Below are 56,522 nucleotides of genomic sequence, written 5' to 3'. Positions count from 1 at the left end.
TGGTCCGCGGGCGCCCAGGTGATCGTCACCAGTCAGGTGCGACTGCGGTCGAACCGCTCGGCGGGCTCCACGGGTGAGGGCGTGAACCTCCAGTTCCGCGGCGCTCCCGGGAACTTCGTCGTCGTCCAGCCCTACGAGGCCTGAGGGAGCCCGTCATGATGGACCAACACTTCCCGGGCTTCGCCCCGGCCCCCGCCGCCCCCGTGGGCGTCCGCATGGAGAACCACGGCAAGCACATGGTCAAGGTGGCCCTCCAGACCGGGCAGGACGTCTACGCCCGGGCCGGCTCGATGGTCGCCTACGACGGATACGTCCAGTACGACGGAAGTCCGCCCGCGCTGCGCCAGCAGGCCCGGGAGTGGGCGACCGGTGAGGGCGCCCCGCTGATGCGGTGCTTCGGCGACGGGCTGCTGTACCTCGCCGACTACGGTGCCGACACGGTGGTGCTGAACCTGGGCGGCGACGCGATCTCGGTCAACGGCAGCAACCTCCTGGCGTTCGACGCCCACCTCCAATGGGGCGTGGAGAAGGTCAAGGGACTCACCCGGCTCGCCGGCCAGGGCCTGTGGAACGTCACGGTCGGCGGTCAGGGCTGGGTGGCGCTCACCTCGCGCGGCACGCCGATCGTCGTGGAGTGCGGCCGGGGCGAGGACGAGACGTACGTCGACCCCGATGCACTGCTCGCCTGGTCCCCGAACCTCAAGGTGAAGGGCAAGCGCAGCTTCAAGGCCGGGGCGCTGGTCGGCCGGGGCAGCGGCGAGGCGTTCCAGATGGCGTTCTCCGGGCAGGGCATCGTCGTCGTCCAGCCCAGCGAGGACAGCACCGACCGTCTCCGTATCCGGGGCTGAGGGGAAGCGCACACCATGCAGAGCCCGCTGTTCGCCCACGCGGACAACCAGACCGGGGAGCGGTACTCGCTCCAGAACCCGCAGCTGCTGCGGGTCGCCCTGACGGGCCGGGACGACGTCCTCGCCCGCAAGGGGTCGATGGTCGCCTACCAGGGGTCCATCGAGTTCGACGCCGAGTACCAGAGCGGCCAGGAACGCCGCCGTCGCCGACAGACCGGTGAGGGTCTGGACCTGATGCGCTGCCAGGGCGAGGGCACCGTGTACTTCGCGAACCTCGCCCAGTACGTCCACCTGGTCGACATCGAGTCGGACGGCCTCACCGTCGACAGCTCCTACGTCCTCGCCCTGGACTCCACGCTGAACTTCCAGGTCATCGCCGTGGACAGCCAGTACGGCATCTCGGGGACCGGGAAGTACCAGCTCAACATCACCGGCCGGGGCAAGGTCGCCCTCATGACCTCCGGCGAGCCGCTGATGTTGCGGGTGGGGCGCGAGAGCACCTCGATCAACGTCGACTCGGACGCGATCGTCGCCTGGTCCGCCGGGCTGCGGGTCCAGATGCAGGCCCAGACCCAGTCGAGCACGGCGCGCAGCCGCCGCGGCAACACCGGGGAGGGCTGGGAGCTCGGCTTCCAGGGCGAGGGGTACGTCCTCGTGCAACCGAGCGAGTTGTTGCCCCCGCAGAACGCGCGGATCGGGTCCGGTGTCGCCGCGCAGTTCGGCATGGGCGACCGCGGCTCCCACGGCCAGAACCGCGGCAACGACTGGAACTGACCGCCCGGCCGCGCATCCCGGGCCGGTCGCCGAGCGGGGCGTGTGTGACGGGACGGTGACGGCCGAGCCCCGCAACGGTCGTCGTCCCGTCACACACCTTGCTCGGCGCGGTCACGCCCACCTGTGAGCATCCCTGCCGTCCCCGGTACCCACCCGGGGATGGAAGAGAGGCTCACACGTGTCTGCTGTCCTCACGACGCCCGGCCGGGACCTGCCGTACTCCGCCGCCACAGCGCACGACCACCGACCCGCGGGACACGGCCCGGGTTCCGGCCCCCGGGCGGCGCCCGTCCGGCTGGAGCCCGTCACCGAAGCCCAGTACCGGGCGTTCCTGGCGTCCCGCGCCGGTGACGCGCTCGGCGCCGGCTTCCTCCAGTGCCCGTCGTGGGCACGTGTCAAGGAGCAGTGGCGGCCCCTGCTGTTCGGTTGGGGCCCGAACCCGGCCGCGGGACTCCTCCACGGGGTCGCCCTGGCGCTGCTGCGCCAGTTCCCCGGCACCCGCAAGTACTTCGCCTACCTGCCGGAGGGCCCGGTCGTCGACTGGGCGGCGCCGGACGTCGACGCGTGGCTCGATCCGCTGCTCGACCACCTGCGGGCCGCCGGTGCCTTCGCGGTGCGCATCGGGCCCTCGCCCGCCCACCGCCGCTGGACCGCCCGGACCCTCAAGACCCGGACGGGTCCCGGCGCGCACCTCACCGACGTCCTCGACTGCGCGGTCGACCCGCTCGGCACCGTCGTCGCCGAACGGTTGCGCGCCCGCGGCTGGCACCGCTGCGGCGACCCCGTCCGCGGCGCGAAGGGCGGCCCGGGCGCCGCGGCCGTCGCGGGCGGCGACGGGGACGCCCAGCCCCGGTACGTCTTCCAAGTGCCGCTGGCCGGGCGCACCCCCGACGAACTGTGGTCGGGACTCAACCAGGAGTGGCGGCGCAACATCCGCCGGGCCCAGAAGTCCGGTGTCGAGGTCGTCGTCGGGAGCGCCGCGGAACTGCCGGAGTTCTACCGGCTGTTGGGCCTGACCGAACGCCGCGACGGGTTCCGTCTCGGTCGTTCCCTGGACTACTACGAGCGTCAGTACGCGGCGTTGAACGCCGAGGAGCCCGGCCGGATGAGGCTCTACCTGGCCCGGCACGCCGGGGAGGTCCTCGCCGCGCACACCATGGTCACGGTGGGCCGGCGGGTCTGGTACCAGACGGGTGCGTCGGCCGACCACCGCAGGGACGTGCGGCCGTCCAACGCCCTCCAGTGGCGGATGATCCTGGACGCGCACGCCCTCGGGGCGGACGTCTACGACATGCGCGGGGTGCCCGCGACCCTCGACCCGGCCGACCGGCCCTTCGGGCTGATGCGGTGGAAGCTCGGTACCGGGGGCGAGGTTGTCGAGACGCTGGGGGAGTGGGAACGTCCGCTGCCCGGCACCACCAACCACGCCCTGTACCGGGCCTTCCAGGCGTACCTGGCCCGCCGGTGAGCGTGACCGCCGGACCCGGGGCGACCGCCGGACCCGGGGCGAGTACCGGACCCGGGGCGAGCGCCCCGCGCGCCCGCGTCGACCGTCGGGCCGCCCCGTCCGTCGCCCGCAGCGGCGCGATCATGGCCGCCGGGTCCCTCGTGTCCCGGGCCACCGGGTTCCTGCGCTCCGCGATCGTCGCCGCCGCGCTCGGCGTGGGCCTCGCCGCCGACGGGTACGCGGTCGCCAACGCCGTCCCGATGATCGTCTACACCCTGTTGATCGGCGGCGCCCTCAACGCGGTGTTCGTCCCCGAACTGGTGCGGGCCGCGAAGGAGCACGCCGACGGGGGCGCGGCCTGGACGGACCGGCTGCTCACCGTGTGCGTGATCGCGCTGCTCGCCCTCACCGGGGCCGCGGTGTGGGCGGCGCCCGTGATCGTGGAGGCGTACACCGGGTACGACGGTGAACAGGCCGCCCTCACCGTCGCGTTCGCCCGCTACTGCCTGCCACAGATCTTCTTCCTCGGGGTGTTCACCCTGCTGGGCCAGGTGCTCAACGCGCGCGGCCGGTTCGGCGCGATGATGTGGACCCCGGTCCTCAACAACGTCGTCGTCATCTCCGTGTTCGCCCTGTACCTCGCGCTCGGCGACGGCGGTGACCTGACCGGTGCGGAGACCGCGCTGCTCGGCTGGGGCACCACCGCCGGGATCGCCCTCCAGGCCCTGGCCCTGGTGCCCGCGCTGCGCACCGCCCGGTTCCGTTGGCGGCCCCGTTTCGACTGGCGCGGCAGCGGGCTCGCCCGGCCGCTGCGCTCCGCGGGCTGGCTGGTGCTGCTGGTCCTCACCAACCAGGCCGCGTACTGGGTGGTGACCCGGCTGGCCACCACCGCCGGTGAGCGGGCCGCGGCCCTCGGCACCGACGGGGGCGTCGGGTTCAGCGCCTACAACAACGCCTACCTGTTGTGGGCGGTGCCGCACGGCATCGTCACGGTGTCGCTGGTCACCGCCCTGGTGCCGCGGATGAGCCGGGCCGCGGCCGATGACGACCTCGCGGCCGTGCGACGTGACGTGTCCGGGGCGCTGCGCACCTCCGCCGCGGCGATCGTGCCCGCGGCCTGTGCGCTGTTCGCCCTCGCGGGGCCCGCCATGGCGGTGGTCTTCCAGTACGGGCGCACCGACGCCGACGACACCGCCGCCATGGCGCTGACCCTGATGGCATTCGCCCCGGGCCTCGTCGCGTTCTCCGGGCAGTACGTGGTGGCCCGCGCCTTCTACGCCCTCTCGGACACCCGCACCCCGTTCTTCCTCAACCTGGTGATCGCAGGGCTCAACGCGGGCCTGGCCGTCACCGCGTACCTGGTGCTGCCGGCGCGGCACGCGGTGACCGGCATGGCGGGCGGCTACTCGGTCGCCCTGCTGGTCGGCTGGGCCCTCACCGCGTACGTCCTGCGCCGCAGGCTCACGCCCCGCCGCAGCGCCCCGGTCGCCGGCCACCGCCGCGGCGGCCGGCCCGCGGGCAGCCGGCGGCGGGCCCGCCGGTCGCCCGCCGGCCCGCTGTGGCGCTCCACCACGCTGGCGGAGCACGGGCGGCTGCTGGCCGCGGCCGTGCCCGCCACCGCCCTCGCCCACTACGCCACCGCGGCTCTCGCTCCGCTGGGCCACCTGGTCGCCGCGATCGGGGGCGGTGCCGTCATCGCCGTCGTCTTCGCGGTGCTCGCCCGGCCCTTGCGCCTGACCGAACTCGACCGGCTGACCAGCGGCGTCACCCGACGCCTGCGGCGGCGCTGATCCCGACCCCTGGAATAATCCGCTCATGCCACGTGTGCTCCTCATAGAAGACGACCTCTCCGTCCGGGAAGGGGTCGCACTCGGTCTGCGCCGCCGGGGCCACGAGGTGCGGACGGCCGCCACCGGGGAGGACGGACTGGCCGCCGTCGACGAGTTCCACCCCGACCTGCTGCTGTTGGACCTGATGCTGCCCGGCGTCAACGGCGTCGAGGTGTGCCGCCGGGTCCGGGAGCGCAGCCAACTCCCGATCATCATGCTCACCGCCCGCGGCGACGACTTCGACATCGTCATCGGACTGGAGGCGGGCGCCGACGACTACATCGTCAAACCCGCCCGCACCGAGGTCATCGAGGCCCGCATCCGCGCCGTGCTGCGCCGGCTGGACGCCCCCGGCCCCGGACCCGGGCGGTCCGCCGTCGAGGCGCACGGGGAACTCGTGCTCGACCGCGCCGGGCTCACCGTCTCCAAAGCCGGGCGCGTCCTCGCCCTCGCCCCTTCCGAACTGCGGCTGCTGCTGCACCTGAGTGCGGCCCCCGAGCAGGTCTTCAGCCGTCAACAACTCCTCGAACACGTCTGGGAGCACAGCTACCACGGTGACGCCCGGCTGGTCGACGCCTGTGTGCGGCGGCTGCGCAACAAGATCGAGGACGTGCCCGGCAGCCCCCGTTACATCCAGACCCTGCGCGGCTTCGGCTACCGTTTCGGCCCCCTGTGATCGGCCGCCCCCGCAGGTCCCGGCACGCTGCCGACGCGCCGGCACGGGACGCGACCGGGCCCGCCCGGCGGCGCCGGCGGGCGCCGTTCGGGCTGCGCACCCGGCTCGTGCTGGCGTTCCTGCTGGTCGCCGCCGTCAGCGCCGGTACCACCGCGACCCTCACCTATCGGGAGGCCCGCAACTCGGTCCTCAGTTCCGTGCAGGACACCGCGGTGGCGTCCTTCCGCGAACAGGTCTCGGGGATGTGGGTGCAACCGCCGCTGACCCGCCGCAGCATCCAGGACGAACTGCTCAAGATCGCCCGCAAGGGCAAGCCCCGCACCTGGGTCGTCTTCGCCGAGTACGGGAGTCTGCGGGTGTCCTCGGGCACCAGCCCGACGTCCACGGTCATCACCCCGCAACTGCGCCGCGCCGCCACCTCGCCCGACCACCCGCACGGCAGCTTCCAACGGGTGCTGAAGAACGGCGAGCCCTACCTCACGATCGGTGTGCCGGCCGTCTTCCGGGCCGGCACCGACGGGGTGCTGCCCACCCGCCTGGTGCTCTACGCGGTGTTGCCGATGCGCGAGGAACAGGCCCAGACCGAGGCCCTGGTCGCCGCCGCCCGGGCCGGGGCCATGCCGGGCCTCGCCATCGCCCTGGTGCCCGCCCTGCTCGCGGCCCGCAGCGTGCTCCGCCCGGTGCGCGAGCTGCGACGGGCCGCCCGCAGCATGGGCAGCGGGCGGCTCGACACCCGCATCCCGGTCCGGGGCAACGACGAACTCGCCGACCTCGCCCACACCTACAACGAGTCCGCGGGCAAGCTGGAACAGTCGGTCGCCGAACTCCAACGCGCCGAGGAACGCGCCCGGCGCTTCGCCTCCGACGTCTCCCACGAACTGCGCACCCCGCTGGCCGGGATGCTCGCCGTCACCGAGGTCCTGGACGAGGACGCCGAACGGTTGCCGCCCGACACCGCCCAGGCCGTCCGGCTGATCAGCGCCGAGACGGGGAAGCTGGCCGTGCTCGTCGAGGACCTGATGGAGATCTCCCGCTTCGACGCCCGCGCCGCCGAACTCCACACCGACGAGGTCGACGTGGCTGAAACGATTCACCGCACCCTGCGCAGTCGGCACTGGACCGGTGGGCACCCCGAACGGGTCCGCACCGACCTGCCCGACGGCATCCGGGCCCGACTCGACCCGCGCCGCTTCGACGTCGTCGTCGCCAACCTCGTCGGCAACGCGCTGCGCCACGGCGCCGCCCCCGTCACCGTCCGGCTCCGCCGGGGCACCACGCCCCACGGCACGCCGACCTTCGTCACCGAGGTCATCGACAGCGGCCCCGGCATCCGGCCCGAGGTGCTGCCGCACATCTTCGACCGCTTCTACAAGGCGGATGCCGCCCGGGTGCGCTCCACGGGCAGCGGGCTCGGGCTCGCCATCACCCAGGAGAACGTCCATCTGCACGGCGGCACCGTCCGCGCCGCCAACCTCCCCGGCGGCGGCCTCGGCGTCGACGGCGCGGGCGCCGTGTTCACCGTGGAGACACCGCTGTACGGGCCGGAGGGCGCGCAGTGAACACGAACGGCACCCGAGGCGTCGGACGACCCGTGCGCCGCCGGACCGTGCGCGGCCTGGCCCTGGCGGCGGCGCTCGCCCTCACCGGCTGCGGGGTGCAGGCCACCGACGTCATCGAAGCCGGCGGCCCCGCGACCGTCCTCGTCATTCCCGGCGAGGGCAACTGGATGCTGCTGTTCTTCGAGACCCCGGACGGCGAGCTGATCCCGGTGCCCCGCCCCCTCACCAACGGCACCTGGGGCGGCGCCACCCCGGTGACCCTCGGCCGGGCGCTCAAGACGCTCCTCGACGGCCCCACGAAGGAGGAACGCGCCGCCGGACTGCGCACCGGACTGCCGAAGTCGTCCGTCGTGGGCAGCAAGCTGGGCATCGGCACGAACGCGGCGGGGAACGCCACGGCGGTGTTCCTGCCGGTTCGGCTCGCCGACCTCGACGACCGGGCCGTCGAACAGGTCGTCTGCACCATCGCCTACGCGGGGAGCCCGAGCGGTACGCGCCCGGTGGCCCTGCACGGAACGGACGTCGACATGGAGGCCACCACCTGCCGAGTCGACGTCAACCGCGACGACGTCCCCCGGCCGGCGGCCTCGACGCCGTCCCAGCGCACCTGGCCGCGTCTGCCGGCCGAGCCGACCGAGCCGGCGTCGGAACGGTTCTCCGGCGAACCGCCGCCGACCAGCGGGACACTGCCGCCCGCCGTCCCCTGAGCCCGGTCACAGCAGGGCGCGGGTGCCCTCCAGCAGCCGCACGACCGAGGCGTCCGCGACCTTCGCCACCTCGTCGTAGCCGAACCAGCGCAGGTCCAGGGACTCGTCGCTGAGCGTCTCCACCGCCCCCGCCGGGGCCAGTGCGGCGTACTGCACGTCGAGGTGCCAGGCGCACGGGGTCTGGTGCCGGTCGAGCCGGACCGGTCCGCCGCGCAGCAGACGCAGCGCGGCGATCCCGGACTCCTCGGTGGCCTCGCGCAGCGCCGCGTCCGCGAGGGTGCGGTCACCGGATTCGCAGTGACCGCCCATCTGGAGCCACTTGTGGATCTTGCCGTGGAGGGTCAGCAGGACCCGTTCGCGCTCCGGGTCGACGACCAGGGCACTGGCCGTGACGTGACCGTCCCCGCAGGACCTCCACACCCCGTCCGGGTGGGCGGCCAGGTGCGCGAGGTACAGCTCCCGCAGTTCGTCCTGGTCGCCGTACCCGCGCAGGACCTCGACCGTGTCGTCGTACAGGCTCACTTGCTGTCGTCGCCGTCCTCGCCGTCGGTGCTGTCCTTGCCGGTGCCCCGGCCGTCGTCGGGGCCGGTGGCGCCGGGGTCGGCCTTCTTCGCCGGGCCGTCGGTGCCGGTGGAGCCGCCGGCGCCCGCCGCCTCGCCGAGGAGCTTGTCCAACTCGGAGAAGTCGAGCTGCTCGCGGTGGACGAAGCCGTCGGGGTCGTCCAGGTCGGAGGCCGTGGGCAGCATGTCCGGGTGGGCCCAGAGGCCGTCGCGCCCGTCCACCCCGCGCGCGTCGGTGAGCGAGGCCCACAGTCGGGAGGCGTCCCGCAGCCGGCGCGGACGGAGCTCCAGACCGATCAGGGTGGCGAAGGTCTGCTCGGCGGGGCCGCCGGAGGCGCGGCGGCGGCGCAGCGTCTCGCGCAGGGCGTCCGCCGACGACAGCCGGGGCTTCGCCGCCTCGTGCACCACCGCGTCCACCCAGCCCTCGACCAGGGCGAGGGCGGTCTCCAGCCGGGCCAGGGCCGCCTTCTGCGCGGGCGTGTCCTCCGGCTGGAACATGCCCTGCTGGAGGGCGTCCTGCAACTGCTCCGGGTTCGACGGGTCGAGCTGGCCGACCATGTCCTCCAGCTTCGACGTGTCGACCTGGATGCCGCGCGCGTACCCCTCGACCGCGCCGAACAGGTGCGCGCGCAGCCACGGCACATGGGCGAACAACCGCTGGTGGGCGGCCTCGCGCAGGGCCAGGTAGAGCCGCACCTCGCCCTCGGGGACGCTGAGGTCCTTGCCGAAGGCGGCGACGTTCAACGGGAGCAGGGCGGACTTCCCGGTCGGGCCCAGGGGCAGTCCGATGTCGGAGGAGCCGACGACCTCACCGGCGAGGACGCCGACGGCCTGGCCCATCTGCGTACCGAACATGGCGCCGCCCATCGAGCGCATCACGCCGATCAGCGGACCCGCCATGGCCTGCATCTCGTCCGGCAGCACCTGACCCATGGCCGCGCCGACCCGCTCGGCGACCGGGTCGACCAGTTCCCGCCACACCGGGAGGGTGGCCTCCACCCACTCGGCGCGGCTCCACGCCACGGCCGAGCCCGAACCCGAGGGCAGCGAGGTGGCGCCGTCCAGCCAGAGATCGGCCAGCCGTACCGTTTCCTCGACCCAGGCGTGGTCCGCCGGGCTCACACTGGCGTCCTTGGTGCCGTCGGACGTGCCCTGGGCGACCGTCTGGCGGGCGATCTGCTTGGCCATGTCCCAGTTCACCGGGCCGCCCTCGTACGAGAGCATCTGGCCGAGCTGCTGGAACGCGGCGCCCAGGTCGTTCGGGTTCATCGAACCGAACATCGCGGCGAACGGGTTGTCCCCGCCCTGACCGCCCATGCCGGGCAGCCCGAAACCGAACGGATTGGCAGGTCCCTGACCACCACCGCTCTGGTCCTTCTGCTTGCCCTCGTCGCCGTTGTCCGGCTCCTCCGGCGGAAGGCCGAATCCGAATGGGGTGTCACTCACGGGATTCCTCGGCTCGTCGGGCCGCCGGTGTCTCCCGACGGCGAATGCCCTGCGTCACCACCCAGCGTAGACACCCCGGGCCGATCGAGCCTCGGTGCTCCGCCGACTCCCGGCCTGCGGCAGGATGGGTGCCACCTGGTCCGTACGCGTCACAAGCCGTACGTACTGAAGACAACCGCTGGAGACGCCCGGTGAGTTCCCCAGATCAACAGGTTCGCGCAGCGCGAAACCACTCGGCCGGCCCGCCACCGCGCGGGCCCGTCGTCGCCGTGACCGGCGCGGCGGCCGGGGTGGGCGCGCTGCTCGTCGAGCGGCTCGCCGCGAGCGAGGAGGTCAAGCGGGTCGTCGCCATCGACGAACGGCGCGGTGACTGCGAGGACGCGGAGTGGCACGTCCTCGACGTGCGCGACCCCGCCATCGTCGAGAAGCTCCGCGGCGCGGACGTCGTCGTCCACCTCGCCCTCGACCTGGACCTGGAGACCGATGCGGCGGCCCGCACCGCCTACAACGTCCGCGGCACCCAGACCGTGCTCACGGCCGCCGCGGCGGTCGGGGTGCGCCGGGTCGTGCTGTGCACCTCCGCCATGGTCTACGGGGCCCTCGCCGACAACGAGCTCCCGCTCGCCGAGGACGCCGAGCTGCGGGCCACCGCCGAGGCGACCGGCGTCGGCGACCTGCTGGAGATCGAACGGCTCGCCCGCCGGGCGCCCAAGGCGCACCCCGGACTGAACGTGACCGTGGTGCGACCCGCCGTGCTCGTCGGTGGCACCGACACCGCCCTGACCCGCTACTTCGAGTCGCCCCGGCTGCTCGTGGTCGCCGGCTCCCGGCCCGCCTGGCAGTTCTGCCACGTCGAGGACCTGTGCGGGGCGCTGGAGTACGCGGTGCTGGAGAAGGTCGAGGGCGAAGTGGCCGTCGGCTGCGAGGGCTGGCTGGAGCAGGAGGAGGTCGAGGAACTCAGCGGCATCCGCCGCATGGAGCTGCCGTCCGCCGTCGCGCTCGGGGCCGCGGCGCGGCTGCACCGCATCGGGCTCACGCCGTCGCCCGCGGGGGACCTCGCGTACACGATGTACCCGTGGGTGGTCAGCGGGAGCCGGCTGCACGACGCGGGGTGGCGTCCCCGGTGGACCAACGAGGAGGTCCTCGCGGAGCTGCTGGAGGAGGTCTCCGGGCGGCACACGGTGGCCGGGCGGCGGCTGGGGCGCAAGGACGCGACTGCCGCGGGGGCGGCGGGGGCTACGGTGGCGTTGCTCGGTACGGCTGCGCTCGTGCGCCGGGCGCGCAAGGCCCGCCGCCGCATCTGACGCTCCCCGTCGCGGTTCCTGGCCCCTGCGGGTGCGCTGGGGTTGCCCGCGCCCCCTAAGGGGCTGCCTCCTGCGGTGCGCTGTTCCCTGCGGCGGTGGCGGCGGTTGCTCGCGCCGTTCCTCGCGCCCCTACGGGGGCTCCCCCTGAGGGACTCCGCCGGGCGGCCCAGGGCGCCCCGACAGGGGCGCGGGGAACTGCGCAATCGCGCAGCGCACCCGCGCAGAACAGCGCACCCCCAGCGGAACGCACCTGCAAGGGGCGCGGGGAACTGCGCGGGCGACCACAGTGCACCCGCGCAGGACCGCGCACCGTGAGGGACCCGGCTGCACCGCGCGGGACCGCGCACCCCGTGTCCTAGGGTGTACGGGAACGAGGGGGGTACCGAGATGGACGAGCCGAGCGACGCGGGCGCCGTGCGACTGGTCGCGATACGCGAGGAGCCCCTGTCCCTGGACGAGGTGTTCCACGCGGTGGGCGACCCCACGGCAGGCGGCACCGCCCTGTTCGTGGGAACGGTCCGCAACCACGACGCCGGCGCGTCCGTGGAGGGCCTCGGCTACTCCGCCCACCCCACGGCCCAGGCCGAACTCCGCCGGGTCGCGGAGAAGGTCGCCGCGGACTTCCCGGTCCAGGGCCTCGCCGCGGTGCACCGCGTGGGCGACCTCTCCGTGGGCGACCTCGCGGTGATCGTCGCGGTGTCCTGCCCGCACCGGGCGGAAGCGTTCGCCGCGTGCCGCAGACTGATAGACGACCTCAAGCGGGAGGTCCCCGTCTGGAAGCACCAGCGCTTCTCGGACGGCACGGAGGAGTGGGTGGGCGCCTGCTGAGGCCCCCGCTTCGCCCGGCCGGGTCCTCCGCTTGCGCAACCGCCCCCCTGGCGTGAGCGTGGTCACTGCGGACGGTTAATCTGCTGATCAGTCAGTTGCGGTCACACACCGGGTTGGGAGGTCGGCATGGCGGCCATCGCCTGGTTGCTGATTCCGCTTTTCGCCGCGCTCGGCGCGGGCCTGTGGGGCAGTTGGGCCACCAGGACCCGCCGCACCGGCGACGGCCCGGAGCTGGCCGGTTACGAACGGTTCCGCGCGGCGATGGAGAAGAGCCGCTCCGACGTGGTGTGAGGCCCGCGGTCGGAACGCGGGCGACCCGTCCGGGCGGACTGGGCGGTGCGATCACCGGCAGGTCCCGTACTGTCGTTCCATGCCACGCCGCACGACGACGATGCTCGCTTCCACCGTGTTGCTGATCGCGCTGCTCTGCGCGGGAGTGCTCATCAAGACGCCGTACTCGGAGATGTCCCCGGGTCCCACCGTGAACACGCTCGGTGAGCACGACGGCGAGCCGGTGCTCCAGATCGCCGGCCGCAAGACGTACCCGACGACCGGCCACCTGAACATGACGACGGTCCGCGTCACCAGTGCCGACTACCGGATGAACCTGGTGGAGGCGGTGTACGGCTGGCTGGCCCACGACAACATCGTCGTGCCGCACGACACGCTCTACCCGGACGGCAAGACGGAGGAGCAGTCCAACCAGGAGAACGCCGAGGAGTTCACCCAGTCCCAGGAGAGCGCGAAGGTCGCCGCGCTGGAGGAACTGGACATCCCGGTGCAGTCCTGGGTGATCGTCGCCTCCGTGGTCAAGGGCAGCCCCGCCCAGGGCCGGCTGCACGCCGGGGACGTCATCAAGAGCGTGGACGGCAAGCCGGTGAAGGCGCCCGCCGACGTCGCCAAGCTCGTCACCCGGCACGAGCCCGGCGAGAAGGTCGTCTTCACGGTCATCCCGGCGAAGGACGCGGCCGAGGCGGAGAAGACCGGCAAGCCGGCCACCCGCACCGAGGACGTGACCGTCACCACCAAAGAGGCCGAGGACGGCAAGCGGGCGATCGTCGGCATCCAGGCCGGGACCGACCACACCTTCCCGTTCAGCATCGACATCAAGCTCGCCGACGTCGGCGGTCCCAGCGCCGGGCTGATGTTCGCCCTCGGCATCGTGGACAAGCTCACCCCCGAGGACCTGACCGGCGGCAAGTTCGTCGCGGGCACCGGCACCATCGACGACGACGGCAAGGTCGGGCCGATCGGGGGCGTCGAGATGAAGACCGTGGGCGCCCGGGAGCAGGGCGCCGAGTTCTTCCTCACCCCGAAGGACAACTGCGCGAGCGCCGCCCAGGACGTCCCCGAAGGGCTCACCCTGGTCAAGGTCGACACCATGGACGACGCCATGCAGTCCCTGGAGGACATCCGCGAGGGCCGGACGGACCGCCTGCCCACCTGCTCCAAGGGCTGAGCCCCCCGGGCCGGACGGCGGACCGTCCGGCCCCGCGGGGCTAGTCGGCGAACGTCGCCGTCAAGGCGTCGGCCAGGCCCGGCACCAGGTCGGAACCGGTCAGGACGTCCGTCGCGGAGTCCTTGTCGCGCAGTCGCAGCGCCGAATCGCGGGAGCCGTCGCGCAGCACCGCCACCGTCATCCGGACCTCCTGGCGGTCCGGGTGCCGGGCGACCCAACCGGCGAGCTTCGCGCCGTCCAGGCCGGCCGGGACGGACGCCTCGGCCGACGGGGGCAGCATCAGCCGCTCCACCGACAGGGCGCAGCCGGCCACGGCGTCGGGCCAGGCGATGGTGCCCAGGAACTCGTCCAGCGCGGTGCCCGCCGGAACCTCGTCCTGTTCGATCGGGGTCAATGAGCCACCCGGGTTGGGGGCGGCGGGGTCGTCGGCGAGGCCGAGCCGCGCGGCGAGCGTGGGTTCCTGGGAGCGCAGTCGATCCGTGTCGACCAGGGCGAACAGTCGGGCGGGCTGGTCCCAGCCCAGCCCGGAGATGTACTCGTCGATCTCCAGCACGGCCCGCGTCAGCGGACCGGCGGCCATCGGGGTGCCTGAGTTGGCGGTGTTGGACATGGTCACAATCCTGCCTCGTTCACCCCCGGAACCGGGAACCGAGTAAAGCATCAGTAAGTTGCATAGGTGAGACCCCTGCGTTCGTGGGGGTCCGGAAGCAGAACTACAGCGACTTCGAGGTGCGCACCTTGGCTTTCCAGATGCCGGACCGCGGCGGAGGCCCGACCGGGCCACGGATCAGAGTGGGCCGACCGTCCCGGCGGGTCCGCACCCTGCTCATGACACTGGGCGTCCTGGCCGTGCTGGCCATGGTGTTCGTCATGTTCGCGGGGTTCTGGACGGACTGGCTCTGGTACCGGTCGGTCAACTACTCGTCGGTGTTCACGACGACCCTGTGGACCAAGATCGGGTTGTTCCTCGTCTTCGGGCTGCTCATGGCGGCCTCCGTCGGCGTGAACATCTGGCTGGCGCACCGACTGCGTCCGCCGTTGAGTGCGATGTCGACCGAGCAGCAGAACCTCGACCGGTACCGCATGGGGATCGCCCCGTACAAGAAGTGGATCCTGCTCGGACTCACGGCGATCGTGGGGCTGATCGCCGGGGCGTCAGCCGCGGGCCAGTGGCGCACCTGGCTCATGTGGGTGAACGGCGTCGCGTTCGGCAAGAAGGACCCCCAGTTCGGTCTGGACGTGTCGTTCTTCGCCTTCGACCTGCCTTGGTACCGCTTCCTGCTGGGCTTCGGCTTCGCCACCGTGGTGCTCTCGCTGATCGCCGCCGCCCTGACGCACTACCTGTACGGCGGCCTGCGGGTCACCAGCCCCGGCGGGCGGGCCACCGCCGCGGCCACCGGGCACCTCTCGGTGCTCCTCGGCATCTTCGTCTCGCTGAAGGCGATCGCCTACTGGCTCGACCGGTACGGGCTCGCCGTGAAGTCCAGCGACTTCAAGGCCACCGACAACTGGACCGGCCTGCGCTACGTCGACGCCAACGCGTACCTGCCCGCGAAGACGATCCTGTTCTTCATCGCGGCGATCTGCGCCGTGCTGTTCTTCGCGACGCTGTGGCGGCGCACCTGGCAGCTCCCCGTGATCGGGTTCGGCCTGATGGTGCTCTCCGCGGTGCTGATCGGCGGGCTGTACCCGGCGATCGTGCAGAAGTTCCAGGTCCAGCCGAACGAGCAGGCCAAGGAAGCGCCGTACGTCGAGAAGAACCTCCAGGCGACGACCGAGGCGTACGGGATCTCGGACATCAACGTCACCGACTACCCGGGCAAGAGCAACACCACGGACAAGGCGAAACTGCGCCAGGACGCCGACAAGGCGGCCAGCATGCGCATGATCGACCCGAACGTGGTGTCGCCGACGTTCCAGCAGCTCCAGCAGATGCGGAACTACTACGCCTTCCCGGCCAACCTCGACGTGGACCGCTACAAGGGCCCCGACGGCAAGGAGCAGGACACCGTCATCGGTCTGCGCGAGCTGGACCTGAACGGCATCCCGAAGAACAACTGGATCAACGACCACTTCCGCTACACCCACGGGTACGGCGTGGTCGCCGCGAAGGGCACCGAGGCCACGCCCGGGGGCAGCCCCGTCTTCACCGAGTCGGACCTGCCCTCCAAGGGCACGCTCGGCGACTACGAGCAGCGGATCTACTACGGCGAGAAGACGACGCAGTACTCCATCGTCGGCGGGCCGCAGAGCGAGATCGACTACTCCGACGACAAGGGCGAGAAGACCACCCGGTACAAGGGCGACAGCGGCGTCAACCTGTCGAACCCGCTGAACCGCGCCGCGTACGCCGTCGCCTTCGGCGAGCCGCAGATCCTCTACTCGGGCGCGATCGGTGACGGCTCCCGCATCCTGTACAACCGGGTGCCCAAGGAGCGCGTCGAGGCGGTCGCCCCCTGGCTGACCATCGACGGCGACGCCTACCCGGCGGTCGTCGACGGCCGCATCCAGTGGATCGTCGACGCGTACACCACCACCAACGGCTACCCGTACGCGTCCCGCACCACCCTCGGCGACACCACGGCCGACTCGCTGACCGAGCGCAACAACCAGCGGGCGGTGGTGGCCCAGCAGAACCAGGTCAACTACATCCGCAACTCGGTCAAGGCGACGGTCGACGCCTACTCGGGTGAGGTCAAGCTGTACCAGTGGGACACCCAGGACCCGGTCCTCAAGACCTGGATGAAGGCGTTCCCGGACACGGTGCAGCCCAAGAGCGAGATCTCCCCGCTGCTCATGGACCACCTGCGCTACCCGCAGGACCTGTTCAAGGTCCAGCGCGAGCTGCTGACCCGCTACCACGTCGGGGACGCCGACGCGTTCCTCAGCGGCAGCGAGGTGTGGCAGGTGCCGGACGACCCGACGAACCGGTCGGGCAAGGCGGTGCCGCCGTACTACCTGAGCATGCGGATGCCGGACCAGAAGGACCAGGCGTTCTCCCTCACGACGACGTTCACGCCGAACGGACGGGACAACCTCAGCGCCTTCATGTCGGTCAACGCCGAGGCGGGCACCTCCGACTACGGCAAGATCAGCATCCTGAAGATGCCGTCGGCGGAGACGATCGACGGGCCCAAGCAGGTCCAGAGCAAGTTCAACTCGGACACGGCCATCGCCGAGAAGATCAGGCTGCTGCGTGGTGGTGACTCGGAAGTCGAGTACGGCAACCTGCTGACCGTGCCCCTGGACGGCGGACTGCTCTACGCGGAACCGGTCTACGTGCGCGGCGGCGGGCTGAAGTACCCCCTGATGCGCCGGGTGCTGGTCACCTACGACGGCAAGACGGCGTTCGAACCGACGCTGGAGAAGGCGCTCAACGTCGTCTTCGGCGCGGAGAAGGCGAGCCCGCCGGAGAAGCCGGAGACCAACGAGCCCCAGCCACCGGGGGAGACCCCGACCGAGCCGCCGGGCAACGCCGATCCCACCGTCCAGGAGGCACTCGAAGAGGCCCAGCGGGCCTTCGACGACGGCCAGCAGGCGATGAAGGACAACGACTGGAAGGCGTACGGCGAGGCCCAGACCAAGCTCAGGGACGCGCTGAAGCGGGCCGAGGAGGCCCAGCAGAAGGCGGACGAGGGTGCGGACGGCAAGCCGGCCGGGAAGCCCGAGGAGGAACCCTCCGGGGAATCCTCCGACAAGCCTGCCGAGAAGCCGGCCCGGGGCGCCTGACCCGGGCGCCCGGACCACTCCCGGGGGCGCGGCGCACACCGCGCGCCCCCGGGGCGGCCCGCACGCTCCGACGAGCACCCGAGCGTCACGGGGACGGGCGCTCCACCGGCGGGAAGATCACCCGCCCGCACCGTGCTAAGGTCTAAACAACACGACGCGGGGTGGAGCAGCTCGGTAGCTCGCTGGGCTCATAACCCAGAGGTCGCAGGTTCAAATCCTGTCCCCGCTACTGAAGGCGAAGGCCCGGAAGCCAAGCTAGCTTCCGGGCCTTCGTCATGTGTGTGTGGACGCGGGCGCGGGCGGTGTGCACGCCGCGCTCAAGGGCACGAGCGTCAGGGAGAGTTGCGGTCAACGTGTTTGACTTGTCTCCGTGTGGGCATGTCGACAAAACGCTGTAGTGACCTCGCTGACTGCGGTGTGTCAGAAATGCCCAGGTTGCGGGTGGTGCGACGATGGATGTTATGGGGGACAAGGCAACTCTGTGGGAGACAGGGCGATTTGCGCAGCCCGTCGACCGGGACGAGACCGGCGCGGCGGCCGAGGAGGAACGCCACCGCGCCGCCGCCGACGCCGGTGACACGGAAGCCCTGAGCGTCCTCGGGGCGCTCCTCCTGCGCCGTGGCGACCTCGACGGGGCCGAACCCCGGCTCCGGGCCGCCACCGCCGCCGGCGACCGGGCCGCCGCCAACAACCTGGGCGTCCTGCTCCACCAGCGCGGCTACTCCGACGAGGCCGCCGGCTGGTGGCGGATCGCCGCCGTCGCCGGTTCCGCCGCCGCCGCCCACGCCCTCGGACGCCACCAACGCGAACGCGGTGACGAACCCGCCGCCGAGTACTGGCTGCGCCAGTCCGCCGAGCAGGGCCACGCACTCGGCGCGTACGCGCTCGCCGACCTGTTGGAGCACCGCGCCGACGCCGGAGCCGAGGAGTGGATGCGGGCCGCCGCCGAACGCGGCCACCGGGAAGCCGCCTACCGGCTCGCCCGCCACCTCGACGAGCGCACCGACGCCCAGGCCCCCGCCCCGACCGACCGGCCGTCCCGACCGCGGGCGGCCGGCGAGGCCGAGCAGTGGTACCGCCAGGCCGCCGCACGCGGGCACCGGCAGGCCGCCCTGCATCTGGGCGCCATCCTGGAGGGCCGCGGCGACCTCAAGGAGGCCGGCCGCTGGTACCTCACCTCCGCCAAGGACGGCGAGGCCCGCGCCGCCTGCGCCCTCGGATACCTGCTGCGCGACGCCGGGGACGTGGAGAACGCCGCCGTGTGGTGGCTGCGGGCCGCCCAGGACGGCGACGGCAACGCCGCGAACGCCCTCGGCGCGCTGCACGCCCAGCGCGGCGAACCGCAGAGCGCCGAGCGCTGGTACCGCGCCGCGATGGACGCGGGCGACGTCAACGGCGCCTACAACCTCGCGTTGCTGTACGCCCAGCAGGACCGCACCGCGCAGGCCGAGCAGTGGTACCGCCAGGCCGCCTACGCCGGGCACCGCGAGGCGGCCAACGCGCTCGCCGTCCTGCTGCTCCAGGTCGGTGACGCGGCGGGCGCCGAACCCTGGTTCTCCAAGGCGGCCGAGGCGGGCAGCGTCGACGCCGCCTTCAACCTGGGCATCCTCTGCCAGGGGCGCGGCGACGAGGCCGGTGCGGTGCGCTGGTACGGGCGGGCCGCCGCCGCCGGACACACCGAGGCCGCCCTGCACGTGGGCATCGCCAGGCTCCGCGACGGCGAGGAGCAGGAGGCGGAACGGCACCTGCGACGGGCCGCGGGCGGCGGCAGCGCGGAGGCCGCGTACCGGCTCGCCGCGGTGCTGGACGCCCGCCGCCCGCCGGCCCCCGCACACGAGTTGGGGGAGCCGGTGCTGGAGCGCACCGAGTGCGAGGAGTGGTACGAGCGGGCCGCCGAACAGGGGCACCGACGGGCCCAGGTGCGGGTCGGGATGTTCGCCTCCGCACGCGGCGACGTCGTCGAGGCGGCCCGCTGGTACCGCCTCGCCGCGGAGGCCGGCAGCCGCAACGGCGCCTTCAACCTGGGGCTGCTGCTCGCCCGGGAGGGCAGCGAGCCCGAGGCCGCGCTGTGGTGGAAGCGCGCCGCCCGCGCCGGGCACGGACGGGCCGCCCTGCGGCTCGCCCTGCTGCACGCACGGCGCGGGGAGTTGGCCGAAGGCCAACGGTGGGCCGACCTCGCGGTGTCCCTCGGACCCGAGGAAGTCGCCGCGCGCGCTGCCCGGTTGAGGGACGCGCTGGGTGAGGAACTCTCCGCCTGACCCCGTGCGGTGCCGACCCGCGGACCGAGTCCGAGATTGACGATCCGTCATTCCTGAAAAAAGGGGTGCCCGCGATAACTGTGGCGCGCCTCACGGGGGTTAACCTGGCGGCTGGATATCGCCCGTACGGGTGGCACAGGGACGGAGAGTCGCGGTGGCGGAGGAAATCGACACGAGCAAGCCCAGTATCGCGCGGGTGTACGACGCGGTCCTCGGTGGCAAGGACAACTACGAGGTCGACCGCGTGGTTGCCGAAGGGGTCAAGCAGACGGTGCCGCACATCGGGGACGTGGGGTGGTTCAACCGGGCCGTGCTCGGCCGTGCGGTCAGCCACCTGGCGTCCGAGGTGGGGATCAAGCAGTTCATCGACCTCGGTGCCGGTCTGCCCACGTTGGAGAACACCCACCACGTGGCCCAGCGCGTCAACCCCGACGCCCGTGTCGTCTACGTCGACAACGACCCGATCGTCCTCGCCCACGGTCGCGCCCTGCTGGAGGAGAACGCGAACACCGGCGTCTCCAACGCGGACCTGCGCGACCCGCAGACCGTGCTCCAGGAACCCGCCGTCAAGCGGCTGATCAACTTCGACGAGCCGGTCGGCGTGCTGCTCGTCGGCATCCTCCACCACCTGCACGACGACGAGGACCCCAAGGGCATCGTCGACGAGTACATGTCCCACGTGCCCCCGGGCAGCCACCTGGTGATCACGGCGTTCTGCGACACCGGACCCGAGGCCCGGGCCGTCGAGCAGACGATGCTGCACCTCCTCGGTACGGGGCGCTTCCGCACCACCGAGGAGATCACCGCGTACTTCGACGGGTACGAGCTGTTGGAGCCCGGGGTGGTGTCCCTGCCGTTGTGGCGTCCGACCGAGCCGGTCGAGGAGCCGCTGAACGTCGCGCAGCGACTGATGGCCGGGGGGGTCGCCCGCAAGCGGTGAGCGGCGGTCCGCGATTTGCTCCCTACCCGTGCGTCACGTACAGTTCAGTTTACCGACGCGGGGTGGAGCAGCTCGGTAGCTCGCTGGGCTCATAACCCAGAGGTCGCAGGTTCAAATCCTGTCCCCGCTACTTGCAGACAAGGGCCCAGAGGCTTCGCCTCTGGGCCTTAGTCATGCTCCCGTGCAGGTACGTCGTAGCTACTCGCGCAGTTCCCCGCGCCCCTTGGGTGCGTCCTGGTCGGGCTGCGCTGTTCCGCTCGGGTGCGTCCCGCTGTTGCGCAGTTCCCCGCGCCCCTATCCGGGGCACAGGGCCCCCGGGAGCCCCTCAGACCCGCACGGAGCCCCCAGGGGGAGCCCTCTAGGGGCGCGAGGAACGGCGCGAGCAACCACGACGCACCCGCAGGAAACACTGCACCGCAGGTGGCAGCCCCCTGGGGGCGCGGGGAACTGCGCGAGTAACCGCGACGTACCCGCAGGGAACAGTGCAGCCCGACAGCAACGCACCCAGCGGAAAGTGCGCCGTCCGGCTAGTTACTCGTGCAACGGGGGCAGAGGCCCTTGAACGTCATCTCCACCGCGGACACGGTGAACCCGAACCGCTCCGAATCGGGGAGGTCACCCAGGGGATTGCCCAGCGGATGCACGTCGCGAATCGCACCGCAGCCCGAACACACCAGGTGGTGATGGGGCCGATGAGCGTTCGGGTCGTACCGCTTGGCCCGCTTGTCGGTGGCCACTTCGAGCACCTCGCCCAGCGAGACCAACTCGCCGAGCGTGTTGTACACGGTCGCCCGGGAGATCTCCGGAAGCCGGACCACAGCGCGCGCGTGCACCTCGTCGGCGGTCAGATGGACGTGCTCACCGTCGAGGACCTCGGCCACGACACGGCGCTGTGCGGTCATCCGCCAGCCACGTCCACGCAGCCGCTCCAACAGGTCACTCATGCGCATCAGCCTAACAGCAGGGGGACCTTGATCCCGAATGGGTGTGACTTTGGAGAGTTGCTTGACTTAGACATTGTCCATTGTAGGATCGGCTACGGCATTGGCCAAGAGGTCAAACTGGCTCAGGATGACGCAGGAGGCGCACGTGACGTCGCAGGGACCGCTCACCACGGAGGCCGGCGCTCCGGTCGCCGACAACCAGAACAGCGAGACGGCGGGCGTCGGTGGTCCCGTACTGGTCCAGGACCAGTCCTTGCTGGAGAAGCTGGCGCACTTCAACCGTGAGCGCATTCCGGAGCGGGTCGTCCACGCACGCGGCGCGGGTGCGTACGGCACCTTCACGCTGACCCGGGACGTCACCGAGTGGACCCGGGCGAAGTTCCTCTCCGAGGTGGGCAAACAGACCGAGACCTTCCTCCGGTTCTCGACCGTGGCCGGCAACCTGGGTGCGGCCGACGCGGTGCGCGACCCGCGCGGCTTCGCGCTGAAGTTCTACACCGAGGAGGGCAACTACGACCTCGTCGGCAACAACACCCCGGTGTTCTTCATCAAGGACGCCATCAAGTTCCCCGACTTCATCCACACCCAGAAGCGCGACCCGTACACGGGCTCGCAGGAGGCGGACAACGTCTGGGACTTCTGGGGGCTGAGCCCCGAGTCCACCCACCAGGTGACCTGGCTCTTCGGCGACCGGGGCATCCCCGCCTCGTACCGCCACGTGAACGGCTACGGCTCGCACACCTACCAGTGGACCAACGAGGCCGGCGAGGTCTTCTGGGTCAAGTACCACTTCAAGACCGACCAGGGCATCAAGAACCTCACCCAGGCGGAGGCCAACCGCCTCGCGGGCGAGGACCCGGACAGTCACCAGCGGGACCTGCGCGAGTCGATCGAGCGCGGGGACTTCCCGTCCTGGACGGTCCAGGTGCAGGTGATGCCCGCGGCCGAGGCGGCGAACTACCGCTTCAACCCGTTCGACCTCACCAAGGTGTGGCCGCACGAGGACTACCCGCCGATCGAGATCGGCAAGCTGGAGCTGAACCGTAACCCGGAGAACGTCTTCGCCGAGGTCGAGCAGTCGATCTTCAGCCCCGCGCACTTCGTGCCGGGCATCGGCCCGTCCCCGGACAAGATGCTCCAGGGCCGGCTGTTCGCGTACGGGGACGCCCACCGCTACCGGGTCGGCATCAACGCCGACCACCTCCCGGTGAACCGTCCGCACGCCACCGAGGCGCGCACCAACAGCCGGGACGGCTTCCTGTACGACGGGCGCCACAAGGGTGCGAAGAACTACGAGCCCAACAGCTTCGGCGGGCCGTTCCAGACCGACCGACCGCTGTGGGCGGCCACCACGGTCACCGGATCGACCGCCAACCACGTGGCCCCCGGCCACGCCGAGGACAACGACTTCGTCCAGGCCGGTGACCTGTACCGGCTGATGTCGGAGGACGAGAAGTCCCGTCTGATCGAGAACCTCTCGGGAGCCATCGCCCAGGTGTCGCGCGACGACATCGTCGAGCGTGCGGTGAACAACTTCCGACAGGCCGACGGGGACTTCGGGAAGCGTCTGGAAGCCGCGGTCCAGGCCCTGCGCGGCTGAGGGCGACGGGGGTGCGGTGCGGGGTCGACCCGCGCCACGCCCCCGGTGTGTGGGACGACGGCCGGGCGGAGGTCATCCGCCCGGCCGTCGCACGTCGTGCGCCCGGGGTCAGCCGATCGCGCTGGCCGCCCGGCGCCGCGCCGGCACCCAGCAGCGCAGGACGTCGCGGACCGAGACCACCCCGACCGGTTCGCTGTCGCCGAGCACGATCAGGTGGCGGAAGCCGCCGCGGGTCATCGCGTCCGCGGCGTCCTGGAGGGTCCACGCCTCGGCGGCGAAGACCACGTCGGTCGTGGTGTGGGCTGCGGCCGTCTCCCGGTCGGGGTCCTGCCCCAGGCCGATGGAGACGAGGATGTCGCGCTCGGTCAGGATGCCGAGCCCGCTGGTGTCGGGGTCGAGGACGACGGCCGCGCCGACGCGGCGGGCCGACATCAGGGAAGCGGCCCGGCGCAGGGTGTGTGCGGGGCCGATGGTGAGGACCACCGTGCTCATGGCGTCGCGGACGAGCATGGTCGAAAGCCACCTCCTGCTTCTTCGGAGCCCCCTTGCGAACGGATTCACAAGTTCACAAGTGGAGTGACCTTCAGAGTGGCAGCCGCCGTACCCGCCAACAAGGGGGTGGAGAGGGTGAAGAACGGCCGGAAATCCTCTACTCCGGGTGACGGTCCCGCGGGTGTGGTCACGTAGCGTGAAACCCTGCGGAAACCGGAGCGCTCGGTTCGGTGGCGTCGCCCCCCGGGGCGCCCACGGACCCGCCGCCGTCAGTACTTCTGGTTCAGATAGCCCAACAGCTCGTCGTGGAGGAGCCCGTTGGACGCCGCGCCGTTCCCGCTGTGCGGACCCGGACGGCCGTCCAGCCCCGTGAACGTCCCGCCCGCCTCGGTCACGATCACCGCGTTCGCGGCCATGTCCCACAGCGACAACTCGGGCTCCGCGCACAGGTCCACCGAACCCTCGGCGACCATCATGTACGGCCAGAAGTCCCCGTACGCCCGGGTGCGCCACACCGCTCGGCTGAGGTCGAGGAAGCCGTCGAGCCGCCCCTGCTCCTCCCAGCCGCTCAACGACGAGTAGGCGAACGAGGCGTCGGCGAGCCGGGAGACCTGGGAGACCCGCAGCCGGGACGCCGAGGTCAGACTGCGTCCGCTGAACGCCCCGTGCCCCTTCGCCGCCCACCAACGGCGGCCCAGCGCCGGGGCCGACACCAGGCCCACCACCGGCTGGTAGCCGCCCTCGGCCGCCTCCGTCAGCGCGATCAGCGTCGCCCACACCGGGACCCCGCGCACGTAGTTCTTGGTGCCGTCGATCGGGTCGATGACCCAGCGCCGCGGGCCCGTGCCCTCGATGCCGTACTCCTCGCCGATCACCGCGTCCCGCGGGCGGGCCCGCTGCAACTGACCGCGGATCAGCTCCTCGGCCGCCTTGTCCGCCTCGCTCACCGGGGTCATGTCCGGCTTCGTCTCGACCTTCAGGTCGAGGGCCTTGAACCGCTCCATGGTGGCGGCGTCGGCGGCGTCGGCGAGCACATGGGCCAACCGCAGGTCATCGTGGTAGTCGGGCATGGCCGAACAGTATCCAGCGGGCCGGTCCGGGGGCCACCACCCGTCCGGCGACCGGGACGGGAGCGGAGCGGGGAACGATCGGTCGCCGGCCTTGACAGTGTTCCGGGGGCCGTCAACGCTGACAGCGGGTCCGCGATCCCGGTGCGTCCCCGCACTCCGGGTGAGGACCGACCCCGACGTCGTCCGTGAGGAGCCGAGCATGACCGCGGCGCGCGCCCTCCTGCTGGACGCGGCCCGCGACGCCCTCGCCCGGGCCTCCTGGTCCGGCGTGCGCATGGCCGACGTGGCGGCCACCGCCCGGGTGTCGCGACAGACCCTCTACAACGAGTTCGGCAGCAAGGACGGGCTGGCCCGTGCCCTCGTCCACCGGGAGGTCGACGGCTACCTCGCGGGCGTCGACCGGGTGCTCGCCGGCCCCGGCGACCCGCTCGCCCGCCTCCCGGACCTGGCCGAGTGGCTGGTCACCACCGCCCGCGGCAACCCGCTGGTGCGCTCGGCGCTGACCGGACAGTGGGGCCCGCGACTCCCCGCCCGGGCACTCGCCGCCGCACCCGCCGACCCGGCAGCCCCGCCCGCACCGCGCCCGGGCAACGGGCCGGTGCCGTCCCCCGACGCCCTGCTCGCCCTCGTCCGCGACCGTGCCGTCACCGCACTGGCGCCGCCCGCGGCGGGCACCGTCCAACGGGCCCGACTGGCCCGGGCGACCGAGGTCGCCCTGCGCCTCGCCCTGTCCTGCGTGTACGCGCCGCCCACCGCACGGACGGCCGCGGAACTGGTGCGCGAGGCGCTCGGCGACCGGGCTCAGTGCGCGGAGCCCGACATCTGAAGCCCGATCACCCCGGCGACCACCAGGGAGATCGACACGATCTTCAGGGTGGAGACCACGTCCCCGAGGAAGACCATCCCGTAGATCGCCGTCCCCGCCGCCCCGATCCCCGTCCACACCGCGTAGGCCGGGCCCACGTCCAACCGCTTCAGGGCCAGCGTCAGCAGCCCGAAGCTGCCGAGGGCGAAGGCGGCGAACGCGATCGTGGGCCACAGCCGGGTGAACCCGTGGGACAACTTCAGACAGACCGCGAAGCCGGTTTCGAGCAGTCCGGCGACGATGACCAGCAGCCACGCCATGTGATGCCTCCCGGGGTCCCCACGTTCCGTGGCCGCTTCGTCCGGCTTGGGTCAGGCTCGGTGCGATTATGCCTTCACCTGCCCGGGGGTCCCGCAAACACGCGACGCCCCCACCGGGACGGACGCCACACGGCCGCGCCGCACGCCCGAACGTGTCGGTCAGTCGCCGTCGTGCCGCTCCCGGACCTCCAACAGCCGCCGCAGGGAGTACAGCCGCGCCGGGTCCGCGTGCCCCTCGGCGACCCAGGCGTCCAGGGCGCAGTCCGGCTCGTCGTGGCTGCACGCGCGCGGACAGTTGACCGTGCCCGGCTCCAGATCGGGGAACGCGAGGATCACCCGGGACGGGTCCACGTGGTTCAGCCCGAACGAGCGCACGCCCGGGGTGTCGATCACCCAGCCCGCGGCCCCGGACAGCGGCAGCGCCAGGGCGGAGGTGGTGGTGTGGCGACCGCGGCCGGTGACCGCGTTGACGTGTCCCGTCACGCGTCGCCGCTCCTCGGGCACCAGGGCGTTGACGAGGGTGGTCTTGCCGACCCCCGAGTGGCCCACGAACGCGGTGACCTTGTCGTCCAGCAGCCCCCGCACCAACTCCGCGGCGCCGCCGTCCGCCAACTCGTCCCGCGAGGTCACCACGTACGGGACCCCGAGGGTTTCGTAGGTCTCCAACAGCTTGTCCGGCGGGGCGAGGTCGGACTTGGTGAGGATCAGCAGCGGGTCGAGCCCGCCGTCGTACGCGGCCACCAGACAGCGGTCGATCAGCCGGGGCCGGGGCTCCGGGTCGGCGAGGGCGGTGACGATCGCGAGTTGGTCGGCGTTGGCGACGACGACCCGCTCGTACGGGTCGTCGTCGTCCGCCGTGCGCCGCAGCACCGAGGTGCGTTCCGCGATCCGCACGATCCGCGCGAGGGTGTCCTTCTGGCCGGACAGGTCACCGACCAGGGACACCCGGTCGCCGACCACCGCCGCCTTGCGGCCCAGTTCGCGGGCCTTCATCGCCACCACGACCCGGCCGTCGACCAGGCAGGTCAGCCGTCCCCGGTCGACGGTGAGGACCATGCCGTCCGCAGCGTCCTCGTGCTTGGGCCGGATGGTGCTGCGGGGACGGTTGCCCTTGCGGTTCGGGCGGAACCGGATGTCGTCCTCGTCGGTGTGCTTGCCGTAGCGGCGCATGATCGAACCGTCCGTCAGTTCCCGAGCATCCCGGTCCACAGATCGGGGAAGTCGGGCAGGGTCTTGGCTGTCGTGGCGACGTTCTCGATCAGCACCTCGGGCACCGCCAGACCGATGATCGCCCCGGCCGTGGCCATCCGGTGGTCGTCGTACGTGTGGAAGGTGCCGCCGCGCAGCGGCCGGGGGCGGATCACCAGACCGTCGGCGGTCTCCGTCACGTCGCCGCCCAGCCCGTTGATCTCCTCGGTGAGCGCGGCCAGCCGGTCCGTCTCGTGCAGCCGCAGGTGCGCCACTCCGCGCAGCGTCGACGGGGAGTCCGCCAGCGCCGCGACCGCCGCGACGCCCGGGGTCAGCTCGCCGACCTCGCTGAGGTCCACGTCGATGCCGTGGATCTTCCCGGAACCGGTGAACACCAGGCCCTCGGGCGTCAGCTCGCAGGAACCACCCATCTCGGTGAAGATCTCCCGCAGTCGGTCACCGGGCTGCGTGGTGTGCTCCGGCCAGTCGGGGACGACGACCCGGCCGCCCGTGACCAGCGCGGCGGCGAGGAACGGCTGCGCGTTCGACAGGTCCGGCTCCACGGTCAGGTCCACCCCGCGCAGCGCGCCCGGGGTGACCCGCCAGACGTTGGGCTCGCCGCCCGACTCGGGGGCGTCGACCTGGGCCCCCGCCCGGCGCAGCATGTCCACCGTCATGCGGATGTGCGGCATCGACGGCAGCGGCCCGCCCACGTGCCGGACCTCGACGCCCTGGTTGAACCGCGGTCCCGACAGCAGCAGCGCGCTCACGAACTGCGAGGACGAGGACGCGTCGATCTCGACCCGGCCGCCCTCCAGGGCGCCGCTGCCGTGGACGGTGAGCGGCAGCGCCCCGCGTCCCTCGTCGTCGATCCGGGCCCCCAGCGCGCGCAGCCCGTTGATCACGCCGTGCAGCGGGCGCTCGTAGCAGCGGGGGTCCCCGTCGAAGCGGATCGGACCGTCCGCGAGGGTCGCGACCGGCGGGACGAAGCGCATCACGGTGCCCGCGTTGCCGACGTCCACGGTGGCCGGGCCGTGCAGGCCCGCCGGGATGACCCGCCACGCCTCGCCCCCGCCACCCGCGACGGAACCGGAGGCCGCGGGCTGCGACGAACCGGACGAGACCGTCTCCTCGATGCCGACGCCCATCGAACGCAGTGCCGACGCCATCAACAGGGTGTCCCGGGAGCGCAGCGGCCGGCGCAGCCAGCCCGGCTCGGACGCGATGGCGGAGAGCACCAGGGCACGGTTGGTGACGGATTTCGAACCGGGCACCTGGACCGTCGCGGTGACGGCTCCGCTCGCGTGCGGGGCGGGCCAGAGGGCGGGATGCGCGGCAGTCTCGGTCATGCTCTTTACCTTAGTGGCTGGACGTCAGCACGATTCTCGGGCAAATGAGCTGAAACGTCCTGGTAACAGAGGTGGGGTACGGGCACCTGGCGCACCCGGCCCGCCAGCCCGCCCGCAAGAGCGGGGCCGCCCCCTAGAAGAGGGTCGCTTCCTCGGGTCCGTCGAGTTCCGTCAGCAGCTCGGGACCGTTGTTGCGCACGTTGCTGACCGCCGTGGCCACCGGGTACGCGCGCACCAGGCCGCCGGGCGGCGGGGCGAGCAGGGCGCCCAGCTCCGCCGGGTCGGTGCGGGACGGGTCCAGCCAGGCGTCCCAGCGGTCCGGGGTGAGCATCAGCGGCATCCGGGGATGGATCTGGGCGAGGGTGGTCGGCCCCTCGGTCGGCGCCCCGGCGAGCGGTGTCGTCTCCGCCTCCGTGGTGAGCACCGTGCACGTCGCCCACCAGGCGCGCGGATGGTCGTCGGGCAGGGTGCGGTCCCGCCAGAACTCGTACAGTCCGGCCATCGCGAAGACCGATCCGTCGGCCGGGGTCACGAAGTACGGCTGCTTGCGGGGCCGCTTCTTGCGTCCCTCGACCTCCAGGTCCCGCTCACCGGCGCCCGTCACCCACTCGTAGTACCCGTCCGCGGGCAGGATGCAGCGGCGCGTCGTGAACGCCCGCCGGAACGACGGCTTCTCGTGCACCGTCTCGGAACGTGCGTTGATCATGCGGGCGGCGCCCTCGGGCGTCTTCGCCCAGGACGGGACGAGTCCCCACTTCAGCTTGCGCAACTGGCGAACCGGACGCGGGTCCGCGGCGTCCTTCAAGGGACGGTCCAACACGGCGTGGACCTCCTTGGTGGGCGCCACGTTCCAGTCCGGCTCCAAGGTCTCCTCGGGTTCCCACTTCTCGATCGCGAAGATCCCCGCGAGGTCCTCGGGCCTACGACTCGACGCATACCGTCCGCACATACGTGCCACACTGCCAGACCCCCGCCCGGTTGAGGGAGCCGCCCGGAAAATGAACACTCTCGCCATCGCCAGCGCCACGGACCTGTGGGACCGCGTCACCGGCACCCAACCGGACCCGGACACCTGGGTCGTCGTCGCCACGGCGCTCGCCGCGCTGCTGGCGGTCGTCCCGGCCCCGGCGTGGCGGCTCTCCCGCAACGCCGTCACCATCGCGCACGAGGGCGGCCACGGGCTGGTGGCCCTGCTCGCCGGCCGCCGGCTCGACGGCATCCGACTGCACTCGGACACCTCCGGGCTGACCGTCAGCCGCGGCAAACCCACCGGCATCGGCATGATCCTCACCGCCGCCGCCGGGTACACCGCGCCCCCGCTGCTCGGCCTCGGCGGCGCCGCACTGCTGGGCGCCGGACACATCACCCTGCTGCTGTGGCTGGCCACCGCCCTCCTGCTGGCGCTGCTCGTCATGATCCGCAACGCGTACGGGGCGCTCACCGTCGTCCTGTCGGGCGGTGCGTTCCTGCTGGTCTCCTGGTTGGCCGGCCCCCAGGTGCAGGCCGCCTTCGCCTACACGGTCGTCTGGTTCCTGCTGCTGGGCGGCGTCCGCCCCGCCTTCGAACTCCAGGCCAAGCGCCGCCGGGGCGGGGCCGGCGACTCGGACGCCGACCAGCTGTCCCGGCTCACCAACGTGCCCGCCGCCCTGTGGTTGTTCTTCTTCCACGCGGTCTCCCTCTGCTCCCTGATAGGGGGCACCCGCTGGCTGCTCCCGCGGTGACGGCACCGCCACCGCGGCCTGCCTCCCCGCCCCGCGCCGCCCCAGCCGCCAGGATGTCCCCGTGAGCACCGACCACCCTCCCGCCCCGACCGGCGAGACCGTCCCCACCAGCCAGGGGGAGGCCCGCATCGGCTGGCACCCCGCCGAGCGCCCGGTGCGGGTGCTGGCCCTGGGGCACGGCGCCGGCGCGGGCACCGGCACCCGTGACCTGCTGGCCCTGGCCCGGGAGCTGCCCCGGCACGGCACGACCGTCGCCCTGGTGGAGCAGCCCTGGCGGGTCGCCGGGAAGAAGGTGGCCCCCGCCCCGAAGACCCTGGACACCGCCTGGCGCGACCTGTGGCCCGCGCTCACCGCCCCCGGGCTGCCGGTCGTCGCGGGCGGGCGCAGCGCCGGGGCGCGGGTGGCCTGCCGCACGGCGCGCGAACTGGCGGCGAGCGCGGTGCTGGCGCTGAGCTTCCCCCTGCACCCGCCGGGCCGACCGGAGCGGTCCCGGGCCGACGAACTGCTCGGCACCGGGGTCCCGACCCTGGTCGTCCAGGGCGGCAACGACCCCTTCGGCCAGCCGGACGAGTTCCCCGACGGCCCGTACGAACTGGTCGAGGTGGACCACGGCGACCACTCCTTCCACGTGGCCAAACGGGCCCCGGTGACCGAGGACGAGGCGCTGCGCGTCCTGACCGACGCGGTCGTCGAGTGGATCACCCGACAGCGCTGAGGCCGTCGCGTCCGGCGGGGAATGCCGGGCGCCCGGGTGCTGTTGACGCGAACAGTGGGAACCCGAGCGCCCGTGGACGTGCACGGGACCGGGCCGCCGGACGGCCACGGTCGGAGCAGTCGGGAAGTCAGGGAAGAGGGAGAGCGTCGCATGGGGTCGATCACGCACCCGAGCCGCAGCGGTACCGCCGGACTCCAGTGGTCGGTGTTGCCGTCGCCGAAGGCGGCGCCCGCCCGGGTACCGGCGACCTCCGAGCTGCCCCTGACCCCGCAGGTGCCCCTGGCTCCGTACGGCCGGACCGCCCCCGAGGGCCCCGGTCGACTATTCTCCGAAGCGAACGGAGCCGGCCTCGGCTCCGGCACGGCGCTTGAGGAGGTGGGTCCGGTCACTGGGACCGACGCGGGGACCGAAAACGGCCAGGCGGAACGGCCCGAGCAGCCCGGGGAGAGCACGGCCGAGCGCAACGCCCGCTTCGAGCGGGACGCGCTGGGGTTCCTCGACCAGATGTACTCGGCCGCCCTGCGCATGACGCGCAACCCGGCCGACGCCGAGGACCTGGTGCAGGAGACCTACGCCAAGGCGTACGCGTCGTTCCACCAGTTCCGCGAGGGCACGAACCTCAAGGCGTGGCTGTACCGGATCCTCACCAACACCTTCATCAACTCGTACCGCAAGAAGCAGCGGGAGCCCCAGCGCAGTGCCGCCGAGGAGATCGAGGACTGGCAGCTAGCGCGGGCCGAGTCCCACATGTCCACCGGGCTGCGCTCCGCCGAGTCGCAGGCGCTCGACCACCTGCCGGACTCGGACGTGAAGCAGGCGCTCCAGGCGATCCCCGAGGAGTTCCGCATCGCGGTCTACCTGGCCGATGTCGAGGGCTTTGCGTACAAGGAGATCGCGGACATCATGGGTACCCCCATCGGGACGGTCATGTCCCGGTTGCACCGGGGCCGTCGCCAGCTGCGCGGCATGCTGGAGGACTACGCGCGTGACCGCGGTCTCGTCCCGGCCGGTGCCGGAGAGTCGAACGAAGCGAAAGGCTCGGGCTCATGAGCTGCGGAGAGCCGCACGAGACGGACTGCACCGAGGTGCTCGACCACTTGTACGAGTACCTGGACCGGGAGATGCCCGAGGGCGACTGCACCAAGTTCGAGACGCACTTCGAGGAGTGCTCGCCGTGCCTGGAGAAGTACGGGCTCGAACAGGCCGTGAAGAAGCTGGTCAAGCGGTGCTGCGGGCATGACGACGTCCCCACGGACCTGCGGGCCAAGGTCATGGGGCGGATCGAGCTGATCCGTTCCGGCGAGACCGTCACGGAGCCGTTGGGCGGGCCGTTGCCCGAGCGGTCCGGCACGGACGTCCCCGCTTCCGCCGAAGGCGCCTGAGCGCTGACGTCCCCTGCGGGTGCGCTGTGGTCACCCGCGCCGTTCCCCGCGCCCCTGATCGGGGCACTCCCACCACCGACACCTTCCGGGGGAGCCCCAAAGGGGCGCGAGGAACGGCGCGAGCAACCCCAGCGAACCCGCAGAAGACAGCGCACCCTGGCAGACGCGCCCGATAGGGGCGCGGGGAACTGCGCGAACAACCACGACGCACCCGCACGGGACAGCGCACCGCAGGGCCGACCCCAACGCACCCGCACCGGCGGAACGCGCGCCACGAACGGGGCCATACGTCGCCCACCACGGGGTAACCCATGGGTAATGAGCGGCGCTCCGACCGGTCGTGGTTGGATGCGAAGGAAGACGCTGTGGGGGCGGGGCGGTAATCCGCGCCCCCCGTGAGGACGGCAGGCGGGAATGAGGATCTTCGGCAAGGGACGGCACCGGCCCTCCGCGTCCTGGCGGCAGGCCACCGACCGGGCGTTCACGCTCATCGGCGACGGCCGGTACGACGACGCGGGAGCCCTGCTGACCCGGGCCGCGGACCTCGAACCCTGGCTCTCGGAGTCCTGGTTCAACCTCGCCCTGCTGCACAAGTTCCGGCACGACTGGGAGCAGGCGCGGGCCGCCGGACTGCGGGCCGTCGCCCTGCTGGACCGGGAGACCGGGGCCCCCGACTGGTGGAACGTCGGCATCGCCGCGACCGCGCTCCAGGACTGGCCGCTCGCCCGCCGCGCCTGGCAGGCGTACGGACTGAAGGTGCCCGGCGGCCGGCCCGGTACGGGCGGCTACGCCGGCGAACCGGTCGGGATGGAGCTCGGCAGCGCCGCCGTGCGGCTCTCCCCGGAGGGCGAGGCCGAGGTGGTGTGGGGGCGGCGACTGGACCCGGCGCGGATGGAGGTGCTGTCCATTCCGTTGCCCTCCTCGGGGCGCCGCTGGGGCGAGGTCGTCCTGCACGACGGGGTGCCGCACGGGGAGCGGACCACCGCCGCCGGACACGCGTACCCCGTCTTCGACGAGATCGAACTGTGGGCGCCCTCGCCCGTGCCCACCTGGGTGGTCCTGCTGGAGGCGGACGGCGAGGAGGACCGGGACGCCCTGGAGCGGCTCGCGGCCGACGCCGGGTACGCCGCCGAGGACTGGTCCTCGTCGGTGCGGCTGCTGTGCCGGATGTGTTCCGAGAGCCGGATGCCCAGCGACGAGGGCGACGGCGAGCACCTCGACCCGCACGACCACAGCGAGCCCGGCCAGCCCGGACCGCTCGGTCACCGCACCGACGGACACCAGTGGGTGCCCGAGCGGGAGTGCGGGATCGCCGCTCCCGCCTCGCTGGTGCGGGGCCTGCTCGACGGCTGGGTCGCGGACAGCCCGGGCACCCGGGACTGGCGGGACCTCGAAGAGGTGTGCTGACCCGCTGACCCGATGGGTCACCCGCTCGCCGGGGGGACGACGATCGTCCATATCCCGTCCGGGCGCGGTGCCGGGCGCCGTAGGCTGTGTGGCGGCAGTCGCCCGGAGTCCGTGCGTCCCCGCCGGGGCTCCCGGAGGGACCGGTTCCGGGCGGGACACAGTGTAGGAAGGCGTACGTCGGACATGGCCCAGCAGGACACCGATCAGCAGCACGGCGGGGTGCTCCCCGTGGACGACGAGGGATTCGTCATCGACACGGAGGACTGCGAGGCCCGGGAGGCGGCGTACCGCGAGCGCGGTACCTCCCGTCCGATCACCGTGGTGGGCAATCCGGTGTTGCACACGGAGTGCAAGGACGTCACCGCCTTCGACGAGGAACTGGCGCAGCTGGTGGACGACATGTTCGCCAGCCAGCGCACCGCCGAGGGCGTGGGGCTCGCCGCCAACCAGATCGGTGTGGACCTCAAGGTCTTCGTCTACGACTGCATGGACGACTCGGGCACGCGGCACGTCGGTGTGGTGTGCAACCCGGTGCTGCGGGAACTGCCTGCGGACCAGCGGGTGCTCGACGCCTCCAACGAGGGCTGCCTGTCGGTGCCGACGGCCTATGCGGAACTGGCCCGCCCGGACTATGCCGTCGTCACGGGGCAGGACGAGAAGGGCCACCCCGTAGTAGTGCGCGGTAGTGGGTACTTCGCACGGTGCCTACAGCACGAGACGGACCACCTCTACGGTCAGCTCTATATCGACCGTCTGTCCAAGCGGGATCGCAAGGACGCTCTGCGCCAGATGGAAGAGGGCACTCCGCGGTATCCCGTGGTGGCCAACGGCTGACCCCCGTGCGGTGCCTCTCCGAGCGGGGGAGACGAGTCCCGGCACGCCGGGGCGCACCGCACCCTGTTGCGGGGCCCCTCGGGGCCGCCCGCGGACCCCTCGCGCAGACGGTTCGGCGGTACGACTGTGACCGCTGCGGCCAGTGGGGTCCCACTGGCCGCGCACCGACAGCGCACGAAACGGCGCCCGGCTGAGACACGCTCTCACCGGGCGCCGTTTCGTGCGCCGGCGTGCGCCCGTTGCGTTGCGCGGCGCATGCGATCCACATCCGGTCACGGATGGGGATGTTCTCGGCAGCTTGGGTGAGTATGCGGAGTAAATCTGTTCCCTACTCGGTCAGATGTAGTGCTGAATGGAAAGTGCGCGGGGATGCGCGACGGCGCGGTACGGGACGGGTAAGTGCGCCCTACCGTGTGGGTAAGGCCGACTGAGAGGGGACGCTCGTGCCTGCTTTCTCCCACAGCACCACAACGACGCAGATCGCAGTTCCACCGGCACTCGCGCTTCCGGTGATCGAGGAGCAGTTTCCACGGCAGGTGCACCCGTATTGGCCAGAACTCCAGGAGGTCACGCGCGCCTGGCTTCTGGAAAAGCGACTCATGCCGGCCGACAAGGTCGCCAGGTATGCGGACGGGCTGCGCTACACGGATCTGATGGCCGGCTACTACATCGGCGCGCCCACGGATGTGCTCCAGGCAATTGCCGATTACAGCGCGTGGTTCTTCGTCTGGGACGATCGTCACGACCGCGACGTCGTGCACGGCCGGGGCGCGGCCTGGGGCCGGCTCCGTCAGCGACTCCACGAAGCGCTCGATGCGCCGTGGCACCACCTGCACCACGAGGACGCACTGGTCGCTGCGTTCGCGGACAGCATGGTCCGGTTGTACTCGTTCCTCGGCGAGAGTTGGAACGCCCGGTTCTCCGGGCACTTCCACGAGGTGATCGAGGCGTATGACACCGAATTCCAGAACCGGACGACCGGTCAGGTTCCGACCGTCGACGAGTATCTGGAACTCCGCCGCCTCACCTTTGCCCACTGGATCTGGCTCGATCTTCTGGAGCCCGCTGCGCGGTACGAAATTCCGCAGCACGTCCGAGAACATTCCGCGTATCGGCGGGCAGGGCTCGCCTGCCAGAATTTCGCCGCCTGGTACAACGACCTCTGCTCCTTGCCCAAGGAAATAGCGGGTGATGAGTACCACAATCTCGGCATCAGTCTCATCCGACATGAAGGAATGACTTTGGAGGACGCTGTGGCAGAGGTGCGCCGCAGGGTGGGTGACTGCATTACGGAATTCCTGGACGCGGAACGGGAGGTGGGCGATCTCGTCCGGGGATTGAGAGACGGAACCTGGCGCGGAGAACCCTTGGCCGCCGCGGTCGAGCTGAATGTGTCGAACATGCGGAACTGGATCAGTTCCGTGTACTGGTTCCACCACGAGTCGGGGCGTTACCAGGTCGACAGCTGGGCCGACCGCTCCACACCGCCGTACGTCAGCGACCAGGGCGAGCCGCCCGCGCCGGGAGGAGAGCAATGACCGAGGGCCCCAGCACCGCAACGGCGGACCGGGGTGCGCCGGGCGCACCCCCGCCGCCCTGGGCGGGGGGCGGTGCGCCCCTCCTCGGGCACGCGTGGAACCTCGTGCGCGACCCGCTCGGCTTCCTCGCCGGACTGCGCGGCAGCGGCGAACTGGTGCGGATCAGACTGGGCCCCCGGGCGGCGTACGCGGTGTGCGATCCGGCGCTCGTGGCCACACTGCTCAAGAGCCCCGACTTCGTGGTCGGCGGTCCGCTGTGGGACACCATGGAACTGCTCATCGGCAAGGGCGTCGCCACCAGCAACGGTCAGGTCCACCGGCGCCAACGGCGGATGATCCAGCCCGCGTTCCGGGCGGACCGGATCGCGGAGCACGCGGCCGTGATGGAGCAGGAGGCCCGCGCCATGGCCGGGCGGTGGCGGCCCGGCGCCGCCGTCGACCTCGGCGACGAGGTGTTCCGCACCGCGGTGCGGATCGTGGCCCGTTCGCTGTTGCACGTCGAGTCGATCGACGAGCGCGCGGAACGGCTCAGCAGTTCGCTGCACACCGTCTTCGGCGGGCTGTACCGGCGCATGGTGCTGTCGGCGGGGCCGTTCTACAAACTCCCGCTACCGGCGCACCGCCGATTCGAAGACGCACTGGCCGATCTGCACTGCCTTGTCGACGAGATCGTGGCGGAGCGCCGCAACTCGGCCACGGACCGTGAAGATCTCCTCTCCGCATTGCTCGCGGCAAAGGACGAAAACGGTGAAGCCCTGGGCGAGCAGGAGGTCCACGATCAGACGGTTTCCCTCCTTGTGGCGGGCGCGGAAAACGTTGCCTCGACACTGACGTGGACGTTCCAGTTGCTGGCCGAGCACCCCGCGGAGGAAAACCGCCTGCGGGCCGAGGTCCGGAACGTCACCGGTGGACGTCAGGTTGTTTTCGGTGACCTGCCCCGGCTGACGCACACCCGGAATGTCATCACCGAGGCGATGCGCGTACGGCCCGCCGTATGGATATTGACCCGGCGGGCGGTGGCCGATTCCGTACTCGGTGGGTACCGCATTCCGGCCGGGGCGGACATCGTGTACAGCCCCTATGCGATGCAGCGGGACCCCCGGGCTTTCGTGCGGCACCTGGAGTTCGACCCGGACCGGTGGCTTCCCGAGCGGGTCGCCGACGCGGGACGGCAGGCGATGATGCCGTTCGGCACCGGCAACCGCAAGTGCCCCGGGGACCACTTCAGCATGGCCGAGATGGCGATCATCCTGGCGACGGTCGCCCCGCGGTGGAGTTTCGCCCCGCTGCCCGAGACCGATACGGCGCCCCGCATCGGAATCACGCTCCAGCCGCGGCGGCTGAGACTGCGGGCGGTCGCCCTGCGGGACGTCTGAGCCGGTGGCCCGGGTGTGAGTGGCCGGTGGCCGGCCCCGGCGGGGCCGGCCACCGGGGCCGGGGATCAGCTCGTGGTCTCCAGGGTGACGGGGCCGCGGAAGGTGCGGCGGTAGGCGTGAGGGGTGGTGCCCAGCACCCGGAGGAAGTGGTGACGCAGCGTGGCCGCGTTCCCGAAGCCGGCGCGGCCGGCGACCGAGTCGACCGTCTCATCGGTCTCCTCCAGCAACTCCTGTGCCAGCAGGACCCGTTGTTGCAGCAGCCAGCGGTACGGGGTGGTGCCGGTCTCCTGGCGGAACCGTCGGGCGAACGTCCGCGCGGACAGGTGGGCCCGGTCCGCCAACTCTTCGACGGTCACCGTCCGGTCGAGGTTGCGGCCCATCCACACCAGCACCTCGCCCACCGTGTCGCACCGGGCGGTGGGCATCGGCCGCTTGATGTACTGGGCCTGCCCGCCGTCGCGGTGCGGCGGCACCACCATCCGACGGGCGATGGCGTTGGCGACCTCGGAGCCGTGCTCCTGCCGGACGATGTGCAGACAGGAGTCGATCCCGGCGGCCGAACCCGCCGAGGTGATCACCGGGTTCTCGTCCACGTACAGCACGTCCCGTTCCACCCGGGCGCGGGGGAAGCGGACGGCGAGTTCGTCGGCGTGCCGCCAGTGCGCCGCGCAGCGCCGGTCGTCGAGGAGCCCGGCCGCACCGAGCACGAAGACCCCCGAACACACCGACAGCACCCGGGTGCCGCGCTCGGTGGCCTGCCGCAGCGCGTCGAGCAGCGGTTCGGGGAACTCCCGACTGCCGTACTGTTCGCCGGCCGGGATCGTGATGAGGTCGGCCTCCTCCAGCCGTTCGAGGCCGTGCTCCACCCGGACCGAGAAGCCCGCGTGGGTGGTCAGTACCGGACCCTCGCCGGAGACCACCGCGAAGTCGTAGACGGGCAGCCCCTGATCGCTGCGGTCGAGGCCGAAGACCTCGCAGACGACGCCCAGTTCGAAGGGGTGCACCCCGTCGAGGAGCACCACGGCCACGTTGTTCAGCATGCGGTCAGTGTGCGCGCGGGGTGGCAGGAAGTCGAGGGTGCATGGCACTTCTGCCACTGACGCGGAGGCGGCCCGGGCGGGACAGTGAAGGCATGGACACCTTGCTGAACTACCTCACCGTCACGTTCGTCCTCGCCCTCCTCCTGGCCCCCTCCCTCCCCGGCTACCTGCACGAACGCCGTATCGACCGGGAGCTGCGGGCCGCCGAGAGAGGGTCGGGGGACGAGGAACGGCCCGGTCACCCCGAAGGGGCGCCGGGCCGTTCCCTGGACCTCGCGGCCTAGGGCCGCCGGACGACTAGAAGTCGTCGTCGAAGCCGACCGAGCCCTCCACCGCCACCTGGTAGGCGGAGGGACGGCGCTCGAAGAAGTTGGTCAGCTCCTGGACGCCCTGGAGCTCCATGAACGCGAACGGGTTCTCGGAGCCGTACACCGGCGCGAAGCCGAGGCGCTGCAGGCGCTGGTCGGCCACGCACTCCAGGTACTGCCGCATCGACTCGGTGTTCATCCCGGGCAGGCCCTCGCCGCACAGGTCGCGGGCGAACTGGAGCTCGGCCTCCACGGCCTCCCGCAGCATGTCGGTGACCTGCTGCTGGAGCGCGTCGTCGAACAGCTCCGGCTCCTCCTTGCGCACCGTGTCGACCACCTCGAAGGCGAAGCTCATGTGCATCGTCTCGTCGCGGAACACCCAGTTGGTGCCGGTCGCGAGCCCGTGCAGCAGACCGCGCGAGCGGAGCCAGTAGACGTAGGCGAACGCCCCGTAGAAGAACAGGCCCTCGATGCAGGCGGCGAAGCAGATCAGGTTGAGCAGGAACCGCCGGCGGTCCGACTGGCTCTCCAACTGGTCGAGCTTCTCCACCGAGTCCATCCACTTGAAGCAGAACTCTGCCTTCTCGCGGATGGAGGGGATGTTCTCGACGGCGGCGAACGCGGCGGCCCGGTCGTCCGGGTCGGGCAGGTACGTGTCGAGCAGCGTCAGGTAGAACTGGACGTGCACGGCCTCCTCGAAGAGCTGGCGCGACAGGTACAGCCGCGCCTCCGGGGAGTTGATGTGCTTGTAGAGCGTGAGGACGAGGTTGTTGGCGACGATCGAGTCGCCGGTGGCGAAGAAGGCCACCAGCCGCCCGATCATGTGCTGCTCGCCCGGCGACAGCTTCGCGAGGTCGGCGACGTCCGAGTGGAGGTCCACCTCCTCGACGGTCCAGGTGTTCTTGATGGCGTCGCGGTAGCGCTCGTAGAAGTCCGGGTAGCGCATCGGCCGCAGCGTCAGCTCGAAGCCCGGGTCCAGCAGGTTCTGGGCACGGCCGCCGCGGGTGGCCTGGGTGGGGACGGTCATTACTGGCATGCCTCGCAGGACTCGGGGTTCTCCAGGGAGCAGGCGACGGCGTCCGCGTCGGGCGCGGCCTGCTGCACGGGGATCGGGGTGGGGGCGGGGCGCTCGGCGGTGGACGAACCGGCCGCGCGGGCGATCCGGGTCGCCGGACGCGACCGCAGGTAGTACGTGGTCTTCAGACCCGACTTCCACGCGTACGCGTACATCGAGCTGAGCTTGCCGATGGTCGGCGTCTCCAGGAACAGGTTCAGCGACTGCGACTGGTCCAGGAACGGGGTGCGGTCGGCGGCCATGTCGATCAGACCGCGCTGCGGGATCTCCCACGCGGTGCGGTACAGCGCCCGCACCTCCTCGGGGATCCACGGGAAGTCCTGCACCGATCCGCTGGACTCGCGCAGCGCCTCGCGGGTCCGCGCGTCCCACACGCCCAGCTCCTTGAGGTCCCGCACCAGGTAGGAGTTGACCTGGAGGAACTCACCGCTGAGCGTTTCGCGCTTGAACAGGTTGGACACCTGGGGCTCGATGCACTCGTAGACCCCGGCGATGGACGCGATGGTCGCGGTCGGCGCGATGGCCAGCAGCAGCGAGTTGCGCATCCCGGTGACGGCGATCCGCGCGCGCAGCGCCGCCCACCGCTCGGCCCAGTGCAGTTCCACCCCGTAGTGGTCGGGGTGGAGCACGCCCCGGGCGGTGCGGGTCTTGTCCCAGGCGGGGAACGGGCCGGACCGCTCGGCGAGGTCGGCGGACGCCTCGTACGCGATCAGCATGATGCGCTCGGCGATCCGGGTGGACAGCGCGCGGGCCTCGGCGGAGTCGAAGGGCAGCCGCAGCTGGAAGAACACGTCCTGGAGGCCCATGGCGCCCAGACCCACCGGCCGCCAGCGGGAGTTGGAGCGGCCGGCCTGCTCGGTCGGGTAGAAGTTGATGTCCACCACGCGGTCGAGGAAGGTGACCGCGGTGCGGACGGCGGCGTCCAACCGGTCCCAGTCGATGGCGTCGGCGGGGTCCGCGCCGGGCGTGCGCACCCCGGTGACGAACGCGCCGAGGTTCACCGAACCCAGGTTGCACACGGCCGTCTCGCCGTCGTCCGTGACCTCCAGGATCTCCGTGCAGAGGTTGGAGGAGTGGACGGTGTGGCCGGGCTCGGCGGTCTGGTTGGCGGTGCGGTTGGCGGCGTCCTTGAACGTCATCCAGCCGTTGCCGGTCTGCGCCAGCGTCCGCATCATGCGCCCGTACAGGTCGCGCGCCGGGATGGTCTTGCGGGCGAGCCCGGCGGCCTCCGCGGCACGGTACGCGGTGTCGAACGCGTCGCCCCACAGGTCGACCAGTTCGGGCACGTCCGAGGGGGAGAACAGCGACCAGACGCCGTCCTCGGCGACCCGGCGCATGAACTCGTCGGGCACCCAGTGCGCGAGGTTCAGGTTGTGGGTGCGCCGGGCGTCCTCACCGGTGTTGTCCCGCAGCTCCAGGAACTCCTCGATGTCGGAGTGCCAGGTCTCCAGGTAGACGGCCGCCGCACCCTTGCGGCGCCCGCCCTGGTTGACGGCGGCCACGGAGGCGTCGAGCGTTTTGAGGAAGGGGACGATGCCGTTGGAGTGGCCGTTGGTGCCGCGGATCAGGGAGCCGCGGGAACGGATGCGGGAGTACGACAGACCGATGCCGCCCGCGTGCTTCGACAGCCGCGCGACCTGGTGGTACCGGTCGTAGATGGAGTCCAGCTCGTCGTTGGGGGAGTCCAGCAGGTAGCAGGACGACATCTGCGGGTGCCGGGTGCCGGAGTTGAACAGGGTCGGCGAGGAGGGCAGGTAGTCGAGGCGGCTCATCAGGCCGTACAGCGAGGCGACCTCGTCCACCGCACGGTCGCCGTCGTCCTCGGCGAGACCGGAGGCCACGCGCAGCAGGAAGTGCTGCGGGGTCTCCACGACCTTGCGGGTGAGCGGGTGGCGCAGCAGGTAGCGGCTGTGCAGGGTGCGCAGGCCGAAGTACCCGAACCGGTCGTCGGCGGTGCGGTCGATCAGCGCGTCCAGGCGCTCGGTGTGCCGGACGACGAAGGCGGCGGTGCGGTCGGCGATCAGCCCTTCGCGGTGCCCGGTGGCGACCGACTCGGAGAAGGTGCGCACCCCCTGCGAGGCGGCTTCGGCGGTGATCGTGATCGTGAGGAGACGGGCGGCGAGGCGGGAGTACGCCGGGTCCTCGGAGATGAGGCCGGCCGCGGCCTCGGTGGCGAGTTCGCGCAGCTCGGCCTCGTCGGCGTGGGCGGACCGGCCGCGCAGCGCCGCCGCGGCGACCCGGCCGGGGTCGGCGTCGGGGAGGTCGGCGGTGAGGTCGGTCAGGGTCCGCAGCAACGCGGCCCCGGGGCCGTCGGTCCGCTCGGGTCCCGGGCCCCCGGCCGGTCCGGCCGGCTCGGTCGCAGGAGCCTGATCGACGACTGACGCCGGATCGGCTGGCGCGATGGTCACGTGTAGCTCTCCCTCGCTGGGCACGGGCCTGGCGGGGAGGTGGGCAGCGGGCACGCGGGCGTGCCGCCCGAAGGCGGTACGCCGCGTCCACCAACCCAGTCCACGAGGCCCGGACGTCTCATCTCCACCCGGACCGGTCGGAACGGGTGCGCCACCATCAGGTCATCGGACTCGTGGGTGTGCGAAAGCACACCGATCACACCGTTGCGGGACAGTTCCGGATTCGCACCGGATTCCCCTGTGGTGGCGGCGAGCATGAGCATACATCTTGTGTTGGCCCTCGATACGGAGCCCACATGTTGTGTCTGTGTGGCGCGCGGCACCTTGGCGGTGCGCGGTGTCGGCCCCGGTGCGGCACGTGCGAACGCACCCCGGGCCGACCGCAGTCGAGGGGTGTTCGCGGGGTGTGGCGGGGGCTGGGAGGGGCGTCCGGACGGTGCCCGGCGCCGGGTGGGCGGACGCCTCGCGGCGCCCCGCCGAGGGGCCCTCGGCGGCCTTCGACGGCGGGTGGTGCGAGCCGTCGGCGGTGGGGTCGCCGTCACGGTGGGTGACGTCCGGCGGGTCCTGCGGCCCGGCTTGGCGGTGGCGACAAAGGTCCAGACAACTTGGTCGATCCGGCTCCGGATCGGAGGTCGGCGGCCCGTCTACGCCATTCGCCGGGTGCCCGTCCAGGTGGCGGGTCCGGGGCCCCTGGGGCAGCAGGGGGACGGGTGTCGCCCCGGCCGGGGCGCGGCGTCCGTCCGCGGTGCGGGGTGTCGTTCGGGGTCCCCGGCGGGCCCGGGCGTGCGGCCCGCCGGGGAGGGGGTCAGTCCTGCGGGCGCTTGAGCCGGGCCACGAACTTGTAGCGGTCGCCCCGGTACACCGAGCGCACCCACTCCACCGGGCGGCCCTCGCCGTCCAGGGAGTGGCGGGACAGCATCAGCATCGGCAGGCCCACGTCCGTGCTGAGCAACCCGGCCTCGCGCGGGGTGGCGAGGGAGGTCTCGATGGTCTCCTCGGCCTCCGCGAGACGGACGCCGTAGACCTCGGCGAGCGCGGTGTAGAGGGAGGTGTACTTCACCAGGGACCGGCGCAGCGCGGGGAAGCGCTTGGCCGACAGGTGGGTGGTCTCGATCGCCATGGGTTCGCCGCTCGCCAGGCGCAGCCGCTCGATCCGCAGCACCCGGCCGCCGGTGGTGATGTCCAGCAGGCCCGCGAGCGTGTCATCGGCGGTGATGTACCCGATGTCGAGCAGTTGGGAGGTCGGCTCCAGGCCCTGGGCCCGCATGTCCTCGGTGTACGAGGTGAGCTGGAGGGCCTGGGAGACCTTGGGCTTGGCGACGAACGTGCCCTTGCCCTGGATGCGTTCCAGGCGCCCCTCGACCACCAGTTCCTGGAGCGCCTGGCGTACCGTGGTCCGGGAGGTGTCGAACTCTGCCGCGAGTGTCCGTTCCGGTGGGACCGGGGTTCCCGGTGTCAGCGTTTCGGTCATGTCGAGCAGATGCTTCTTCAGCCGGTAGTACTTTGGCACGCGTGCGGTACGACCTGGGGTCGCCGTTTCCGTCGTCGCGGACGTACCCATCCGGGTAACCTCGCTGGCCATCGTCCGCCTTTCCGGCTCTCGTGCTGCTGCCGCCACCGGCTCCTCCGTCTGTAGCGGCTCACATCGTGGCACGGCGTGCCCGGAGTGAGCCGAGCCCCCTCAGGTGTCGGTCCGATAACGGACGTGACAGCCCTTCTTATACACCCTTGACACCCCTAAAGGTCTAGGCCAAGCTCCCGGTACTGGTCTACACCATTAAAGGCCAGGTCCCAGTCCCACGAGCTTCAGTTTCTCGCTGTAGTCATTCGCTGTGGGTGTGGGGGGTATGCATCCTGAGGAGGGTGACGTGAAGCGCAAGCTCATTGCGGCGATCGGTGTCGCGGGCATGGTGTTCTCGGTCGCGGCGTGCGGCAGCGACGACAAGAAGGACGAGGGGGGCTCCGGGGGCTCCACCAAGGGGAAGACCCTGGTCGTCTGGTCCATGGACGGCTCGACGCCGGACCCGTGGAAGAAGGCCGTCGGGGACGCCTTCGAGAAGAAGACCGGCTCGAAGATCAAGTGGGAATCCCAGGTCTGGAACGGCATCCAGCAGAAGATCACCACCGCGCTCTCCGAGTCCACCCCGCCGGACGTCATCGAGATCGGCAACACCCAGACCCCGGCGTACGCCTCGACTGAGGGCCTGGCCGAGCTGGGCGACCTCAAGAGCGAGATCGGCGGCGAGTGGACCGAGGCCCTCAACAAGTCCTCGATCTACAACGACAAGCAGTACGCGGTGCCGTGGTACTTCGCCAACCGCGTCGTCCTCTACAACAAGAAGATCTGGGCCGAGGCCGGTCTGAAGGACACGCCGAAGACGCGTGACGAGTTCTTCAAGGCGCTCGACACCATCAAGGAGAAGACCAAGGCCGAGCCGCTGTACATGGCGGGTCAGAACTGGTACTTCCTCGACGGCCTGATCATCGGCAAGGGCGCCGACCTGGTGAAGAAGGAAGGCGACAAGTACGTCTCCAACCTGTCCGACCCGAAGGTCGGCGAGGCGATGGAGCTGTACAAGAAGTACGCCTCCTACTCCAAGGCCCCCAAGGACAAGGACGAGGCCACCCCGCAGCAGGCCGATGTCTTCGCCGCCGGCAAGACGGCCGCCTTCATCGGCAACGCCTCCGAGGCGACCATCGCCGTCAAGGCCAACCCGAAGATCGAGAAGGACATCGGCTACTTCACCATCCCGGGTGAGACCGCCGAGAAGCCCGAGAGCGTCTTCCTGGGCGGCTCCAACCTCGCCGTGCCGCTGCGCAGCAAGAACCAGGACCTCGCCAAGGAGTTCCTGAAGATCGCGCTGGCCGACGAGCACCAGATCTCCTTCTCCAAGCAGATGGGCTTCACGCCGAACAAGGCGTCGCTCCTGCCCAAGGTCAAGGGCAACAACGCCGGCCTCGACGCCGCCGCCCCGGCCGCCGCGTTCGGTGGCACCACCCCGTTGATCCCCGAGTGGGCCGCGGTCGAGAACGTCCCGAACCCGATCAAGGACTACATGACGGCCGTCCTCAACGGTAAGTCGCACGCCGACGCCGCGAAGGACGCCGACAAGGAGATCAACGAGCGTCTCGCCAAGAAGAACTGACTCACCCCCCGCGCCCCGGGTGCGGCGGGTCCGGAGCCAGAAGGACACCCCTGAGGTGACCTGAGGAAAGACCGGCCCGCCGCCCCCGGGCGCACCGGTGTGCGCCCCCGAGGGCGGGGTGAGCACCCGCATCGAAACGTACAGCCACGGAAGAGACGGCGACGATGTCAGTGCAGACGGAACAAGCGGACGCGGGCGGGGTGTCCGGCGTCCAGAAGGGCGAGGCCCCACCGCCTCGCGGCGCGGGGAGCGCCACCAAGAACGGCGGAGGCGGCCAGAGACGGCCGGGCGGACGCGGTTCGTTCACCCCCTACCTGCTGCTGCTGCCGGCGACGGTCGTCACCATCGTGCTGCTCGGCTGGCCGTTGGTGAAGAACGGCATGCTGTCGTTCCAGAACCTCAACCCCAAGCAGCTGATCCTCCACCTCACCGAGTGGAACGGGATCGAGAACTACAAGGAGACGCTGACCAACGAGGAGTTCTGGCGGGTCGTCGTCCGCTCGTTCGTCTTCACCGCGGTCAACGTCGTCCTGATCATGGTGCTCGGCACCCTGATCGGTCTGCTGCTCGCCCGCCTCGGCAAGCGGATGCGGATCACCCTGCTGCTCGGTCTGGTGCTCGCCTGGGCCATGCCGATCATCGCGGCCACCACGGTCTTCCAGTGGCTGTTCGCCCAGCGCTTCGGCGTGATCAACTACGTCTTCGTCCAGCTCGGCTTCGAAGACATGGCCGACCACAACTGGCTCGGCACCCAGTTCTCCACCTTCGCCGTGGTGACCCTGCTGATCGTCTGGCAGTCGATCCCCTTCGTGGCGATCAACCTCTACGCGGCCACCACCACCATTCCGCGGGAGCTGTACGAGGCCGCGGCGCTGGACGGTGCCGACTCCTTGAAGATCTTCCGGACGGTGACCTTCCCGTTCCTGAAGCCCTTCCTGTGGGCCACGCTCTTCCTCGAAGTCATCTGGGTGTTCAAGTCCTTCGCCCAGGTCTTCGCCATCAACCAGGGCAAGCCGGACCGCCTTACCGAGACGCTGCCCGTCTACGCCTACATCGAGGGCTTCGGCAACCAGCACTTCGGCATGGGTGCGGCGATCTCGATCCTCACCATCCTGGTCCTGCTCGGCATGACCAGCTACTACCTGCGCACGGTGATCAAGCAAGAGGAGGACGAGCTGTGAAGCGCTCCTTCCTGGCCAGGTTCTGGCCCAACGCAACGTCGATCGTCCTCTTCGTCGTCTTCGCGTTCCCCGTCTACTGGATGTTCGCCACGGCGTTCAAGAAGTCCAGTGACATCGTCACGGACACGCCGGTCTGGTTCCCGACCAGCCCGACGTTCGAGCACTTCAAGACCGCGTCGGACGCCGAAGGGTTCTGGACCCTGGTCCGCAACTCGCTCACGGTGACGACCCTCGCGGTCGTGCTCTCCCTCCTCATCGCGCTCTTCGCCTCCTTCGCGCTCGCCCGGATGCGGTTCAAGGGCCGGCGCGGCTTCATCCTCGCGGTCATGATCGCGCAGATGGCGCCCTGGGAGGTCATGGTCATCGCGGTCTACATGATCGTGCGCGACGCGGAGATGCTGAACAGCCTCGTCCCGCTGACCATCTTCTACATGGTCATGGTGCTGCCCTTCACCATCCTGACGCTGCGCGGCTACGTCGCCGCCGTGCCGAAGGAGCTGGAGGAGTCCGCCATGGTCGACGGCTGCACCCGGCCGCAGGCGTTCGTGAAGGTCATCTTCCCGCTGTTGGCGCCGGGTCTGATGGCCACCTCGCTGTTCGGATTCATCACGGCCTGGAACGAGTTCGCGATGGTCCTGATCCTCAACAAGGACCTCGAATCACAGACGCTCCCGATCTGGCTCTCCAGCTTCCGGACCGTCTTCGGGGACGACTGGGGCGCCACCATGGCGGCCTCCAGCATCTTCGCCATCCCGGTTCTCGTCCTCTTCGTCTACCTCCAGCGCAAGGCCGTCAGCGGCCTCACCGAAGGCGCAGTGAAGGGATAGCCATCCGATGACGACACTCGCCACCACCGACACCCTCACCAAGGACGCACTCACCGTCCTCCAGCCCGGCTTCGACGGCACCAGTGCACCCGACTGGCTGCTGCGCAGGCTCGGCGAAGGGCTCGCCTCCGTAGGACTGTTCGGCCGGAACATCCACACCCCCGAACAACTCGCCGCGCTGACCGCACAGTTGCGCGCCGAGCGGGGCGACGTGCTGGTCGCCATCGACGAGGAGGGCGGCGACGTCACCCGCCTCGAAGTGCGCGACGGTTCGTCCTTCCCGGGCAACCACGCACTCGGCGCGGTCGACGACGTCGACCTCACCCGCGCGGTCGCCCACGAGCTGGGCCGCCGCCTCGCCGAGTGCGGGGTCAACCTCAACTGGGCGCCGTCCGCGGACGTCAACGCCAACCCCGACAACCCGGTCATCGGCGTCCGTTCCTTCGGCGCCGGCACCGACCTGGTGGCGCGGCACACCGCCGCGTACGTCGAGGGGCTCCAGTCCGCCGGGGTCGCCGCGTGCACCAAGCACTTCCCCGGCCACGGTGACACCGCGGTCGACTCGCACCACGCGCTGCCCCGCATCGACGTGGACCTGGAGACCCTGCGCGCCCGGGACCTCGCACCGTTCCTGGCGGCCATCGCGGCCGGTTCCCGGTCGGTGATGAGCGCCCACATCCTGGTCCCCGCGCTGGACGCCGAGCGCCCCGCCACGCTGTCCCGCCGCATCCTGACGGGCCTGCTGCGCGAGGAACTCGGTTACGACGGCCTGATCGTCACCGACGGCATGGAGATGCAGGCCATCGCCGGCACGTACGGCATCGAGCGCGGCAGCGTGCTCGCCATCGCGGCGGGCGCGGACGCGATCTGCGTCGGCGGCGGACTGAACGACGAGGACACCGTCCTGCGGCTGCGGGACGCACTCGTCTCCGCCGTGCGCACCGGTGACCTTCCCGAGGAGCGGCTCGCCGACGCGGCGGCCCGGGTCCGGGCGCTGGCCGCCTGGACGCGCACCACCGAGGTGCAGGGCGCCGGCGTCAAGGCCGACGTCGGTCTGGTCGCCGCGCGCCGTGCGCTCCAGGTGACCCGCGGGGACGGCTACTCCGGGCCCGTGACGGGGACGCCGTTCGTGGCCACCTTCACCCCGGAGGCCAACATCGCCGTCGGGGACGAGACCCCGTGGGGCGTCGCCGCCGAACTCCGGGCGCTGCTGCCCGGCACCGAGGGCGAGGGCTTCACCGGTGACGCGTCCGGCGAGGCGGCGCTGAAGGCGGCCGGGGACCGGCGGATCGTCGCCGTGGTCCGGGACGCCCACCGCCACCCGTGGATGCGGGACGCCGTCGCGACCCTGGTCGCGGCCCGACCGGACACGGTCGTGGTGGAGATGGGCGTGCCGCAGTCGACCCCCGTCGGCTCGCTGTACGTCGCCACGCACGGTGCCGCCCGGGTCTGTGGAACGGCCGCCGCCGAGGCGCTGACCACCACCCACTGAGCCAGACCCCCGTACCGAGTTGGGGCTCGGTACGGGGGCCTGTTTCGCCGTACGGCACCCACCGCGCACACGAAGGCGCCGGGCGCCCCCGCTCAAGGGGACGCCCGGCGCCTTCGTCGTGCCGGGTGCGGGCCGCTCAGATGCCCTGCCAGGCGGGCTTGGCCGCGAAGGTGTGCCGGAAGTAACCGGCGAGCTTCAGCTTGGAGGCGGCGGCCTCGTCCACCACGACCGTGGCGTGCGGGTGCAGTTGCAGGGCCGAGGCGGGGCACACCGCGGCGACGGGGCCCTCGACGGTCGCGGCGACGGCCTCCGCCTTGCCCTCACCGGTGGCGAGCAGCACCAGGTGGCGGGCGTCCAGGATGGTCCCGATGCCCTGGGTGATCACGTGGTGCGGGACCTGCTCGATGTCACCGTCGAAGAAGCGCGCGTTGTCGACGCGGGTCTGCTCGGTGAGCGTCTTGATCCGGGTCCGGGAAGCGAGCGAGGAACAGGGCTCGTTGAACCCGATGTGCCCGTCGGTGCCGATCCCGAGCAGTTGGAGGTCCACCCCGCCCGCGTCGGCGAGCGCCGTCTCGTACGCGGCACAGGCCGCGGCGACGTCCTCGGCGGCCCCGTCCGGGCCCAGGAAGGCGTCGGCGCCGATGCCGAGCGGCTCCAGGACCTCCCGGCGGAGCACGGAACGGTAGGACTCCGGGTGCTCGGCGGGCAGTCCGACGTACTCGTCGAGCTGGGCTATGCGCGCCCGCCCGACCTCGGCCTGTCCGGCGCGGACCTTGGCCTCCAGCGCCCGGTAGACGGGGAGCGGGGTGGAACCGGTGGCGACACCGAGGACCGCGTCGGGCTTGCGTCGCAGCAACGCCGCCATGGCCTCGGCGATGAGTTCGCCGCCTGCTGCCGCGTCCGGGACGATCACAACTTCCACTCTGAGCCTGCCGATCTGGAGAGCGAACACGGATGGAAATACGCCATGTGGTATAGACCAATCTAGCAGAACTGCCCTGCTGTGCGGGGGTTCGGGGGACGTGCTGCGCGGACGGGTGCCGGAACGCTCCGGGCGGGCGCCGGACGCCCGGGGGGAGTGGAATGGGAAGGGGCCCGCCGCCCCGGGAGCCGCCACCCACCGGAGGAGACCCGCATGACCGCCACGACCACCACCGACCCGCAGAGCGAGCGGCCGGGCCGGATCATGTCCCGCGAGATGGCCGAACAGCCCGCGGTGCTGCGCCGCATCCTCGACACCGCGGCCCCCGCCGTGCGCCGGGTGGCCGAGCAGGTCGCCGCCCGCGCGCCCCGCTTCGTCCTGCTCACCGCCCGCGGCACCTCCGACAACGCCGCCCTCTACGCCAAGTACCTGCTGGAGATCCGGCGCGGCCTGCCCTGCGGGCTGACCTCGATGTCCACCACCACCGCCTACGGGGCCCGCCCCGACCTGCGGGACGTCCTGGTCATCACCGTCAGCCAGTCCGGCGGCTCGCCCGACCTGGTGGCCTCCACCCGGGCGGCCCGGGAGTCCGGGGCGATCACGCTCGCCGTCACCAACAACCCGGACTCCGCGCTCGCGGCCGTCTCCGAGTTCCACATCGACATCATGGCCGGGCCCGAACGCGCGCTGCCCGCCACCAAGACGTACACGGCGTCCCTGCTCGCCCTGTACCTCTTCGTGGAGGGCCTCGCGGGCGGCGACGGGGGCGCCGCGCTGCCGCTGCCGGAGCTGGCGGCCCAGCTGCTCGACCGACAGCCCGAGGTCCGCACGCTGGCCGCCCGCTACCGGTTCGCCGAGCGGATGGTGATCACCTCCCGCGGTTACGGCTACCCCACCGCCAAGGAGGCCGCGCTCAAGCTGATGGAGACCAGCTACATCCCCGCCCTGTCCTACTCCGGGGCCGATCTGCTGCACGGGCCGCTCGCCATGGTCGACAACATCTCCCCGGTGATCGCCGTGGTCACCGCGGGCAAGGGCGGGGACGCCCTGCAACCCGTCCTCGACCGGCTCCGGGGCCGTGGCGCCGACCTGGTCGTCATCGGCCCGCGGGCCCAGGTGGAGGCCGCGTCCGCCGGGTTCGTCCTCACCACGGACGACGTGCCCGAGGAACTCCAACCGATCCTGGAGATCATCCCGCTGCAACTGCTCGCCTACGAGGTCACCATCGCCCGAGGTCAGGACCCGGACGCCCCGCGGGCCCTCGCCAAGGTCACCGAGACCCGCTGATCCGGCGCGCGGCCGGGGCCGCCGGAAGGGCCGGACGTCACCCGGATAGCGTCACCCCATGATCCCCCCGTTCCGGCAGCCCCGCCCGCTCCCGCCGCCCGCCCCCGTCGGGCCCCGCGTCCACCGTCCCGTCGCGGGGGAGGCCACCCCGTGACGCTCTGGGAGATGGTCGCCGTGCTCGCCGCCGGAGCGGGTGCCGGAGCCATCAACGCCGTCGTCGGCTCCGGCACCCTCATCACCTTCCCGGTCCTGCTGGCCACCGGCCTGCCCCCGGTCACCGCCACCGTCTCCAACGCCCTCGGTCTGGTCCCGGGCTCGCTGAGCGGCGCCTTCGGCTACCGCAGGGAACTGGTCGGACAGCGCGACCGGGTGCTGCGGCTGGGCGTCGTCGCGGCCCTCGGCGCCGTGGCCGGAGCGGCGCTGCTGCTGATACTGCCGGAGACCGCCTTCGAGACGATCGTGCCGGTCCTCGTGGGCCTCGCCCTGGTGCTGGTCGTCCTCCAGCCGTGGATCTCCCGGACCGTCAAGCGCCGCCGCGAACAGGCGGGGACCCGCCCCCGGCCCGACGGCGGCGTCCCCCTGCTGGTCGGAATGGGCCTGGCCAGCGTCTACGGGGGGTACTTCGCCGCGGCCCAGGGAATCGTCTACCTCTCCCTCATGGGCTCCCTCATCGACGACACCCTGCAACGCCTGAACGCCGTCAAGAACGTGCTGGCCGCCGTGGTCAACGGGGTCGCCGCGGTGTTCTTCCTCTTCGTCGCCGACTTCGACTGGACCGCCGTCCTGCTCATCGCGGTGGGCTCCACGCTCGGCGCGCAGGCGGGGGCGCTGGTCGGACGCCGGTTCAGCCCGGTCGTCCTGCGCGCCGTGATCGTGGCCGTGGGGGTCTTCGCCCTGGTCCAGTTGGTCCGTCGCTGAGCGCCCGGACCGAGCGTTTCTCGCCAGCGCCCGGACCCGCACGACAAACATGGGCCAACGCATGGACAGACGTGAATGGTCTAGTCCACAATGAAAACGATGGACCTCCGGGGACTCCCCGGGACCACCATTCCGTTCTCCCCGCACAGGAGGACGGTCGAGGAACCGGCGCTCTCTGCCCTGACTGCACCGGGTCCTCACCCAACGGCCGACCGGGACCGCACACCCGCCGGCCGGGTTTGCTCCGGGCTGCGGTGCCGGGAGGGTTGAGGGTCCCTCCCAGGCACCGTGGCCCGCGGGTCTTTCCGGGGCGGCCCGCGGTGACGCCCCACCGCCGTGCTCGCCCACCCGTCCGACGCCGCCAGGGGGCCGACGCGATCCGGCCAGGTACGCTCACAGACGTGCCCTCCATGAACGATCTCGTACGCCAGCACACCGCCCTGTCCGACACGGACCTGGAGTGGCTCCACCTGCTGGTCTCGGAGTGGCAACTGCTCTCCGACCTCTCCTTCGCGGACCTCGTCCTGTGGGTCCCCACCAGCGACGGCACCCGGTACGTCTCCGTCGCCCAGATGCGCCCCAACACCGGCCCCACCTCGTACCAGGACGACATGGTCGGCCACCTCGTCCCGCGCGGCCGGCGCCCGCTGCTGGACGCCGCCCTCGACGAGGGGCGCATCGTCCGCGAGGGCGACCCGGAGTGGCGCGAGGAGGTCCCGGTACGGGTCGAGTCGATCCCCGTCCGCCGGGAGGGCCGCGTCCTGGGCGTCATCGCCCGCAACACCAACCTGCTCACCGTCCGCACCCCTTCGCGGCTCGAACTCAGCTACCTCCAGAGCGCGTCGGACCTGGCGCAGATGATCGCCGCGGGCTCCTTCCCCTTCCCCGGCCAGCAGGTCGACATGGACGCCTCCCCCCGGGTCGGTGACGGACTGATCCGGCTGGACGCCGACGGCATCGTCCAGTACGCGTCCCCCAACGCCCTCTCCGCCTACCACCGCCTCGGGCTCGCCGCGGACCTGGTGGGCCACCACCTGGGCACCGCGACGGCCGAACTCGCCCCGTCCCGGGGGCCCGTCGACGAGGCCCTGGTCAAGATGGCCAGCGGCTGGGCCCCCCGGGAGTTCGAGATCGAGGGCAACGGGGGAGTGATCCAGCTCCGTGCGATCCCCCTCAAACCCAAGGGGCCGCGCATCGGTTCCCTCGTCCTGCTGCGCGACGTCACCGAACTGCGCCGCCGCGAACGGGAACTCATCACCAAGGACGCCACCATCCGGGAGATCCACCACCGGGTGAAGAACAACCTCCAGACGGTGGCCGCCCTGCTGCGGCTCCAGGCCCGTCGCATCGAGTCCGAACGGGGCCGGGCCGCGCTGGAGGAGGCGGTGCGCCGGGTCGGTTCCATCGCCATCGTCCACGAGACGCTGTCCCAGAACCTGGACGAGCGGGTGGAGTTCGACGAGATCGCCGACCGGGTCCTGGCGATGGTCTCGGAACTGTCCCCCGGCAAGGTCACGGCCCGCCGTACGGGCCGCTTCGGCATCCTCGACGCGGAGGTGGCCACCCCGCTGTCGATGGTCCTCACGGAGGTGCTCCAGAACGCGCTGGAGCACGGGTTCGGACCGCTGGACGCGGGCGCGGTCGAGGTGTCCGCGGTGCGCGGGGGGACCGTCCAGCAGGAGCGGTTGCTCGTCACCGTCCAGGACGACGGGGTCGGGTTGCCCGAGGGGTTCGACCCCCACCGGTCCGGCAATCTGGGGCTCCAGATCGTCCGGACGTTGGTCGAGGGGGAGCTCGGGGGCACGTTCGGCATGCTGCCCGCGCCCGGGGGCGGCACGCGGGTCACGCTCGACCTCCCGGTCCGCCGCCACCCGTAGCCGTTTCCGTGCGGTGTCCCGTGCGGGTGCGTGGTGGTCGCTCGCGCCGTTCCCCGCGCCCCTTCGGTGCGCTCCCGTGCGGGTGCGTTGCCGAGTGCGGGCGCACTGGGGTCGCCCGCGCAGTTCCCCGCGCCCCTCACGGGCGCGTCCCGCTGGGGGTGCGTTGTTCCGTGCGGGTGCGTGGTGGTTGCTCGCGCCGTTCCCCGCGCCCCTTCGGTGCGCACCCGTGCGGGTGCGTTGCCGGGTGCGGGGGCGTCGTGGCTGGCTGCGCCGTTCCCCGCGCCCCCTTTCGGGGCGCGTCCTCCGGGGTGTCGTGCCCCGATCAGGGGCGCGGGGAACTGCGCAACCGCGCAGCGCACCCGCACGGGACAGCGCACCTCCACCGGGACGCGCCCGTAAGGGGCGCGGGGAACGGCGCGAGCAACCCCAGCGCACCCGCACGGGACAGCGCACCTCCACCGGGACGCGCCCGTAAGGGGCGCGGGGAACTGCGCGAGCAACCACCACGCACCCGCACGGGACAGCGCACCTCCACCGGGACGCGCCCGTAAGGGGCGCGGGGAACTGCGCGGGCAACCCCAGCGCACCCGCACGGGACAGCGCACCCCCAGCAGGACGCACCCGTAAGGGGCGCGGGGAACTGCGCGGGCAACTACAGCGCACCGCACGGGACGACCGCAACGCCCCCGCACGGGAAAAGCGGAAAGCCCCGGATCACCAGGATCCGGGGCTCACGCAAGAGCACTACGGGTTCTACGCGCTGCGGCTCGGGAGGCGGGAGTTGCGTACTCGCTGTACGCGCCGCCGGCTGAGACTCGTACGGGCGGCTGGGCGTCAGGCGCTGGCCTGCCGCGCCCGGTTGCGAGCGGCACGACGCTTCATTGCGCGGCGCTCGTCCTCGCTGAGGCCACCCCAGACACCCGAGTCCTGACCGGACTCAAGCGCCCACTGCAAGCACTGCTCCATGACGGGGCAGCGGCGGCAGACGGCCTTCGCTTCCTCGATCTGCAGCAGCGCGGGACCGGTGTTGCCGATGGGGAAGAACAGCTCGGGGTCTTCCTCGCGGCAAACGGCGTTGTGACGCCAGTCCATGGCTGCTACCTCTCTTGGTGGTACATCAGTGTGCTTGTGAATGTGAACGCTTTCACGAATCCCTCGACAAGGGAAGGGCCTACTCCCGGATGTGACCCGGGGCGGTCCTAGAGTTTGAGGAGGGGTTCGGACTCTCTATGGAGGGCGGTGGTGCGGCCCGTCCTGAGCGCCACGTAGAGACTCGCAAACCTCGGCTACGGATACAACCCCTTCTGGAAAGTTTTTTTTGATTCCTCGGTGTCGACTAGGTCACAGCCGTACTTCCATGGGGTGGAGCCTTGCCTAAACGTTCGAGTGCAAGGACTTTTGCTGCTTCCGCTCACACAATCACACGCAGTGCACGGTCTACGCCTAGGAACGTCACGCTAGTGCGCAGTCCTAGGTGGTCTCCGTCCATCTGCAAGGGGAGCGGCACCTTCGAATGCAAGGTGAACTGCTGGAGGTCGTGAAGGGTGACGGCGTGCTTGCCGCGGGGCCCCCGCTCGGGGGACGAAGTGATCAATTGAGTGGCATAGCGGGTCACCGCACCCGTGGTCAGCCGGCTCAGGCCGAGGACGTCGAGCCCCGTGTCGAACGAGGCCCGCGGCGCCGCGTAGACCGGGCGATTGCCCAGGAAGGTCCACGGAGCCGTATTGCAGACTATGGACACCAGAAGATCTTCCACTGGTTCCCGGCCCGGCTGCTCCAGGGTGATCGAACCGTGCCGACGCTGTTCGCCCAGGAATTGCCTCAGGACCTGCCGCAGATAAAGCGCGTGCGTCGAACGCTTTCCCAACTCGCGTTGCTGTTCGACGCGTCCGACCACTCCGGCGTCGAATCCGAGCCCCGCGCAGAAGGTGAACCAGCGCCCGGGAATCGCCTCGTCCGCAGTGCCGGGGGTGCCGACCGCCCGGCCGAGGCCGATGGTGCGCTCGGAGCCGGTCTCGATCGCGTTCAGCAGGGCGCCCGTCGCCTCCACCGCGTCGTTCGGCAGTCCGAGGGCCCGGGCGAACACGTTCGTCGAGCCACCGGGCACCACGGCGAGCCGGGGCGTGCGCTCCGGCTCGGGGGCGCTCCCGCCGTCGCCGAGGAGGCCGTTCACGACCTCGTTGACCGTGCCGTCCCCGCCGAGCGCGACCACCAGATCGATCTCGTCGCCCTGGGCCGCCTGCCGGGCGAGGTCCCGGGCGTGCCCGCGGTACTCGGTGGTGACCGCTTCGAGCTTCATCTCGCTCGCCAGTGCGTGGATCAGTACGTCGCGGGTACGCGCGCTCGTGGTGGTAGCTGCCGGGTTGACCACGAGGAGTGCGCGCATGTCATGCAGGGTACCGAGCCGGGAGTGGTGGGCCCACATTCGGGTGCAGCGGGCCGACGGGCCCGACGCACCGGCGCCCGCCGGGTGCGGGCTACCCTGCTGGGGTGAGTGCTGAGCAGAAGTCCACCCCCGGCGCGCGCTCCGGGGAGACCCCCGAGGGCCCCCGTCCCGGCCGGCTGACCGGGGCCGCGGCCCTGACCGGCCTGGAGGGCGCCGCACTCGTCGTCGGCGGCGTCTACGTACTGGTCCGCGGTCTGTCCGGGGAGGGCAGCGCGGGGCAGGCGGCCATGGCGGGCCTGACGCTCGTCGCGCTCGCGGCCCTGCCGCTGATCGCCGCGAGGGGCCTGTGGGCCCGACGCAGTTGGAGCCGCGGCCCCGCGATCATGACCCAGCTCGTCGCCCTGCCGGTGGCGTGGAGCCTGCTCCAGGCCAACAGCATGCTGATCCCCGGCGGCATCGCCCTCGCCGTGGCCGCGGTGACCACCCTGGTCCTCCTGGTCAACGTCCAGACCACCGAGGCCCTGGGGATCAAGGGCCCCGGCAGCGCCTA

51 protein-coding genes, 2 tRNA genes and 1 riboswitch (2 of these 54 cut by a window edge) are annotated in these 56,522 nt (G+C 71.5%); of the genes, 36 read left to right on the top strand and 17 right to left on the bottom strand.

Annotated features, from left to right (window positions below; all coding sequences use genetic code 11):
* From ACFYOU_RS00700 to ACFYOU_RS00665, 8 genes are all read left to right on the top strand, one after another.
* Positions 1–144, top strand: the 3' portion of a protein-coding gene (locus ACFYOU_RS00700) for a TerD family protein (protein WP_391302406.1). It extends 1,617 nt beyond the left edge of the window; the window shows 144 of its 1,761 coding nt (coding positions 1,618–1,761); the start codon falls outside the window, past its left edge; the stop codon is at positions 142–144.
* Positions 145–158: 14 nt separating this feature from the next.
* Positions 159–848, top strand: coding sequence for an AIM24 family protein (locus ACFYOU_RS00695; protein ID WP_389765310.1), 690 nt, complete (start codon positions 159–161; stop codon positions 846–848).
* A 15-nt stretch (positions 849–863) separates the two neighbouring features.
* Positions 864–1,622 carry an AIM24 family protein gene (locus tag ACFYOU_RS00690; RefSeq protein WP_391302404.1) on the top strand — a complete coding sequence of 253 codons (759 nt, stop codon included), beginning with the start codon at positions 864–866 and terminating at the stop codon, positions 1,620–1,622.
* A 295-nt stretch (positions 1,623–1,917) separates the two neighbouring features.
* Positions 1,918–3,090 carry a peptidoglycan bridge formation glycyltransferase FemA/FemB family protein gene (locus ACFYOU_RS00685; RefSeq protein ID WP_391303753.1) on the top strand — a complete coding sequence of 391 codons (1,173 nt, stop codon included), beginning with the start codon at positions 1,918–1,920 and terminating at the stop codon, positions 3,088–3,090.
* A complete protein-coding gene (gene murJ, locus ACFYOU_RS00680) occupies positions 3,087–4,859 on the top strand; it encodes a murein biosynthesis integral membrane protein MurJ (RefSeq protein ID WP_391302401.1) in 1,773 nt (590 codons plus the stop codon). Before ACFYOU_RS00685 ends, murJ begins: the two co-directional genes overlap by 4 nt.
* A gap of 25 nt (positions 4,860–4,884) precedes the next feature.
* Positions 4,885–5,574 carry a response regulator gene (locus tag ACFYOU_RS00675; RefSeq protein ID WP_391302399.1) on the top strand — a complete coding sequence of 230 codons (690 nt, stop codon included), beginning with the start codon at positions 4,885–4,887 and terminating at the stop codon, positions 5,572–5,574.
* Entirely contained in the window at positions 5,571–7,133 is a 1,563-nt protein-coding gene (locus tag ACFYOU_RS00670; RefSeq protein ID WP_391302397.1) for an ATP-binding protein, read from the top strand. Before ACFYOU_RS00675 ends, ACFYOU_RS00670 begins: the two co-directional genes overlap by 4 nt.
* The gene (locus ACFYOU_RS00665) at positions 7,130–7,840 is read left to right on the top strand and encodes a hypothetical protein (RefSeq protein WP_391302395.1); all 711 of its coding nucleotides are present in this window, start codon (positions 7,130–7,132) and stop codon (positions 7,838–7,840) included. The genes ACFYOU_RS00670 and ACFYOU_RS00665 overlap by 4 nt, the downstream gene beginning before the upstream one ends.
* Before the next feature lie 6 nt (positions 7,841–7,846).
* Here ACFYOU_RS00665 and ACFYOU_RS00660 read toward each other — a convergent pair whose 3' ends face one another.
* Together ACFYOU_RS00660 and ACFYOU_RS00655 are read right to left on the bottom strand one after the other, a co-directional pair.
* The gene (locus ACFYOU_RS00660) at positions 7,847–8,362 is read right to left on the bottom strand and encodes an NUDIX hydrolase (protein WP_389765228.1); all 516 of its coding nucleotides are present in this window, start codon (positions 8,360–8,362) and stop codon (positions 7,847–7,849) included.
* Positions 8,359–9,846 carry a zinc-dependent metalloprotease gene (locus ACFYOU_RS00655; protein WP_391302393.1) on the bottom strand — a complete coding sequence of 496 codons (1,488 nt, stop codon included), beginning with the start codon at positions 9,844–9,846 and terminating at the stop codon, positions 8,359–8,361. The genes ACFYOU_RS00660 and ACFYOU_RS00655 overlap by 4 nt, the downstream gene beginning before the upstream one ends.
* A 191-nt stretch (positions 9,847–10,037) precedes the next feature.
* On the opposite strand from ACFYOU_RS00655, the gene ACFYOU_RS00650 reads away from it, so the two are divergent.
* From ACFYOU_RS00650 to ACFYOU_RS00635, 4 genes are all read left to right on the top strand, one after another.
* The gene (locus ACFYOU_RS00650; RefSeq protein WP_391302391.1) at positions 10,038–11,150 is read left to right on the top strand and encodes an NAD-dependent epimerase/dehydratase family protein; all 1,113 of its coding nucleotides are present in this window, start codon (positions 10,038–10,040) and stop codon (positions 11,148–11,150) included.
* A gap of 387 nt (positions 11,151–11,537) precedes the next feature.
* Entirely contained in the window at positions 11,538–11,978 is a 441-nt protein-coding gene (locus tag ACFYOU_RS00645) for a molybdenum cofactor biosynthesis protein MoaE (RefSeq protein ID WP_391302389.1), read from the top strand.
* Between the two features lie 126 nt (positions 11,979–12,104).
* Entirely contained in the window at positions 12,105–12,269 is a 165-nt protein-coding gene (locus tag ACFYOU_RS00640; protein WP_385494546.1) for a hypothetical protein, read from the top strand.
* 79 nt (positions 12,270–12,348) lie between these two features.
* A complete protein-coding gene (locus tag ACFYOU_RS00635; protein WP_391302386.1) occupies positions 12,349–13,437 on the top strand; it encodes a PDZ domain-containing protein in 1,089 nt (362 codons plus the stop codon).
* Positions 13,438–13,477: 40 nt separating this feature from the next.
* Here the strand turns inward: ACFYOU_RS00635 and ACFYOU_RS00630 are convergent, their stop codons facing one another.
* Positions 13,478–14,047 (bottom strand): PPA1309 family protein, encoded by a 570-nt coding sequence (locus ACFYOU_RS00630; protein WP_385494544.1) that lies wholly within the window; start codon positions 14,045–14,047, stop codon positions 13,478–13,480.
* 140 nt (positions 14,048–14,187) lie between these two features.
* Between ACFYOU_RS00630 and ACFYOU_RS00625 the strand changes: the two genes are divergently transcribed.
* The 5 genes from ACFYOU_RS00625 to ACFYOU_RS00605 all read left to right on the top strand — a co-directional run bounded on the left by ACFYOU_RS00625 (position 14,188) and on the right by ACFYOU_RS00605 (position 20,494).
* Positions 14,188–17,166, top strand: coding sequence for a UPF0182 family protein (locus ACFYOU_RS00625; RefSeq protein WP_391303752.1), 2,979 nt, complete (start codon positions 14,188–14,190; stop codon positions 17,164–17,166).
* 155 nt (positions 17,167–17,321) lie between these two features.
* Positions 17,322–17,395, top strand: a tRNA-Met gene (locus ACFYOU_RS00620).
* A 223-nt stretch (positions 17,396–17,618) separates the two neighbouring features.
* On the top strand, positions 17,619–19,424 hold the full coding sequence (locus ACFYOU_RS00615; protein WP_391302384.1) for a sel1 repeat family protein: 1,806 nt from the start codon (positions 17,619–17,621) through the stop codon (positions 19,422–19,424).
* A 154-nt stretch (positions 19,425–19,578) separates the two neighbouring features.
* The gene (locus ACFYOU_RS00610; RefSeq protein WP_385755555.1) at positions 19,579–20,364 is read left to right on the top strand and encodes an SAM-dependent methyltransferase; all 786 of its coding nucleotides are present in this window, start codon (positions 19,579–19,581) and stop codon (positions 20,362–20,364) included.
* Positions 20,365–20,420: 56 nt separating this feature from the next.
* Positions 20,421–20,494: transfer RNA gene (locus ACFYOU_RS00605), tRNA-Met, on the top strand.
* Between the two features lie 397 nt (positions 20,495–20,891).
* Here ACFYOU_RS00605 and ACFYOU_RS00600 read toward each other — a convergent pair.
* A complete protein-coding gene (locus ACFYOU_RS00600) occupies positions 20,892–21,308 on the bottom strand; it encodes a Fur family transcriptional regulator (protein WP_385494541.1) in 417 nt (138 codons plus the stop codon).
* Between the two features lie 127 nt (positions 21,309–21,435).
* On the opposite strand from ACFYOU_RS00600, the gene ACFYOU_RS00595 reads away from it, so the two are divergent.
* Positions 21,436–22,908 carry a catalase gene (locus ACFYOU_RS00595; protein ID WP_389765243.1) on the top strand — a complete coding sequence of 491 codons (1,473 nt, stop codon included), beginning with the start codon at positions 21,436–21,438 and terminating at the stop codon, positions 22,906–22,908.
* 108 nt (positions 22,909–23,016) lie between these two features.
* Here ACFYOU_RS00595 and ACFYOU_RS00590 read toward each other — a convergent pair whose 3' ends face one another.
* Both ACFYOU_RS00590 and hisN read right to left on the bottom strand, forming a co-directional pair.
* Entirely contained in the window at positions 23,017–23,418 is a 402-nt protein-coding gene (locus tag ACFYOU_RS00590; RefSeq protein WP_387010660.1) for a cyclic nucleotide-binding/CBS domain-containing protein, read from the bottom strand.
* 251 nt (positions 23,419–23,669) lie between these two features.
* Complete coding sequence (hisN, locus tag ACFYOU_RS00585) at positions 23,670–24,470, bottom strand: histidinol-phosphatase (RefSeq protein WP_389765246.1); 801 nt, start codon at positions 24,468–24,470, stop codon at positions 23,670–23,672.
* A 199-nt stretch (positions 24,471–24,669) separates the two neighbouring features.
* Between hisN and ACFYOU_RS00580 the strand changes: the two genes are divergently transcribed.
* Positions 24,670–25,296, top strand: a complete 627-nt coding sequence (locus tag ACFYOU_RS00580) for a TetR family transcriptional regulator (protein ID WP_391302380.1) — start codon at positions 24,670–24,672, stop codon at positions 25,294–25,296.
* Here ACFYOU_RS00580 and ACFYOU_RS00575 read toward each other — a convergent pair.
* The 4 genes from ACFYOU_RS00575 to ACFYOU_RS00560 all read right to left on the bottom strand — a co-directional run bounded on the left by ACFYOU_RS00575 (position 25,272) and on the right by ACFYOU_RS00560 (position 29,081).
* Positions 25,272–25,595, bottom strand: coding sequence for a DMT family transporter (locus ACFYOU_RS00575; RefSeq protein ID WP_385494536.1), 324 nt, complete (start codon positions 25,593–25,595; stop codon positions 25,272–25,274). The two genes, ACFYOU_RS00580 and ACFYOU_RS00575, sit on opposite strands and share 25 nt — an antisense overlap.
* Positions 25,596–25,754: 159 nt before the next feature.
* On the bottom strand, positions 25,755–26,765 hold the full coding sequence (rsgA, locus tag ACFYOU_RS00570; RefSeq protein WP_389765252.1) for a ribosome small subunit-dependent GTPase A: 1,011 nt from the start codon (positions 26,763–26,765) through the stop codon (positions 25,755–25,757).
* 14 nt (positions 26,766–26,779) lie between these two features.
* Positions 26,780–28,132 (bottom strand): 3-phosphoshikimate 1-carboxyvinyltransferase, encoded by a 1,353-nt coding sequence (gene aroA, locus ACFYOU_RS00565; protein WP_389765254.1) that lies wholly within the window; start codon positions 28,130–28,132, stop codon positions 26,780–26,782.
* Positions 28,133–28,265: 133 nt separating this feature from the next.
* A complete protein-coding gene (locus ACFYOU_RS00560; RefSeq protein ID WP_391302376.1) occupies positions 28,266–29,081 on the bottom strand; it encodes an SOS response-associated peptidase family protein in 816 nt (271 codons plus the stop codon).
* A gap of 49 nt (positions 29,082–29,130) precedes the next feature.
* On the opposite strand from ACFYOU_RS00560, the gene ACFYOU_RS00555 reads away from it, so the two are divergent.
* The 8 genes from ACFYOU_RS00555 to ACFYOU_RS00520 all read left to right on the top strand — a co-directional run bounded on the left by ACFYOU_RS00555 (position 29,131) and on the right by ACFYOU_RS00520 (position 37,105).
* A complete protein-coding gene (locus ACFYOU_RS00555) occupies positions 29,131–29,853 on the top strand; it encodes a M50 family metallopeptidase (protein WP_389765258.1) in 723 nt (240 codons plus the stop codon).
* Positions 29,854–29,914: 61 nt separating this feature from the next.
* Positions 29,915–30,568 (top strand): alpha/beta family hydrolase, encoded by a 654-nt coding sequence (locus tag ACFYOU_RS00550; RefSeq protein ID WP_391302374.1) that lies wholly within the window; start codon positions 29,915–29,917, stop codon positions 30,566–30,568.
* A 375-nt stretch (positions 30,569–30,943) separates the two neighbouring features.
* The gene (sigR, locus tag ACFYOU_RS00545; protein WP_385494638.1) at positions 30,944–31,618 is read left to right on the top strand and encodes an RNA polymerase sigma factor SigR; all 675 of its coding nucleotides are present in this window, start codon (positions 30,944–30,946) and stop codon (positions 31,616–31,618) included.
* Positions 31,615–31,950, top strand: coding sequence for a mycothiol system anti-sigma-R factor (gene rsrA / locus ACFYOU_RS00540; RefSeq protein WP_385494531.1), 336 nt, complete (start codon positions 31,615–31,617; stop codon positions 31,948–31,950). The genes sigR and rsrA overlap by 4 nt, the downstream gene beginning before the upstream one ends.
* A gap of 414 nt (positions 31,951–32,364) precedes the next feature.
* On the top strand, positions 32,365–33,357 hold the full coding sequence (locus ACFYOU_RS00535; protein WP_385494530.1) for a tetratricopeptide repeat protein: 993 nt from the start codon (positions 32,365–32,367) through the stop codon (positions 33,355–33,357).
* 183 nt (positions 33,358–33,540) lie between these two features.
* On the top strand, positions 33,541–34,191 hold the full coding sequence (def, locus tag ACFYOU_RS00530) for a peptide deformylase (protein ID WP_389765265.1): 651 nt from the start codon (positions 33,541–33,543) through the stop codon (positions 34,189–34,191).
* A gap of 443 nt (positions 34,192–34,634) precedes the next feature.
* Positions 34,635–35,729 carry an epi-isozizaene synthase gene (cyc1, locus tag ACFYOU_RS00525; RefSeq protein WP_391302370.1) on the top strand — a complete coding sequence of 365 codons (1,095 nt, stop codon included), beginning with the start codon at positions 34,635–34,637 and terminating at the stop codon, positions 35,727–35,729.
* Complete coding sequence (locus ACFYOU_RS00520; RefSeq protein WP_391302368.1) at positions 35,726–37,105, top strand: cytochrome P450; 1,380 nt, start codon at positions 35,726–35,728, stop codon at positions 37,103–37,105. Before cyc1 ends, ACFYOU_RS00520 begins: the two co-directional genes overlap by 4 nt.
* A gap of 65 nt (positions 37,106–37,170) precedes the next feature.
* Here the strand turns inward: ACFYOU_RS00520 and ACFYOU_RS00515 are convergent, their stop codons facing one another.
* Positions 37,171–38,145, bottom strand: coding sequence for a helix-turn-helix domain-containing protein (locus ACFYOU_RS00515; RefSeq protein WP_391302366.1), 975 nt, complete (start codon positions 38,143–38,145; stop codon positions 37,171–37,173).
* 92 nt (positions 38,146–38,237) lie between these two features.
* On the opposite strand from ACFYOU_RS00515, the gene ACFYOU_RS00510 reads away from it, so the two are divergent.
* The gene (locus tag ACFYOU_RS00510) at positions 38,238–38,429 is read left to right on the top strand and encodes a hypothetical protein (protein ID WP_391302364.1); all 192 of its coding nucleotides are present in this window, start codon (positions 38,238–38,240) and stop codon (positions 38,427–38,429) included.
* Between the two features lie 13 nt (positions 38,430–38,442).
* Here ACFYOU_RS00510 and ACFYOU_RS00505 read toward each other — a convergent pair whose 3' ends face one another.
* The 3 genes from ACFYOU_RS00505 to ACFYOU_RS00495 form a co-directional block, all read right to left on the bottom strand.
* The gene (locus ACFYOU_RS00505; protein WP_387010680.1) at positions 38,443–39,480 is read right to left on the bottom strand and encodes a ribonucleotide-diphosphate reductase subunit beta; all 1,038 of its coding nucleotides are present in this window, start codon (positions 39,478–39,480) and stop codon (positions 38,443–38,445) included.
* Positions 39,480–41,936 carry a ribonucleoside-diphosphate reductase subunit alpha gene (locus tag ACFYOU_RS00500; RefSeq protein WP_391302362.1) on the bottom strand — a complete coding sequence of 819 codons (2,457 nt, stop codon included), beginning with the start codon at positions 41,934–41,936 and terminating at the stop codon, positions 39,480–39,482. The genes ACFYOU_RS00505 and ACFYOU_RS00500 overlap by 1 nt, the downstream gene beginning before the upstream one ends.
* Positions 41,937–42,096: 160 nt before the next feature.
* A riboswitch (cobalamin riboswitch) is annotated at positions 42,097–42,174 on the bottom strand.
* A 567-nt stretch (positions 42,175–42,741) separates the two neighbouring features.
* Positions 42,742–43,497, bottom strand: a complete 756-nt coding sequence (locus tag ACFYOU_RS00495; protein ID WP_385492375.1) for a GntR family transcriptional regulator — start codon at positions 43,495–43,497, stop codon at positions 42,742–42,744.
* Positions 43,498–43,804: 307 nt separating this feature from the next.
* Here ACFYOU_RS00495 and ACFYOU_RS00490 point away from each other — a divergent pair, with 307 nt between their 5' ends.
* The 4 genes from ACFYOU_RS00490 (at position 43,805) to ACFYOU_RS00475 (ending at position 48,582) form a co-directional block, all read left to right on the top strand.
* Positions 43,805–45,082 carry an extracellular solute-binding protein gene (locus ACFYOU_RS00490; RefSeq protein WP_391302360.1) on the top strand — a complete coding sequence of 426 codons (1,278 nt, stop codon included), beginning with the start codon at positions 43,805–43,807 and terminating at the stop codon, positions 45,080–45,082.
* A gap of 164 nt (positions 45,083–45,246) precedes the next feature.
* Entirely contained in the window at positions 45,247–46,263 is a 1,017-nt protein-coding gene (locus tag ACFYOU_RS00485) for a carbohydrate ABC transporter permease (RefSeq protein ID WP_389765276.1), read from the top strand.
* The gene (locus ACFYOU_RS00480) at positions 46,260–47,090 is read left to right on the top strand and encodes a carbohydrate ABC transporter permease (protein ID WP_385491835.1); all 831 of its coding nucleotides are present in this window, start codon (positions 46,260–46,262) and stop codon (positions 47,088–47,090) included. Before ACFYOU_RS00485 ends, ACFYOU_RS00480 begins: the two co-directional genes overlap by 4 nt.
* Before the next feature lie 7 nt (positions 47,091–47,097).
* The gene (locus ACFYOU_RS00475) at positions 47,098–48,582 is read left to right on the top strand and encodes a glycoside hydrolase family 3 protein (protein ID WP_389765278.1); all 1,485 of its coding nucleotides are present in this window, start codon (positions 47,098–47,100) and stop codon (positions 48,580–48,582) included.
* Between the two features lie 136 nt (positions 48,583–48,718).
* Here the strand turns inward: ACFYOU_RS00475 and nagB are convergent, their stop codons facing one another.
* On the bottom strand, positions 48,719–49,504 hold the full coding sequence (gene nagB / locus ACFYOU_RS00470) for a glucosamine-6-phosphate deaminase (RefSeq protein ID WP_389765280.1): 786 nt from the start codon (positions 49,502–49,504) through the stop codon (positions 48,719–48,721).
* A 213-nt stretch (positions 49,505–49,717) separates the two neighbouring features.
* Here nagB and ACFYOU_RS00465 point away from each other — a divergent pair, with 213 nt between their 5' ends.
* The 3 genes from ACFYOU_RS00465 (at position 49,718) to ACFYOU_RS00455 (ending at position 53,586) form a co-directional block, all read left to right on the top strand.
* Entirely contained in the window at positions 49,718–50,791 is a 1,074-nt protein-coding gene (locus ACFYOU_RS00465) for an SIS domain-containing protein (RefSeq protein ID WP_389765282.1), read from the top strand.
* 150 nt (positions 50,792–50,941) lie between these two features.
* Positions 50,942–51,709, top strand: a complete 768-nt coding sequence (locus tag ACFYOU_RS00460) for a sulfite exporter TauE/SafE family protein (RefSeq protein ID WP_389765284.1) — start codon at positions 50,942–50,944, stop codon at positions 51,707–51,709.
* 410 nt (positions 51,710–52,119) lie between these two features.
* The gene (locus ACFYOU_RS00455) at positions 52,120–53,586 is read left to right on the top strand and encodes a sensor histidine kinase (protein ID WP_385761539.1); all 1,467 of its coding nucleotides are present in this window, start codon (positions 52,120–52,122) and stop codon (positions 53,584–53,586) included.
* A gap of 834 nt (positions 53,587–54,420) precedes the next feature.
* Here the strand turns inward: ACFYOU_RS00455 and ACFYOU_RS00450 are convergent.
* Complete coding sequence (locus ACFYOU_RS00450; RefSeq protein ID WP_016639615.1) at positions 54,421–54,678, bottom strand: WhiB family transcriptional regulator; 258 nt, start codon at positions 54,676–54,678, stop codon at positions 54,421–54,423.
* A gap of 319 nt (positions 54,679–54,997) precedes the next feature.
* A complete protein-coding gene (locus ACFYOU_RS00445) occupies positions 54,998–55,972 on the bottom strand; it encodes a diacylglycerol kinase family protein (protein WP_391302355.1) in 975 nt (324 codons plus the stop codon).
* Positions 55,973–56,076: 104 nt separating this feature from the next.
* On the opposite strand from ACFYOU_RS00445, the gene ACFYOU_RS00440 reads away from it, so the two are divergent.
* On the top strand, positions 56,077–56,522 hold the 5' portion of the coding sequence (locus tag ACFYOU_RS00440; RefSeq protein WP_389765288.1) for a hypothetical protein. Its footprint extends 1 nt past the window's final position; only the first 446 of its 447 coding nucleotides appear in the window; its start codon is at positions 56,077–56,079; its stop codon straddles the right edge of the window (only 2 of its three bases are visible, at positions 56,521–56,522).

This window comes from Streptomyces sp. NPDC005955 (assembly GCF_042871255.1).
Classification (GTDB): domain Bacteria; phylum Actinomycetota; class Actinomycetes; order Streptomycetales; family Streptomycetaceae; genus Streptomyces.
This window is presented reverse-complemented; position numbering and strand designations above follow the sequence as displayed.

Coding starts and splice junctions, on each gene's coding strand:
- ACFYOU_RS00615 (WP_391302384.1), top strand. CDS start 17,619: ATGGATGTTATGGGGGACAAGGCAACTCTGTGGGAGACAGGGCGATTT.
- ACFYOU_RS00455 (WP_385761539.1), top strand. CDS start 52,120: ATGAACGATCTCGTACGCCAGCACACCGCCCTGTCCGACACGGACCTG.
- ACFYOU_RS00450 (WP_016639615.1), bottom strand. CDS start 54,678: ATGGACTGGCGTCACAACGCCGTTTGCCGCGAGGAAGACCCCGAGCTG.
- ACFYOU_RS00600 (WP_385494541.1), bottom strand. CDS start 21,308: ATGAGTGACCTGTTGGAGCGGCTGCGTGGACGTGGCTGGCGGATGACC.
- ACFYOU_RS00560 (WP_391302376.1), bottom strand. CDS start 29,081: ATGTGCGGACGGTATGCGTCGAGTCGTAGGCCCGAGGACCTCGCGGGG.
- ACFYOU_RS00575 (WP_385494536.1), bottom strand. CDS start 25,595: ATGGCGTGGCTGCTGGTCATCGTCGCCGGACTGCTCGAAACCGGCTTC.
- hisN (WP_389765246.1), bottom strand. CDS start 24,470: ATGCCCGACTACCACGATGACCTGCGGTTGGCCCATGTGCTCGCCGAC.
- ACFYOU_RS00640 (WP_385494546.1), top strand. CDS start 12,105: ATGGCGGCCATCGCCTGGTTGCTGATTCCGCTTTTCGCCGCGCTCGGC.
- ACFYOU_RS00635 (WP_391302386.1), top strand. CDS start 12,349: ATGCCACGCCGCACGACGACGATGCTCGCTTCCACCGTGTTGCTGATC.
- ACFYOU_RS00555 (WP_389765258.1), top strand. CDS start 29,131: ATGAACACTCTCGCCATCGCCAGCGCCACGGACCTGTGGGACCGCGTC.
- rsgA (WP_389765252.1), bottom strand. CDS start 26,765: ATGCGCCGCTACGGCAAGCACACCGACGAGGACGACATCCGGTTCCGC.
- ACFYOU_RS00675 (WP_391302399.1), top strand. CDS start 4,885: ATGCCACGTGTGCTCCTCATAGAAGACGACCTCTCCGTCCGGGAAGGG.
- ACFYOU_RS00535 (WP_385494530.1), top strand. CDS start 32,365: ATGAGGATCTTCGGCAAGGGACGGCACCGGCCCTCCGCGTCCTGGCGG.
- ACFYOU_RS00515 (WP_391302366.1), bottom strand. CDS start 38,145: ATGCTGAACAACGTGGCCGTGGTGCTCCTCGACGGGGTGCACCCCTTC.
- def (WP_389765265.1), top strand. CDS start 33,541: ATGGCCCAGCAGGACACCGATCAGCAGCACGGCGGGGTGCTCCCCGTG.
- ACFYOU_RS00695 (WP_389765310.1), top strand. CDS start 159: ATGGACCAACACTTCCCGGGCTTCGCCCCGGCCCCCGCCGCCCCCGTG.
- ACFYOU_RS00580 (WP_391302380.1), top strand. CDS start 24,670: ATGACCGCGGCGCGCGCCCTCCTGCTGGACGCGGCCCGCGACGCCCTC.
- rsrA (WP_385494531.1), top strand. CDS start 31,615: ATGAGCTGCGGAGAGCCGCACGAGACGGACTGCACCGAGGTGCTCGAC.
- ACFYOU_RS00465 (WP_389765282.1), top strand. CDS start 49,718: ATGACCGCCACGACCACCACCGACCCGCAGAGCGAGCGGCCGGGCCGG.
- ACFYOU_RS00505 (WP_387010680.1), bottom strand. CDS start 39,480: ATGACCGTCCCCACCCAGGCCACCCGCGGCGGCCGTGCCCAGAACCTG.
- ACFYOU_RS00495 (WP_385492375.1), bottom strand. CDS start 43,497: ATGGGTACGTCCGCGACGACGGAAACGGCGACCCCAGGTCGTACCGCA.
- aroA (WP_389765254.1), bottom strand. CDS start 28,132: ATGACCGAGACTGCCGCGCATCCCGCCCTCTGGCCCGCCCCGCACGCG.
- ACFYOU_RS00475 (WP_389765278.1), top strand. CDS start 47,098: ATGACGACACTCGCCACCACCGACACCCTCACCAAGGACGCACTCACC.
- ACFYOU_RS00510 (WP_391302364.1), top strand. CDS start 38,238: ATGGACACCTTGCTGAACTACCTCACCGTCACGTTCGTCCTCGCCCTC.
- ACFYOU_RS00595 (WP_389765243.1), top strand. CDS start 21,436: ATGACGCAGGAGGCGCACGTGACGTCGCAGGGACCGCTCACCACGGAG.
- ACFYOU_RS00520 (WP_391302368.1), top strand. CDS start 35,726: ATGACCGAGGGCCCCAGCACCGCAACGGCGGACCGGGGTGCGCCGGGC.
- ACFYOU_RS00485 (WP_389765276.1), top strand. CDS start 45,247: ATGTCAGTGCAGACGGAACAAGCGGACGCGGGCGGGGTGTCCGGCGTC.
- ACFYOU_RS00445 (WP_391302355.1), bottom strand. CDS start 55,972: ATGCGCGCACTCCTCGTGGTCAACCCGGCAGCTACCACCACGAGCGCG.
- ACFYOU_RS00625 (WP_391303752.1), top strand. CDS start 14,188: ATGCCGGACCGCGGCGGAGGCCCGACCGGGCCACGGATCAGAGTGGGC.
- ACFYOU_RS00590 (WP_387010660.1), bottom strand. CDS start 23,418: ATGCTCGTCCGCGACGCCATGAGCACGGTGGTCCTCACCATCGGCCCC.
- ACFYOU_RS00690 (WP_391302404.1), top strand. CDS start 864: ATGCAGAGCCCGCTGTTCGCCCACGCGGACAACCAGACCGGGGAGCGG.
- ACFYOU_RS00645 (WP_391302389.1), top strand. CDS start 11,538: ATGGACGAGCCGAGCGACGCGGGCGCCGTGCGACTGGTCGCGATACGC.
- ACFYOU_RS00630 (WP_385494544.1), bottom strand. CDS start 14,047: ATGTCCAACACCGCCAACTCAGGCACCCCGATGGCCGCCGGTCCGCTG.